The sequence below is a fragment of the Microbispora cellulosiformans genome (genome assembly GCF_008728085.1).
GTDB lineage: Bacteria > Actinomycetota > Actinomycetes > Streptosporangiales > Streptosporangiaceae > Microbispora > Microbispora amethystogenes.
Genome location: NZ_VYTZ01000010.1, coordinates 113,493 through 171,163, shown reverse-complemented (window position 1 = coordinate 171,163; position 57,671 = coordinate 113,493). Strand labels below are relative to the sequence as shown.

Sequence of the window (57,671 nt, the reverse complement as noted above, 5' to 3'; positions counted from 1 at the left end):
CTTCATGGTGACGATGACGCAGTTCGACCCGCCGCGGTACTCGATGTTCTCGCCGTCCCGCTTGAGCATGTCGTTGCGGGTGTCGCAGCCGTTGCGCCCCCAGGGGATGCCGTCCACGTTGTCGGCCCAGGCGTAGCCGAACTTCTCCCGGTCGTAGCCGGTCTTCGCGCCGCGGCCCTTCGTCGCCACCTTGCCGATGAGGTCGCGGGCCTTCGCCCGGTCCTTGTCCGCGGTGAGGGCCATCAGCCCGGGGCCGGTGCCGTCGGGGTTGTCGAGCGGGTTGACGCCACGGTCCTCGCCCGATCCGCCGCTTCCGCCGTTCTGGCCGCCGCCGTTCTGGCCCGCGGGCTCCGCGGCGAGATCGCCTATCCGCCCGCATCCCGTCAGCAACGCCAGCGCCGCCGCGGTAGCGGCGATCAATCGGGTACCTCGCCCGCTCAAAGCTACCCCTAAGTAAAGAAATATCTGGAATATCCCACCTAGGTATAGCAAAGCGTAAAAAGCTGGCAAAGGAGGCGCGCTTGGCGATCTACACGGGCGGCCGGGGCCGTGCGACGGCAGCAGAGGGCCTCATTGGCATTCAGTGCGATCAGGCGGCAGCGTCGGTCAAAGCTGTAGTGACTGGGTGCCCAGGACGATGGCGAGGGCCAGGCGGTCGGCGTCCTCGGTGCCGGGCTCGGCGGTGTAGACGGTGATGCGCAGGTCGTCCAGGGCGACGAACAGCGTGTCGCAGTCGAGGGTGATCGGGCCGGCCGCCGGGTGGTCGACGGTCTTCCGCCGGGACGTGTCGGTCGAGGGCGGCGGGGCCGGGGCGTCCCAGAGTTCGGCGAAGCGCGGGCTGCCGGAGGCCAGGTCGGTGATCAAACGTCGCAGGGTACGGTCGGCGGGGTAGCGCGAGGCCGTCAGGCGCAGGTCGGCCACGAGCCGCGCTTCGTGCACGGCCTGCTCCTGCGGGGTGTGCACCACCCGCGAGGGCAGGCGTGCGACGTTGCGCCAGACGGCGTTGCGTTCCAGGCCGCGCCAGCTGGTCGTCTCGCCCATGAGCGCGTCGTAGGGCTCGTTGGCCAGCACGAGGGTCCAGCTGGCGTCGTACACGACGACCGGGGTGTGCGACAGCCGGTCGAGCAGGCGCTGCACGCTCGGGGCGAGGCGCGACGGCACGATGTCCGGGCCGGGCGCGGCATGCCCGGCCAGCCGGTAGAGCAGGTCGCGTTCGGCGTCGGGCAGGCGCAGCGCTCGGGCCAGCGATTCCACGACCTGCGCCGACGGCGCGGTCGCGCGCCCCTGCTCCAAGCGGGTCAGGTAGTCGGCCGAGATGCCGGCGAGCGCGGCCAGTTCCTCGCGGCGCAACCCGCTGGCCCGCCGCCGGCGGCCCACCCGCACGCCCACGGCCTCGGGCGCCACCCGGTCGCGCCAGCGGCGCACCGTCCGGCCGAACTCCCACGTTTCCACACCTTGCATTCTGCGGGCATCCGCACGGGTTGTCCTGGCCCTGGCAGTCCTACGAAAACCGGACGGCTGCCTACGGCCCGATCGGTCCCGCAGGCTGGCACCATGACCGAACCCGGAACCGTTCTGATCACCGGCCCGACCCGCAACCTGGGCCGTCACGCCGCGCTGGCCATGGCCGGCCGCCCGGAGGGGCGGCGACCTGACCTGCTGCTGATGGGCCGCGCCGGGCGGGACCTGACGGCGGTCGCCGGTGAGGCCCGTGCGCGCGGCGCCAACGTCCGCGAGATCGGCTGCGACCTGTCGCGCCTGGCCGACGTCCGTGCTGCCGCGGCCACCGTGCGGGAGCTGCTCGCCACCGGCGTCGTACGACCGCTGCGCGCGCTGGTCGCCAACGCCGGAACCATGTCGAGCGACACCCGGCGGGCCTCGTCCGACGGCTACGAGCTGACCTTCGCCGTCAACTACCTCGCCCACGCCCAACTCATCGGCGACCTGCTCGGTTCGTTCACCGCGCCGGCGCGGATCGTGCTGCTCGGCTCGAACACCTATCACGCCAACTTCTGGCGCAAGCTGCTCCGCGTGCCCGAGGCCCAGTGGGCCGATCCCGTCGAGCTCGCCCGCCCGGCCACCGGTGAGCGGGCCTCGGGCCTGGCCGCATCCGGTCTCGCCTACTCCAACGCCAAGCTGGCGATCCTGTACTACGCCCATGAGCTGCAGCGTCGCGTCGGCGCCGGGATCAACGTGTCGGTGTTCGAACCGGGCTGGATGCCCGGCACCGCGCTGGGCCGTGGCGCCCCCCAGGCGTTTCAGGCGACGAGCCGCGCCCTGGGCCGGGTACCCGGCGTGTCGAAGCCGCGACGCTCGGGGCCGCTGCTGGCCGCGATAACCCTCGACGACGAGTGGGCGCACCTGCGCGGGGGCGCGTTCGTGGTGAAAACCAAGCTGACCGAGGTACGGCCAGTCGCTCACGATCGCGACCGGGAGCGGCGCCTGTGGGAGGCGACCACAGAGTTGCTGGAACAGGCGGGCGAGATCGTTCAGGGTTGACGAGGCGCGGGCGCGAGTGCGCGAGGAGCACGGGGTTGAGGACCCCAGGAACAGCTGTCACCCATGTCTTGGGACCGGAGTGTCAAGCATCTCCCGGGACACGGGAATGGCCCGCTCTCATGATCGAATGCAAATTTCTCTACGAGATCAAGGCCGGCCCGCTCCCCTGTCGGGGGCGCGGGCCGCTTCCACGTTGCCGAAAGAAGTTCCGTCGCCTGCAGCTCGTCTCTACGTCTCAACGTCTCGCGCGCGCCTGCACGCGTAAGGCCGGGGCCCCGCGCTGAGACGAGACGAGGAGACGACCAGCGAGAAGATCACGCCGAAAGGCCGAAGCATGATCAACCGCTGAGCAAGTCAGCAGGAAAGGGCACCTTTTCGAACCGTTCACTCGACACGAGATCAGGACCCACAGACCCGAAAGACGGCAACCGATCAGAGGGGGAACCATGGGTGACCGAGGTTAGGTCGAGTGAACGCCTCGCGCTCGTCCCGCGGGGTCCGTAGCTCCGGTCAGGGCAACGGGATGGGGCGGCCGGCGTCGGCTGCCTCGGCGAATGCGCGAAGCCGCTCGGGAGCGGGGGAGCGGCGAGCGGAACGACGAAGGGCGCGGCATCGCGCCGCGCCCTTCGGTCAGACCGTTGTGAGGATCAGGCCGGGATCCAGTCCTGCCAGACGATCTTGTTGGCCTCGACCCACTTCCGGGCGGCGTTCTCGGCGCTCATCTTGTTCTCCGCCATGTCGAAGGCGACGGCGTTCTGGTCGTCGTTGGTCCAGACGAAGTTCTTGATCAGCTCGTACGCCTTGCCGCCGCTCTTGGCGAACTTCACGCTGACGATCTTGTCCAGCAGGTACGGCGGGTAGTCGCACTTGACCGTCTTGACGTCGGCGTCGCACCCGATCGCGTACGGCGGAAGGTTGATCTTGACGAGCTTGAGCTGGTTGAACAGCCACTGGGGCTCGTAGAAGTACATGAGCAGCGGGGTCTCGTTCTCGGTGGCCTTGCGGGCCGCCGCGATCAGCGCGTCCTCACTGCCGGAGTAGACCACCTTGTACGGCAGGTGCAGGTTCCTGATCAGCGCCTCGTCGTTGGTCACGAAGGACTTGTCACCGGCCAGGTACTGCCCCAGGTTGCCGCTCTTGTCGGTCTTGAACAGGTCCTTGTACTTGACCAGGTTGTGCCAGTCGGTGATGTCCGGATATTTCTTGACCATCCACTCGGGGACGTACCACCCGATGACGCCCTTGTTGCCGTTCTCCCCCGCGGTGACGGCGACCTTCTTCTGCTCGATGAACTCCTTCTTCAGCTCAGGATGGGCCCAGTTCTCGAGGACCACGTCGACCGTGCCCTTCTCGAAGCCCTTCCAGGAGTCCGCCTCGCCGCTCTCGATCTTCTCCACCTTGTAGCCGAGCTCGTGCTCCAGGAGGTAGTCGACGACCGCCGCGCTGGCCTCATAGCCGATCCAGGGGTTGATCGCCATCCTCACCGTCTTCGAGCCGCCCGCCGCTCCCGCTCCGGCGGCGTCCGAACTCCCACTCGAACTCCCGCCGCTGCAGGCGGTCATGACCAGCGCGAGCGACAGCACGCCGGTAAGGAGACGGATCCTCATATCTGACCTCATCTGATGTCGTACGGGCGGCGACCGCGGGCGGTGGGGCCGCGGCGACACCGGGAGAGTATTCCACAACGGGCCGGACGGTCCGCGATCTCCGCAGATCACGGCCGATGAGGAACGTCCCGCGCCCCGTCCGGACGGGGCGCGGGAGGCGACCCTCGGGTGCTCAGACCGTCAGGTCACTTGGGCATCCAGGCCTGCCACTTGGCCGCGTTGGCCTCGACCCACTTCTTGGCCGCGTCCTCGGCGGACATGCCGTTGTTGGTCATGTCGTCGGCGACCGAGTTCTGGTCGTCGTTCGTCCACTGGAAGTTCTTGACGAGGTCGTACGCCTTGCCGCCGGTGTCGGCGAACTTCTTGCTCACGATCTTGTCGAGGTCGTACGGCGGGTAGTCGCAGGCGACCTTCTTCGGGTCGCTGTCGCAGCCCTCCTCCCAGGCCGGGAGGTTGATCTTGACGAGCTTGACCTGGTTGAACAGCCACTGCGGCTCGTAGAAGTACATGAGCAGGGGCTTCTTCTGGTCGGTCGCCTGCTTGGCGGCCTTGATCAGTGCGGCCTCGCTGCCGGCGTACACGACCTTGTAGTCGAGCTTGAGGTTCTTGACCAGCGCCTCGTCGTTGGTGACGTAGGAGGGGTCGCCGTCGAGAAGCTGGCCCTTGCCGCCCGACTCCGAGGTCTTGAACAGGTCGGCGTACTTGTTCAGGTTCTTGTAGTCGGTGATGTCGGGGTACTTCCGCGCCATCCACTCCGGCACGTACCAGCCGATGACACCCTTGTTGCCGGTGCTGCCCGCCTCGACGGCGACCTTCTTCTCCTCGATGTACTTCTTCTTGAGGTCCTCGTGACCCCAGTTCTCGATGACGACGTCGACGTCACCCGACTCCATGCCCTGCCAGGACGGCTCCTCGGCGAGCGTCACCTTCTCGACCTTGTAGCCGAGCTCGTGCTCCATCAGGTACGCCAGCACGGCGGCGTCGGCCTCGTAACCCACCCAGGGGTTGATGGCGATCTTGACGGTGCCGGCCGCGGACGCGGCCGCCGAGCCCGCCGCGCTCGCACTCGGGGCGGCGTTCGAGTCGTCCTCTACCTTGGCGCCTCCGCAGGCGGTCGCGGCGAGGCCGAGAGCGAGGACCCCTGCGATCAGGCGTAGCTTCTTCATGCGTTCCTCTTCTTGTGGGGAGAGCGGCGCCCATTGGCGCCTTGCGTGATCCGGTCGAGCATCACGCCGAGGAGGACCAGGGCGACGCCGGCGGCGAAGCCTTTGCCGTAGTCCTCCTGCTGGGCGATTCCGGCCACGACGTCGTATCCGAGGGCGCCCGCGCCGACGAGCGCACCGATCACCACCATCGCCAGCGTCATGACGATGCCCTGGTTCGCCGCGAGCAGCAGCGAGTTGCGGGCCATCGGCAGCTGGACCTTCCACAGCACCTGCCGGTCGGTGGAGCCCGCCGACCTGGCCGCCTCGATCACGGTGGCGGGCACCGCCCGCAGGCCGTCCTCGACGAGGCGGGCGACCACCGGCACCGCGTAGATGAGCGAGGCCACGATCGCGGTGAAGCGGCCATTGCTGAAAAGCGCCACGGCCGGCAGCAGGTAGGAGAACGACGGCATCGTCTGCGCGGCGTCGAGGACGGGCCGCAGCACGGCGGCGAACCACCGGGATCGCGCCGCCGCCACGCCGAGCGCGAGCCCCACCGCGATCGTGATCAGCGAGGCGACCAGCACGATCGTCAGCGTCTCCATGCCGTGCTCCCACAGGTGCAGCGCGGCGACGCCCACCAGGCAGGCGGCGGCGACCAGACCGGCCGCGGGACCGCTCACCCGCCAGGCGAACGCCAGCACCGCCGCTGTGACCAGCCACCAGGGAGCGCTGGTCAGCACGTCCTGCAACGGGTTGAGCAGCCCGTACGCCACCGTGTCGTTGAGGAAGCCGGTGAAGACGTACCAGTGCCCCTCGATCCAGTCGACCACGTCGTTGATGGGCCGGACTACCTGCACCTGCCACTGCTCGGGGAACTCCGTCGCGAGCGCCGGGGTCAGGGCGATCCCGGCGGCGGTCAGGACGGCGAACCCGCCCCAGCGGACGGCCCTCGCCCGGCGCCCGCCCTCGCGGCGCCGCGCCGCCGACCTGGTGACCCGGTCGAGCACGATGGCGATCAGCACGATCGCGACGCCGGGCACCAGTGCGGCGCCCACGTTGACCCGCGCGAGCGCCCGGATCAGGTCGACGCCCAGCCCGGGCGCGGCGATCAGCGCGACGAGCGGCACCATCGACAGCGCCGCGGCGATCGTCTGGTTGACGCCCAGCATGATCGTGTTCAGCGCCAGCGGCAGGCGCACCTTCAGCAGCGTCTGCAGTCCGGTCGCGCCGAGCGACTCCGAGGCCTCGACCGTCACTCCGGGCACCCGCTGGACGGCCAGCGCGGTGATCCTGATCGCCGGCGGCATCGCGTAGATCATCGTGGCGATCGTCGCGGACGCCGGGCCGATCAGGAACAGCAGCAGGATCGGCGACAGGTACGAGAAGGTCGGCATGATCTGCATCACGTCGAGCACCGGGGTGACGATCCGGCGGACGCGGGCCGAGCGGCCGGCCCAGATCCCCAGGGGGATGCCGATCAGCAGCGAGAGCGTCACCGCCGACAGCGTCAGCGCGAGCGTGTCGACGCTCGCCTCCCAGAAGCCGAGCACGCCGACGCCGGCGAAGCCGGCCGCCGCGACGAGCGCGATCCGCCACCCGCCGGCCAGCCAGCCGAGACCGGCGGCGAGGCCGATGAGCCCGGGCCAGCCCAGCGCGACCAGCCCGACCTGGACCAGCGTGTAGAGCTCCGCCACACCCAGCCGGATGTAGTTGACGACGTACAGGAAGATCGGGCTGGTGTTGCGGTTGGCGTCCACCCAGTCGCGGGCGTCGTTGAGCCAGTGGAACAGGGCGGCGTCGTCGTCGTGCGGCAGCACGGCCGTGCCGCGGAAGGCCGCGTAGAGCGCCACCACCGCGACCACTCCCGCGGCGGGCACGGCCCATCGCACGAGGCGCCGGGTCCGCGCCGGGCCGGGCACGGGCGGCGCGGAGGGCGACGCCGTCCGCACGGGTGCGCTCACCACTACGCCTCCCCGCTCACGCCCGCGGAGACCGGCGGGACCGGCGGGGCCTCGGTCCTGGGCCGCACCGCGCCGAGGATGTCGACCCGGCTCACCACACCGACCAGTTCGCCGCCGTCGACGACGCGGATCGGCCGGTCCGATCCCATCGCGGCCGGAACCGCGTCGTGGATGACGGTGCCGGCGGGAAGCTCGGGACCGTCGAGCGGCTCGCCCGGCTCCGGGTCCCGGCAGATCCAGCGCAGCGACAGCACCTGGGAGCGGGGGACGTCCCGCACGAAGTCGGCCACGTAGTCGTCCGCGGGCGCCCCCACCAGCTCCTCGGGGGTGCCGACCTGAACGATCGCGCCGGCCCGCATGATCGCGATGCGCTCGCCCAGCTTCAGGGCCTCGGACAGGTCGTGGGTGATGAAGACCATGGTCTTGCCGACCTCGCGGTGCAGCCGGATGACCTCCGCCTGCATGTCGCGCCGGATCAGCGGGTCGAGCGCGCTGAACGGCTCGTCGAACAGCAGCACCTCCGGGTCGACGGCCAGCGCGCGGGCCAGGCCGACCCGCTGCTGCATCCCGCCGGACAGCTGCTCGGGATAGGAGTCCTCGTGGCCCTCCAGCCCGACCAGCGAGAGGATCCGCCCGGCCTTCTCGTGCCGCTCGGCCTTCCCCATGCCCTGGATCTCCAGGCCGTACGCGACGTTGTCCACGACCCTGCGGTGCGGGAGGAGCCCGAAGTGCTGGAAGACCATGCTCACCCGGTGGCGGCGCAGATCCCGCAGTTGCCTGGCCGACATGGCGCACACGTCCTGGCCGTCGATCAGCAGTTCGCCCGCCGTCGGCTCGATCAGCCGGGTGAGGCAGCGCACGAGCGTCGACTTGCCGCTGCCCGACAGGCCCATGACGACGAAGACCTCGCCCGGCCGCACCTGGAAGCTGACGTCCCTGACGGCGGCGGTGCAGCCCGTCTTCGCCCGCAGCTGCGCGGGCTCAAGATCGGCGTCGGGGCTGCCGATGATCCTGCCGGCCTTGGGACCGAAGATCTTCCAGAGCCCGCGAACCTCGATCGCGGCTGTGCCCACTGTGATTTCCCCTCACTTCGCGGTCGCCCGCGAGGCGGCGTGGACGCCCGGAAACGCCACAGCACGGCGCGGAGGCTGCCGCTCGCACGCCGTGGATGAAGAGCGGGGGGCCAACGACTCCTCAGGGCACACGCACAGGCGTTGCGCAACTCGCAACACGGATCCTGTTTGACAACAGGACTGAGGCTAGGCCCCAAACGCCCCACTTATGGGGAAAAACGCCTTCTGCTCGCCATATCGTGACCGTCCGGTGATCTTTACAATCACCGGACGTTCCGGGCGGTGAAGACATGGCAGCGGGCGGTGAAAGCACGACGGCACGGGATGAGGACCCGGCCACGCCGATGAAGGTACGGGGTTGAAAGCGCGGCGGTGCGCCGCGGGTGCGGCCGTCCCGGCGGGACGGCGCACCGACGGCGCACCGGTGGCGCCCCGGCCTCCCGTCAGAGGCCGTACTCCTTGGAGATCCGCTCGTGCCGCTCGGCCTCGATGCCGACCTCGCGTGCGAGGTCGAGCCAGGCCAGCGGGTGGGACCACTGCTCGGTGACGTCGTCCAGGACGGCGTCCAGATCCGCGGGCCGTACGGCGGGCGGGATCGCGATCCAGCCGAACACGCCGGGAAGCTGCTCGCCGCTGGCGGGGTGGGTGACGCGGTAGTTCTCGTCGCTGTAGACCCACATCGGCCAGCCGCGCTCGGCCAGGACCTCGTTGAACTCGGTCCACTCGTCCTCCGACGGCGCGGCGCCGTCGAAGAACCAGCTCGTGTAGCCGCCGGGACGCAGCATCGTCACCCCGGCGAAGGGGATCACGAAGCTCTCCCGCTCCTCCTCGCCCTCCGGGATCGGCTCCAGCGGCCGGGGGTCGATCACGACCACGTCGCCCGCGTTGTACTCCATGCCGCGCGGCTGCGGGATCGCGAGGCGGGCGGTGGCCGGGCCGGTCCGTACGGCGAGGACCTCACGCTGGCTGCCGTCGGGGGCGGGGAGGATCACCCGGACGAGGTGCCACTCCTCCTCGATCGGCCCCTCACCCTGCTCGATCGGCATGCCGAGCCCGGTCGCGGCGGCCCGTACGGTCGCCCAGTCCTCCACGGCGGTGGACATGACGATGACCCGCCAGACGTCCTCCTCCTCGGCCTCGCCCGTCTCCAGCAGCGGCTTGAGGATCTCGGCCGCCTTGCCGTTCTCGCCGAGCTGCTGGACGGCGCCCGACCACAGGCGGCGCGCCTCCAGCCCGCCACCGTTGGCGACCGCCAGCTCCGCCTCGGCCGCCGTCTGCTCCCACCGCTCACGCGCGCGGTGCAGGCGGGCGAGCGCGAGGTGGGAGGCGGTCTCCGGCAGGCGGGCCGCGAGGCTCTCCACCCGCTCGTCCTGACGGGCCTCGATCAGCAGGCCGGTGAGGTAGGCGAGGTCCTCCTCGCCCGCGGCGGCCGGGTCGGCGTCCTCGGCGAGCGCCTTCCAGTAGATGTCGGCGCCCACCCCGGGGTAACCGAGGAACCCGAGGGTGGTGGTGTGCCGGCGGGTGGCCTCCAGGTCGGTGCCCGACAGCGGCCACAACCAGCCCACCCAGCGCTCGGGGTCGGCCGAGCTGCCGTCGGCGGCGTCGAAGTAGGCCACCAGCTCGTCGCGCGGGCCGGGCGCCGGCGCCTCCTTGGCCGCGTCGGCCGCGGCGCGCAGCTCGGCCACCCGGTCCGCCAGGCCCTCGGTCGCGCGGAGGCCGGCGAGGGCCGCCTCCGCCTCGTCCGCGAGCAGGCGGGCCTGCCACAGGCCCTGCCGGGCGACGGCCAGGTGCCCGGCGGTGAGGGCGAGCTCGAAGCGGGCGCGGTGACCGCCCATCGTCTCGAAGTACGTCATCCACTGGCGCAGGATGCGGCCGAGCTGCCAGCTGTTGGCGATCGAGCCGCCGTTCGCGACCAGCATGCGGACGGTGTGCGCCCACTCGACCCACTCGCGCGGGTGGTCCCCCACCACGTCGAGGTCGGGCAGGGCCTCCACGGCCTCCTGCGTGCGGTCGAGCGTGGCCAGCACCAGCGACCGGAGCAGGGCCTCACGGCGGCCCTTCGCGACCGGGTCGTCGGGCTTGAAGCCGGTCGAGGCGTCCAGCGCGGTCAGCGCGTCGCCGGGACGCCCGGCGGCGAGCAGCGCCCGCGCCGAGGCGGCGCCCAGCTCCCAGCTCGCCTCGCGCCCGGCCCCGCGCAGCCGCTCGACGGCCGCCTCCGCGTACGCCACGCCCTCGGCCGCCTGGCCGGCGTCGATGAGCGCCAGGACGTACTGCGTGGCCAGGCCGGAGAAGGCGAGCGAGTCGGGACCCACGCCGTCGAGTGCGGCGCCGAGCGAGCTCAGCCGGGTGGCCGCGTAGCCGGGACCGTCGGTGTTGGCCTGGGTCACAGCCAGGATCTCCACGCCGCCGGAGGCGGCGGGGCACTCGCTGACGTCTCCCCGCTCCGCGAACTCCGCCAGCGCGGCGGCGTCGTCGAGCGCGACGGCGCCCATGGCGCGGTCGCCCACCCGCCCCAGCAGGTGCCAGTAGCGGGCGAAGAGCTCCAGCCACGGCTTCTCAAGGGACTCGGCGTGCTGTGTGATGGCCGGCGCCACGACGTCCAGCTGGGCGAAACGGCCCTCGAGCGCCTGCGCGGGCACGTCGCCCAGCGCCATGGCGAGCCCCGTGTTGCCCGCCTCGTGCAGTTCACGCTGGGTGCCGCCGACCCAGGCCCAGATGTCCACGTCCATGGGCAGCCAGTCTGCCAGGTCGCCGACCATGACCCAAACAGCACGCCGACCCGAACGGCACGCGCCCGTGCTCGGGTTCCCTCTCAGCGGGCGAGGGCCACCTCGGACGCCTGCCCGAGCAGCGCCGTGAGCTCGGCCAGCTCCGCCGGGCCGAGCACGGAGAAGGCACGGGCGAGCAGGTCGTCGGTGAGCTCCTCCGCCCTGGCCCTGCGCTCCACCGCCTCGGGCGAGGGCTGCGGGTACGGCTCGGGCCACGCGAGGAACCTGGCGAAGTCGGACGTGCGGTCGAACGAGACGGGCGCCCCGGCGCCGTCTCCCGCGACGAGCGTGGCCTCCAGCGGGCCGACGCCGCAGCTCACCACGGCCACCGCGTGGAGAGCGCCGCGCAGTTCCCGTACGACGTGGAGCAGGTGGGCCGTCAGGGCCGGCCCGCCGTCCGGGCGGGGCATGGCCCGCCACCCCGCGAACAGCGGCGCGCAGAAGGGGTCGGACCGGTCGGCGACGACGGCGAGCAGCTCCGACAGCCGGTCGGCGTCCCGCAGCCCGGCGAGCCTGCGCCGTCCCCAGTCGTGGCAGGCGGAGGCGTAGAGCGCGGCGGCCTCCTCGGCCGGGATCTTGCGCCCGCCCTCCCACGACTCGCGGACGTGCCCGGGGTGGAAGAAGACGACCGCGGCGACCACGACGTCCGCGTCCACCTCGCCGAGGACCCCGCACCTGCCCCGGAAGTACATCTCACGGCCGCCGAGGCCGTGGCGCTCGCACAGCGCCTTGACCTCCCGGGAGAGCATGAAGCCTCCGCCGAGACTCCCGATCGCCGCCTTCGTCGACACCACCGCGTCACGCGGATCCATCCACCCCTCCTAGGTCCAGATGTGAGACTCAGAGTGAAGGATCAGAACAAGGTTCCGCAAGCGTCCGGGCCGATCAGAGGACGACGGTCAGAGGACGGCGGGCCACTCGCCCGAGGCCACGAGGACGGCGGGACCGGCCAGGTGGCTCGTGTCCTCAGTGAGCGTGACGGTCACCGTGCCGCCGAGCACCCGGACCTCCCAGGTGCCGGTCGTCTCGCCGGCCGCGCGGGCGGCGGCGACGGCCGTCGCGACGGCGCCGGTGCCGCACGAGCGCGTCTCCCCCGACCCCCGCTCGTGCACACGCATCGACACCGTACGGCCGCCCACGGCGTTGAAGATCTCGACGTTGACGCCCTCCGGGTAGACCTCCCGGTCGAACTCGGGCTCCCGGCCGAGGTCGAACCCGGCCACCGGCTCCTCGACCAGGCACGCCAGGTGGGGGTTGCCCATGTTCACGTTGACGCCGCGATATTCGCGCCCGTTCACGACCGTGCGGCTCTCCCCCAGCACCCGCGGCCTGCCCATGTCGATCGAGACGTCGCCCGACACACCGAGTCGTACGCGCTTGACTCCCCCGCGCGTGGCGACGGCGAACTCGCCGGGCGCCGCGAGCCCCGCGTCCACCAGATAGCGGGCGAAGACCCGGAGGCCGTTGCCGCACATCTCGGCGAGGCTGCCGTCGGCGTTGCGGTAGTCCATGAACCACTCGGCCTCGCCGGACTGCTCGGCCGCCTCCGGGCACAGCTTGGCGCGGACGACGCGCAGCACGCCGTCGGCCCCGATGCCCGTGCGCCGGTGACACAGCGCCGCGACCTGCGGGGCGGCCAGGTCGAGCCGGGCGTCCGGGTCCGGCAGGATGACGAAGTCGTTCTCGGTGCCGTGCCCCTTCAGAAACCGCATGGCAGCAGTCTAGGGAGTGCCGGTGATCACGGTGATCGCGCGGTCGGCCAGATCGGGCGCGTCGAACGGCAGCCAGACCACCCGCGGATCGCGGCGGAACCACGACTCCTGCCGCCGGGCGAACCGGCGGGTGGCGCGCACCGTCTCCGCCCGCGCCTGCTCCTCGGTCCACTCCCCGGCGAGGAACCGCAGCACCTGCGCGTAGCCGAGCGCCCGCCCGGCCGTCCTGCCCTCGGCCAGGCCGCGCCCGGCGAGCGCGCGCACCTCGTCCACCAGCCCGGCCTCCCACATGCGGGCGACCCGGAGCTCGATCCGCTCGTCCAGGACCGGCCGCGGCACCTCGACGCCGATCTGCACGCTGTCGTAGACCGCGTCGTACGACGGCATGGTCGCGGAGAACGGCCGCCCGGACAGCTCGATGACCTCCAGCGCGCGGACGATCCTGCGGCCGTTGCTCGGCAGGATGTTCTCGGCGGCCACCGGGTCGAGGCTCTTCAGCCGGTCGTAGAGAGGCGCCGGGCCGGTCTCGGCGAGTTCCTTCTCCAGGCGGTCCCGCGCGTCGGGGTCCGTGCCGGGGAACTCCAGGTCGTCGAGGACGGCCCGCACGTAGAGCCCGGAACCGCCCGCCAGGACGGGCGCCCTGCCGCGTGAGCGCAGGTCCTCGACCAGCGGCCGGGCGAGCCGCTGGTATTCGGCCACGCTGGCCGTCCGGGTCACCGGCCAGATGTCCAGCAGGTGGTGCGGCACCCCACGCCGCTCCTGGAGCGACAGCTTCGCGGTGCCGATGTCCATACCCTCGTAGAGCTGCATGGAGTCGGTGTTGATCACTTCACCGCCCAGGCGGAGCGCGAGCTCGACGGCCAGGTCGGACTTGCCCGCCGCGGTCGCGCCCACGACGGCGATCACAGGTAGCTGCCCCACACCCTCCAGTGTCCCAGGGACGGGGAGGTCACAGGTCCCAGTCGAGGGTGGGCGGCAGATGGCCTTCGAGGGTCAGCAGCCACCGCTTGGACTCGACGCCGTCGCCGCCGCTGAACCCGCCGAGGCCGTTGCTCGCCACCACCCGGTGGCACGGCACGATGATCGGGATCGCGTTGCCGCCCATGATCGAGCCGATGGCCCGGGCCGGGACCCCCGTGCCGCTGCGCGCCGCCAGTTCGCCGTACGTCACCACCTCGCCGTACGGGACGGTGGCGTGCAGGGTGCCGAGGACCTGCCGCTGGAGGGGCGACATGAGCCGCCAGTCGACCGGAGCGCGGAACTCCTTCAGCTCGCCCCGGAAGTACGCGGCCAGCTCCTCGCGGACGGCGGCCGTACGGACCGGGTCGTCGGCGGCGGGCATGCCGAGGCGGGCGGCGATGCGCGCCCTGACCCGGTCGCCGTCGCGGAAGTGCGTGGCGGCGACCCCGTCCGCGGTGACGGCGGCGAGCACGTCGCCCAGCCGGGTCGGGACGGTCGCGAAGGCCACCGTGCTGCTGTCCATATGTCCATTCTGCGGCCCGGCGAGGCCGGTAGGGTGATCGGGTGCTGGTCGCCGCGGCCGTCTGCCCGCATCCTCCGCTGCTCGTCCCGCAGGTCGCCGGGGCCGCCGCGGCCGAGCTCGATCTTTTGCGCGCGGCCTGCGCCGAGGCGGTGCGGTCGCTCGCCGACGCCGGTCCCGGCGTGCTCGTGGTGACCGGCGGCGACGGCTCCCCGGCGTCCTTTCCCGGCGACGCCGCCGGGTCGCTGCGCCCGTGGGGGCCCGACGTCAGGGTCGGCCCGGCGGGCGGGGAGCCGGTGCTGCCGCTGTCGCTCACGATCGGCCGCTGGCTGCTGGAACACTCCGCCGGCGTCCCCGAAGTGCGGTTCCCTCTGCGGTTCGAGGCGGTCGCCGCCGACGCGCCGGCGGCCGGGTGCGCCGCGCTGGGCCGCCGGCTGGCCGGCTCGGCGGATCGGGTGGCGCTGCTGGTCATGGGGGACGGCTCGGCCCGGCGCACGGAGAAGTCGCCCGGCTACGTGCATCCGGACGCCGTGCCGTACGACGACATGATCGCCGCGGCGCTCGCGTCCGGTGACTCCGGCGCGCTCCTGGCGCTGGACCCGGCCCGGGCCGCGGAGTTGCAGGTGGCCGGCCGGGCCGCCTTCCAGGTCCTGGGCGGGGCGGCGGAGGGCGCGCCGCCGCCCGCCGCCGAACTGCTGCGCGACGAGGCGCCGTACGGCGTGGGGTATTTCGTGGCGCGCTGGCTCTGGTGAGCGGTCAGCCGCCCGCCTCGGCGCTCCGCTTCGGCACGGGCACCCGCATCAGATCGCGGGCCGTCACCACCTCGCCCGAGTAGGCCTTGCGCACCTCGTCCACGAACCTGGGCTCGTCGGCCGTCGTGTACCGCTCGGAGAAATGGGTGAGCACCAGGCTCCGCACCCCGCCGGCCGCCGCGATCCGCCCGGCCTGCGCCGCCGTCAGGTGCCCGTACTGCGCGGCCATCGCGCTCTCACCGGACAGGAACGTCGACTCGATCACCAGCAGGTCGACCCCCTCGGCCAGGGCGAACGCGCCGTCGCAGAGGCGGGTGTCCATCACGAAGGCGGCGCTCTGCCCCGGCCGGGGCGCGCTGCAGTCCTCCAGCGTGACCACCGACCCGTCGGGGAGGGTCAGCGAGCCGCGCCGCTGGAGCTCTCCGATCATCGGCCCGCGCACGCCCCGCCGTTCCAGCTCGCCGGGCAGCATGCGGCGCCCGCCGGGCTCGTCCACGCGGTAGCCGTACGACTGGACGGGGTGCGACAGCGGGCGCGCGGTCAGCGTCACCGGCCCCGCCGGCCACCGCGTCAGCTCCCCGGAGACCGGCCGGGGAGTGATCACGTCCGTGTCCGCGAAGGCCGACGCGTTGCGCAGCCTGCGCCAGTACGTCTCGCCGCTCGCGGGATAGGCCGCCCGCACCTCGTGGGTCACCTTGTCTCTGGCGATCCGCTGGACGACGCCCGGGACTCCCAGGCAGTGGTCTCCGTGGAAGTGGGTGACGCAGATCCACGTGACGTCGTGGGCGCTCACCCCGGCGTGCAGCATCTGCCGCTGCGTGCCCTCCCCCGGGTCGAACAGGAACCCCTCGCCGTCCCAGCGCAGCAGACAGCCGTTGTGATTGCGGTGGCGCGTGGGCACGGCGCTGGAGGTGCCGAGGACGACGAGTTCACGTACGGACACACCGCCGATGCTAAGTCCCGCGCTCGGAGTTCGTTCAGGCCGACGTACGAGGATATTTATCGAATTCCGCTGGAAGCGGCATATCTGGAGTTCCCGGAAATCGGGGGAACCGGTGCTGGACTCCGTACGGGGCGGGCAAAATGAGGGTCGAGACCGACACACTGTCACATGGAAGAAAACGACCTTGCCGGAAAACTCCCCCACCCCACGGCATCGGCGCGGCAGTAGCACCGTTCTCGCCCTGACGGGCGCGATCGGTGTGACCGCGATCGCCGGACTCGGCGTCGTCCTGGCCGTCATGCCCGGTCAGGACCTGGCGGCGTCCTCCGCCGCCCACTCACCCACCGCCGGTCCGCGCTTCGGACGAGAAGGGTCCTTCGACGCCGCGGCACCGGGCATCCCCGGCGCCGGGCCATTCTTCTCACAGTCCGGAAATCCACAATCACCCGCGTCTACGGATATTTCGGAAGATGCAACGCTGGAGCGGCCGAAAACGGCTCCGAACATCGCGCCGGAGCTATCCGGCGATTCGGCCGAGGAAGCGGGATACGAGGCGGCCGGAGACGGCACGGCTGAGCGGGAGCGGTCGGCGGCCGAGCGAGGGGCGCTGCCTCCGGGTCACGAGACCGGCGGGCCGGGGTCTCCCGGGCGTGCTGTCCGGGCGACCGGCCCCTCCCGCCCGCCTGCGTGGTCCGCACGTCTCGCCGGGAACAGCGCCACCGGCTCGGCGAGCCGTTCCGGGACGAGGGACACCGACCGGCGGCGATCCGCGCGCACCGCTTCCCCCGAAGGCGCCGAGCCGGTCACGCGCAAGCCGGACAGTCAGGGCTCCACCGGCCGGGACAGCGCCGCACGAGGGTTTGGCACTCGTGGATCTGGCGCTCGTGGGTCTGGCGCGGGCGACGCCGTGCCTCGGAACCCAGCGACCGGAGCCACCCCTGCCGGGAGCGCACCGACCGGGAACACGGCGGCCCCTGGCACGGCGGACGGGAACGCGGCTGGCCAGGACGCGGGCTCGGGGACCTCGGCCGCGTCCCGCGCCGAGGCGGCCGGTGTGGCGGGCAGCCGGATGCAGGATGCCTGCCTGCGGTTCCACGATCTGCGCCGCGCCTACTGCTATCAGGTCCTGCGCCGCTTTTCTCAGTAACCCGCGTGCGGCCCGCGCCCGCGCGGGCCGTCCTCGCGGATCAGAACCGCGCGTCTGATCAGACACGGTCCTGATCAAGTGCGCTGTTCTGATCAGGTGCGGTTCAGACGGCCGAGCAGGCGGACGGCTGCGCGGGCAGCGGAGCCGGGCGGCCGACGGTGGGCATGCCCAGGCTGACCGCGGCGTCCTGTCGCGGAGCCGCCTGCCGGGCCTCCCAGGCGTCGCCGGCGCGGGTCCGCCGTACGGACAGCACCTTGTCGGCCACCAGGTGGTGCGGCGCGGCGTAGGTGACCTCGACGGTGACCATGTCGCCGGGCCGGGCCGCGGCGGCGGCATCGGTGGCCGCGAGGTGGACGAGGCGGTTGTCGGCGGCGCGGCCGGACAGGCGGTGCGTGGCGTCGTCCTTGCGTCCCTCCCCCTCGGCGACCAGCACCTCGAGGGTCCGCCCGACCTGCGTCCTGTTCTCCGCCCAGGAGATCTCCTCCTGGAGCGCCACCAGGCGTTCGTACCTCTCCTGCACGACGGCCTTGGGCACCTGGTCCTCCATCGTCGCGGCAGGAGTGCCGGGGCGGATGGAGTACTGGAACGTGAACGCGTTGGCGAAGCGCGACTGCCGTACGACGTCGAGGGTCTGCTGGAAGTCCTCCTCGGTCTCGCCGGGGAAGCCCACGATGATGTCGGTCGAGATCGCGGCGTCCGGCATCGCGGCGCGCACCCGCTCGATGATCCCGAGGTAGCGCTCGGACCGGTATGACCGGCGCATGGCCTTGAGGACCCGGTCGGAGCCGGACTGCAGCGGCATGTGCAGCTGGTGCATCACGTTCGGCGTCTCGGCCATCGCGGCGATCACGTCGTCGGTGAAGGCGGCGGGGTGGGGCGAGGTGAAGCGGACCCGCTCCAGGCCCTCGACGTCGCCGCAGGCCCGCAGCAGCTTGCCGAACGCCAGCCGGTCGCCGAACTCCACGCCGTAGGTGTTAACGTTCTGCCCCAGCAGGGTGATCTCCAGGACGCCCTGGTCGACGAGGGTCCGCACCTCGTTCAGGACGTCGCCGGGGCGGCGGTCCTTCTCCTTGCCGCGCAACGACGGCACGATGCAGAACGTGCAGGTGTTGTTGCACCCGACCGAGATCGCCACCCAGGCCGCGTACGCCGACTCACGGCGGCTCGGCAGCGTGGAGGGGAACGTCTCCAGCGACTCTTTGATCTCGACCTGGGCCTCTTCGGCGATCCGGGCGCGCTCCAGCAGCACCGGCAGCGAGCCGATGTTGTGGGTGCCGAAGACGACGTCCACCCAGGGGGCGCGGCGGACGATCTCGCCCTGGTCCTTCTGCGCCAGGCATCCGCCGACCGCGATCTGCATGCCCTCGCGGGCCATCTTGATCGGCCGTAGGTGCCCCAGGTTGCCGTAGAGCCGGTTGTCGGCGTTCTCGCGTACGGCGCAGGTGTTGAACACCACGACGTCCGGCGTCTGCCCCTCGGCGGCCCGGACGTATCCGGCGTCCTCCAGCAGCCCGGAGAGCCGCTCGGAGTCGTGCACGTTCATCTGGCAGCCGTAGGTCCGCACCTCGTAGGTCCGGGTCGCGCCCTCGGCGTCCTGTGTGGTCACAGTCTGTGTGGTCCCAGTCATCGCACTACAAGGGTAGGCGCTTCCCCAGCCCCACCCGTACGAAAACCCTTCGCACTCGACCACACACGGAAAGTGACGATAGGGTGCGGCGGCGAACGCATGCGACACTGAGAACGGACCTGTCGGTGAGAGGTGAGCCTCGATGGCGATGCCCGCACGATCCACGGAGGCGCCGATGCAGGCCCGCGAGGCGCGGGCGGCCAGGAGCCCCTGGCGTGTCCCGGGTGAGCTTGAGGTCGAGGAATGGTTCGAGCTCAACACGCAGGCGGACGACGGCAGCCGCTACGAGCTCATCGACGGGAGTCTCATCGTGTCCCCCGCACCACTCCCGATGCACCAGTGGATCGGTGACAACCTCCGCGCGGCCCTTCAGGAGGCCGCGCCCGAGGACCTGGTGGCGATCACTGCGACCGGCCTGCTTCTGGACGGTAAACCTGGGGTGATTCCGGACATCATGGTCGTTGACCGGCAGCCCGTACGCGACGGTGCGTCGGTCATCCGGCCCGAGTGGGTGCGTCTGGTCGTGGAGATCGTTTCGCGGTCCACCACCATGACCGATCGGGTGGTGAAGCCCGCGAAATACGCCGAGGCCGGGATTCCCGGTTTCTGGCGGATCGAGACCCATCCGTTCCGCGGGCAGGCTGACGAGCGGCTTCCTGTCGTCTTCACCTACCGGCTGGGCGAGGACGGCCAGTACCAGCTGATCCACCGGGTGGGGGCGGGCGAGGTGGTGGCCGTGGGCGAGCCGTTCAAGGTGGCGATAGACCCCGAGGCGTTCGCGCGGGTGTGACGGGTGGGCGGACCCGCCACGACGCCCGGACGTCCTAGGACATTGTCCTGTTCGTCTGGGCATATCGGTCGCTAGCCTGAGCCCGATCCAGTGGCCGCGCCGGAGGCGCGCGGAGGCGGGGCGTGCGCCGGGGAGGCGCGCGGAGGAGGCGGGCGGTGCGGCGTACGGCGTGGGCGGTCTGCGCGCTCAGCCTGCTCCTGGTCGCCGTGGCCCTGGTGCTGGGCCACCGGAACGGCGCCGGGGTGTTCGCCCAGAGCCATCTCCTCTACGTCACCGCCTGCGCGCTGGTCGGCGGCCTGATCACCGCGGCCCGCCCGGGCAACGCCGTCGGGTGGCTGATGGCGGCCTGCGGGCTGTGCTTCGCGCTGCTGGACGCGACCGGGCACTACGCGCTCGCCGGGCTGCCGTTCGCGACCCCGATGGCGTGGCCGCAGACGTGGCTGTGGGTGCCCGCCAACCTGTCGGTCGCCGCCGTGCCGGCGTTCTTCCCGTCGGGACGGCCGTCGTCGCCCCGCTGGCGGGCGGCCCTGTGGACGATGGCCGGGGTCTCCGCCGTGATGACGGCGGTGAGCGCCCTCCTGCCCGGCCCCAGCCACCAGGTCGGCTGGGGCACGCCGCTGCCCAACCCCCTCGTGGTGCCCGCGCTCGCCGCCGTCGGCCCGTTCGTCGAGCCGCTGACGACCGCGCTCATGGGCGCGCTGTTCCTCGCGGGCGCGGGCGATCTCGTACGACGGGCCCGGCGCGGCGACGCCGGCGAGCAGGCCCAGCTCAAGTGGCTCGCGTACGCCGCCGGGCTCGCCGGGCTGATCGTCGCGGGCCGGCTGGCCGCGGGGCTCTCCGACGGCGACCCGCGGTCCATCTGGCCGGTCACCAGCGCGTTCTGGGAGGTTATGGGGACGTTCGCGGCCTGCCTGCTGCCTGCCGCCGCCGCGGTCGCGGTACTGCGGCACGGCCTGTTCGACATCGACCTCGTGATCAACCGCACGCTCGTCTACGTGCTGCTGTCGGCCTGCGTGTTCGGCGGCTACGTGCTCGTGGTCACCTACCTCGGCGCGGTGTTCCGCGCGGCGGACGGCCTGCCGGTGTCGGTGGCCGCCGCCGGGGTGGTCGCCGTCGTCTTCGCCCCGCTGCGCGAGCGGCTGCAACGCGCCGTCAACCTCGTGATGTACGGCAGGCGGGACGATCCGTACGCGGCGCTGGCCCTGCTGGGCAGGCGCCTGGAGGAGGCGGCGGAGCCGGGTGCGGTGCTCGCCGCGGCGGCCCGGTCGGTCGCGGAGGCGCTGCGCCTGCCGCACGTCGCGGTCGAGGTCGCCGGCGGGCCGACCCACGCCTACGGCGTGCCCTCCCCCGGTTCCGTACGGCTGCCGCTCGTGCACCGGGGCGAGCCGGTGGGCGACCTGGTCCTGTCCCCGCGCCCGGGTGAGAGCGAACTCGGCGGGAGGGACCGCCGGGTCCTCGCCGACCTCGCCCGGCAGACGGGGATCGCCGTACACGCCGTACGGCTGTCGGCCGACCTGCAGCGCTCGCGCGAACGGCTGGTGGCGGCGCGTGAGGAGGAGCGGCGGCGGCTGCGGCGCGACCTGCACGACGGCCTCGGGCCGACCCTGGCCGCGCTGACCATGCGGGCGGAGGCCGTGCAGGACATGGTGCAGGACATGGTGCGGGACCCGGACGCCCTGGCGATGCTCGAAGAGATCATGACGGACGCCCGCACGGCGATGGCCGACGTACGGACGCTGGTGGAGGGACTGCGGCCGCCGGCCCTCGACACGCTGGGCCTGGCCGGGGCGATCAGGTCGCACGCGGCCCGGCTGCCCGGCGCCGAGGTCGGCGTCGAGATCGAGGGCGCCCTGCCGGCGCTGCCCGCCGCCGTGGAGGTGGCGGCGTACCGGATCGCGGCCGAGGCGCTGGCGAACGCGCGCCGTCACGCCGGGGCCGGGCGGGTGCGCGTACGGCTCGGCATGGCGCGCGGAGGTCACGCGGACGTGCTCGAACTGGAGGTCGCCGACGAGGGCGGCGAGCCGTACACGGCGGACGCGGCGGGCACGGCGGGCACGGCGGACGCGGACGCCGGTGATCCGGCGTCCGCCCGGCCCGGGGTCGGCACGGCGTCGATGCGCGAGCGGGCGGCCGAGCTGGGCGGCACCTGCGACATCGGCCCGCGGCCCGGAGGCGGGACCCGGGTGCTCGCCCGCCTCCCGGTCCACGACACCGCTCCGGACACAGTGCGGGACACCGCCGGGAACACCGCCGGGAACACCGCCCTGAGCACGGCGCGGGACTCAGCCGAGAACCCGACCCGGGTCACCGCGCCGGACACGGCCCGGAACACAGCCCCGGACACGGTGGCGGGCATGCTGCGGGGCTCAGGACGGGACTCGGGACATCACTCGGGACGGGAGGCGGGCGATGGAGCCGATCCGCGTGCTGCTGGTTGACGACCACGCGGCCTTCCGGGCGGGGCTCCGCGCGCTCCTGCGGCCGGTGGAGGAGGTGGAGGTCGCCGATGAAGCGGCCAGCGGTGAGCAGGCCCTCGCCCTCCTGCCCCGCGTGCAGCCCGACGTCGTGCTGATGGACCTCGCCATGCCCGGCATGGGCGGGGTGGCCGCGACCGAGCGCGTCACCAGGAACCATCCGCACGTGCGGGTCCTCGTGCTCAGCATGGCGGACGACGACGACGCGGTCTTCGCGGCGGTGCGCGCGGGCGCGCGGGGATACGTGCTCAAGGGCGCGCGGCGGGCCGAGCTCGTCCGGGCGATCCGGGCCGTGGCCGAGGGCGAGGCGATCTTCGGCCCCGCCCTCGCCGGGCGGCTCATGGGCTACTTCTCCGGCCTCGGCAGGGCGCCCGAGCCCAGCTTCCCCGAGCTCACCCCGCGTGAGCGGGAGATCCTGGGCCTGGTCGCCGGTCACCTGACGAACGGCCAGATCGCGGCCCGGCTCGGGCTGAGCCAGAAGACCGTGCGCAACCACGTGTCCAGCGTCTTCGCGAAGCTGCGCGTGGCCGACCGGGCCGAGGCGATCATGCGGGCCAGGGAGTCGGGCCTCTGACGGGCTCCGCGGCCGCGGGTGCTCAGGCGGCCCGCCAGTCGTCCACCGGCATGCGCAGGATCTTCAGGGCGACCATGCCGAAGGCGGCGAGGTGGAACAGCGACCCGATGGCCTGGACGGCCGGCGGCTGCCCGAGCGTGAGGAACGGCCCGCAGACGCCCGCGAGCGCCGCGACCGGGACCCACCATGGCGCCCGCCGCACCGCCGCCAGGCCCGTCAGGAGCACCAGCAGGCCCACGTGGGTGAGGAACCCCGGCAGCAGGATGCCGTACACGAAGCCGCCGAGCGCGCCCGCCACCTCGGTCACCCGGGCGGCCTGGGCGTCGGGGAGGCTGAGCGCCAGCGCCAGGTCGTAGAAGTCGGTCATGAACAGGCAGGCGGCGGTGACCGCGCCGGTCAGGCCGAGCGCCGCGCCGATGTTGCCGGTGCGCGGCGCGCGGCCGCGCAGCAGATGGGCGAGCCCGAGGATCACCGGGACCAGGCAGGCGGTCGCCCACTGGAACAGCAGCGCGCTGGCCTGCACCTGTACGGGGCTCGCGCGGAACACGGCGGGAGTGTGCTCGGTGCCCGGCGGCGAGGTGACGAAGGCCAGGCCGAGCAGGACGGGCCACACCAGCATGGCCGCCGCCGCGACGGTCTTCCTGAACAGATCCGGATTTTTCAGCATCTGGACTCCTACGCGATCAGAGGGTCGGCAGGAGCCAACCGGGACCGCGTCCCGGGCCGCATGGGCGGGCCGTCCGGACAAACCGGGAGAGATGTCCTGAGCAGCCGGGATGTGATCTGATCGGTACCGGCCCGTTAGTGACGGCGCGACGTTGACCCCCCTACGTTGTTGACCATGACGGAGATCAGTGGTCCCGATCCGCTTGTCAGGCTGGAGGGAGTCAACAAGCACTTCGGTCCCCTGCACGTGCTCCAGGACATCGACCTGAGCGTGGACCGGGGCGAGGTGGTCGTCGTCATCGGCCCGTCCGGCAGCGGCAAGTCCACGCTGTGCCGGGTGCTCAACCGGCTGGAGACCATCGACTCCGGGAGCATCGTCTTCGACGGGCGGGAACTGCCCGCGGAGGGCAGGGCGCTGGCCCGGCTGCGCTCCGAGGTCGGCATGGTGTTCCAGTCCTTCAACCTCTTCGCCCACAAGACGATCCTGGAGAACGTCACACTCGGCCCGACCAGGGTGCGGAAGGTCCCCCGGCAGCAGGCCGAGCAGCGGGGCATGGAACTGCTCGAACGGGTCGGCATCGCCTCGCAGGCGGGGAAGTATCCCGCCCAGCTCTCCGGCGGCCAGCAGCAGCGGACGGCCATCGCCCGCGCGCTGGCGATGGACCCCAAGATGATTCTCTTCGACGAGCCCACCTCGGCCCTCGACCCGGAGATGGTCCAGGAGGTGCTCGACGTGATGGTCGGCCTGGCCAAGGACGGCATGACGATGATGGTCGTCACCCACGAGATGGGCTTCGCCCGCCGTGCGGCCAACCGCATCGTGTTCATGGCCGACGGCCAGATCGTCGAGGAGGGATCGCCCTCGGAGTTCTTCACCCAGCCGAGCACCGAGCGCGCCCGCGACTTCCTCTCCAAGATCCTCACGCACTGATCGTGCCTATGACAGCCCCAGTTCATGACAGTCCCAGCTCACGAAATGCTCCACAAAAGCGAAAGGTGATGCGGATGCGATTCGCAGCCGGCTTGCTCGCGCTCGCCGCCCTGGCCACCGGCCTGACGGCCTGCGGCGGTTCCGGGTCGAGCTCGATCGTCGACAAGGCGAAGGACGACAAGAAGCTCGTGATCGGTGTCAAGATCGATCAGCCGGGCTGGGGACTGAAGAAGCCCGACGGCGGCTTCGCCGGGTTCGACGTCGACGTGGCGAAGTACGTCGCCAAGGAGCTCGGCGTGCCGGAGAGCGGCATCACGTTCAAGGAGGCCCAGTCGGCCAACCGCGAGCCGTTCATCCAGCAGGGCCAGGTCGACATGGTCATCGCGACCTACTCGATCACGGACGAGCGGAAGAAGAAGATCTCCTTCGCCGGGCCGTACCTCGTCACCGGGCAGGACATCCTCGTCCGCGCCGACGACACCTCGATCACCGGGGTCGAGTCGCTCAAGGACAAGAAGGTCTGCGGCGCGCAGGGGTCGTCGTCGCCCAAGCGGCTCGCCGACAAGTTCGGTCCCGACTGGGAGTCCAAGAACCTCACCCAGCAGCAGGGGTACGGTGCCTGCCTGCCGCTGCTGGAGAACAAGCAGGTCGACGCGATCTCCACCGACGCCACGATCCTCGCCGGGTTCGCCGCCCAGTTCCCCGGCAAGTTCAAGCTGGTCGGCCAGCCGTTCAGCGAGGAGAGGTACGGCATCGGCATCAAGCTGGACGACAAGGCCGGCCGCGACGCGATCAACAACGCCATCGAGAAGTTCTTCAAGGACGGAAGCTGGCGCAAGGCCATCGACACGAACCTCGGCGAGTTCGGCAAGTACTTCACGACCCCGCCGTCCGTCGACCGGTACTAGAGCACCGACAGCGGCACTGGAAGGAGGCCGGCGGTGGAGGCCGTCGTCGACGAGCTTCCCGTCATCCTCGGCGCGTTCTGGCTGACGGTGAAGCTCACGGTGGTCAGCGGGCTGATCTCGCTGGTCTGGGGGATCGCGCTGGCCGCCATGCGGGTGAGCCCGCTGCCGGTGCTGCGGGGGGCGGGCGCGCTGTACGTCAACGTGCTGCGCAACACGCCCCTCACACTGATCATCGTGTTCTGCGGCCTCGGCCTCGGCACGGTGATGGACGTCCAGTTCTCCGACAACCTGTCGCTCAACAGCTTCTGGCTGTCGATCATCGGGTTGTCGGCCTACACCTCCGCCTTCGTCTGTGAGGTCGTACGGGCCGGGATCAACACCGTGCCCCTCGGCCAGGCGGAGGCGGCCCGCGCGATCGGCCTGACGTTCCTGCAGACGCTCCGCCTGGTGATCCTCCCCCAGGCGGTGCGCACGGTCATCGCGCCCCTCGGGAGCCTGCTGAACGCGCTGGTCAAGAACACGACGGTCGCCGCGGCGATCGGCGTCATGGAGGCGGCGCTGCGGATGAAGAACCTGTTCGACGCCCACGGAGACGCGATCATTCCCATCTTCCTCGGCTTCGCCGCCGGGTTCGTCGTGCTGACCCTCCCCCTGAACCTGCTGTCCGGTCGGCTGGCCCGGCGCCTGGCGGTGGTCCGATGACCGAGCGCGGCGCCACCGTCCTCTACGACGTCCCGGGCCCGCGCACCCGGCTGCGCAACAACGCGCTGACCCTCGCGTTCGGCGTCGTCCTGCTGCTGGTCGCGTACTTCGTCTGGACGAAGTTCGACGAGAAGGGCCAGTGGGACGGCAAGCTGTGGCAGCCGTTCCTGCGGGCCGACACGTGGACCGAGCTGATCCTGCCCGGGCTGCTCAACACACTGGTCGCCGCGGCGCTCGCCGCGGTGCTCGCGCTGCTGTTCGGGGCCGTGTTCGGCATCGCCCGCCTGTCGGACCACCGCTGGGTGCGGATCGCGGCCGCGGTGGTCGTCGAGGCCTTCCGCGCGGTCCCGGTGCTCATGCTGATCTTCTTCGCCCAGTACGGCGGGAGCCTGGCCGGGCTGGTCGTGACCGAGTTCACGGCCGTGGTCTTCGGTCTCACCGTCTACAACGGGTCCGTCCTGGCCGAGATCGTCCGCGCGGGCATCCTGGCGGTGCCACGCGGCCAGGCCGAGGCGGGCTACGCGATCGGCCTGCGCAAGAACCAGGTGATGCGGATGATCCTGCTGCCGCAGGCGGTGACCGCGATGATGCCCGCGATCGTGAGCCAGCTCGTGGTGCTGCTCAAGGACACCGCGCTCGGGTTCGTCGTGGCGTACGCCGACCTGCTCAACGCGGGCGCCCGCGTCGTGCCGGCCAACTACGCCAACCTGATCCCCTCGGTGATCGTCATCGCCGTGGTCTACATCGCGATCAACCTGGCGCTCGGCTATCTCGCCGCCTGGCTGGAACGGCGCAGCCGGCGCAGCAGGAAGATCACGGCCGACCCGGCCGCCGCCGAACGGGCGGGCGGCGAGGTCGCCTTCGTCCGCTGAGCCCGCGCTCCCGGGTCAAGGGACTTTTGCCGTGTCGCTGCTGGCGGCGGCGCGTACGCGACCTCGATATTGAGCGCGTGTGGCGTGGCCTCGCCGTGATCGGCGTCCTGGCGGCCGGATGCCTCGCGGGGTGCGGGGGCGACGGCAGGCTGGTGATCGGCGTGCGCCCGGGGCAGCCGGGGCTGGTCGCCCGGATGCCCGACGGGCACTTCGGCGGCTTCGACGTCGAGGTCGCGCACTACGTGGCCAGGGCCCTCGGCTACCGCGACGACCAGATCGTCTACACGGCCGACACGGCCCACGCGGACCTCGTCGTCGGTGTCACCGGCCCGGAGCGCTCCCGGCCGGTCGCGGGGCCGTATCTCGTCACCAGCACCGACGTCCTCGTCCGGGCCGACGACCTGTCGATCACGCGGCCCCGCGACCTCGCCCGCAAGCGGGTCTGCGTCACCCGGGAGTCCGCCGGGCCGCTCGTGGCGAGGTTCGGCGCCCGCTGGCGGCAGTTCTTCCTCGCCGAGGCGAACCTGCCCGCCGCCTGCGCGCCGCTGCTCGCCCGTGGCGGCACCGACGCCATCGTGGCCGACGCGCCCGTGCTCGCCGGGCTGTCGGCGCAGTATCCCGGCAGGTTCCGGTTCAGCGGCAGGCCGCTGTCGACCGAGGAGTACGGCATCGCCACCAGCACGGCCGCCCTGCGCGACCAGGTGAACGACGCGCTGCGCCGGATGTTCGAGGACGGCAGCTGGAAGCGGGCCGTCATCGACCAGCTCGGCGTCCTCGCCACCCGCTACACCACTCCCCCGTCGTTGAAGTGGTGACGGGAGGATCGGTGGCGTGCCGGGGGCGGGCTACTCGTTCAGCTTCGCGAGGAGGGCGCGCATGCGGTCGATCTCGATGCGCTGGTCCCCGTCGACGTGGGTGACGAACTGGTTGATCTCCGATTCGCCGCCTCCTCCGTCGCCGAACAGCCGCTCGACCATCGTCAGCGCGCCCATGTGGTGCTGGATCATGTCCTCGTAGAAGAGCCGGTCGAACCGCGCCCCCTTGGCCTGCTCCAGCGCGGCGAACTGCGCCTCGGTGAGCATGCCCGGCATGGGCTCCCCGCCGTGGTCGTGCCCGGTGCCGGAGCCCACGCTGGGCACCTGCTGGAGCCGGGTCCTCAGCCAGCGCACCATCTGGTCGATCTCGTCCTGCTGGGAGATCTCGATCCGCTTCGCGAACCGGGGAAGGTCCTTGCTCTCGCTGCGACCGGCCACGAGCCCGGTCATCCGCAGGGCCTGGGAGTGATGGCGGATCATCCCCTGCATAAACCGCACGTCGGCGTCGGTGTACTCCTGGCCCTCGGAACGCGGCACCTCGCCGGCCGGCAGGACCTTGCTGCCCTGTCCCGGCGCGCCCGGCTGCACGACGTTCACCGCGGGGGCCTGCGCGGCCTTGGGAGTCTCCGTCTTCGCCGTACAGGCACTGATCGCGGTGGCCGCCAGCACGAGCACGAGAAGCCGCCGGTACGGGGTCGAGGAGATCATGGTCGTGCACTCGCTTCAGGGGCTGGGGAGCACCGGGCTAAACCGGGAGTATATGGAGGGGTATAGCACATTCACCCCAAATCCGGTCAGCGGCGGCCGGGGTCAGCCGCAGTTATCGAGCGAATTCGGTGGCGCGGGACTCGCGGACCACGGTGATGCGGATCTGCCCGGGGTAGGTCAGCTCCTCCTCCACCTGCTTGGCGACGTCCCGGGCGATCACCTGGGCCTGGATGTCGTCGACGTTGTCGGGCCGGACCATGACGCGGATCTCCCGGCCCGCCTGCATGGCGAACACCTTGTCCACCCCGTCGTACGACTGGGCGATCTCCTCCAGGCGCTCCAGCCGCTTCACGTACGCCTCCAGGGACTCGCGCCGGGCACCCGGGCGGCTGCCGCTGATCGCGTCGGCGGCCTGGGTGAGGACGGCCTCGACGGTCCTGACCTCCACCTCGTTGTGGTGCGCCTCGATGGCGTGGACGACGTCCTCGTGCTCGCCGTACCGGCGGGCGATCTCCGCGCCGATCATCGCGTGGCTGCCCTCGACCTCGTGCGTGAGCGCCTTGCCGATGTCGTGCAGGAGAGCGCACCGCTTGACGAGGTCACGGTCGAGCCGGAGCTCGGCGGCCATGATCCCGGCGATGTGGGCCGACTCGATCAGGTGCTTGAGCACGTTCTGGCCGTAGGAGGTGCGGTAGCGCAGCTGCCCGAGCAGGGTGACCAGCTCGGGGTGCATCTCCGTGATGCCCAGCTCGACCAGCGCGTCCTCCCCCGCGCGTACGCACAGGTCCAGCACCTCGGCCTTGCTGCGCTCGTGGGCCTCCTCGATGCGCTGGGGGTGGATGCGCCCGTCGAGCACGAGCTTCTCCAACGTCAGCCTGGCCGTCTCCCGGCGAACCGGGTCGAAGCACGACAGAAGCACCGCCTCGGGTGTGTCGTCGATGATCAGGTTGACGCCGGTGGTGGACTCGAAGGCCCGGATGTTGCGGCCCTCGCGGCCGATGATCCGGCCCTTCATCTCGTCGCCGGGGAGGTGGAGGACGCTCACGACCGACTCGGCCGTCTGCTCGGTGGCGACCCGCTGCACGGCGAGGGTCACGATCTTGCAGGCGCGCTTCTCGCCCTCCTTGCGGGCCTCGCTCTCGATCTCCCGGACGATCAGGGCCGCCTCGCGCTTGGCCTGGTTCTCGATCTCCTTGACCAGCTCGGCCCTGGCCTGGTCGGCCGTCAGGCCCGCGACCCGCTCCAGGATCTCCTTGCGCCGTTCGGCCACCCGCTCCAGGTCCTCGCGGCGGTCGGCCAGCTCCGTCTCGGTCTCGGCCAGCTTGCGGGCCCGCTCGGCCTGCCTGCGCGCCTCCTCGTCGAGCCGCTGCTCGCGCTCGGCCAGCCGGTTCTCGCGCCGCTCCAGGTCGGAGCGCAGCTCCTTGAGCTCGTTCTTGAGGAGGCGCGCCTCCTCCTCGACCTCCTTGCGCGTGAGCGCCGCGCTCTCGGCGAGCGACTCGGACTTCTGGAGGATCTCCCCCGCGTCCCGCTCCGCCTTCGTACGGATCTCCTCGGCCTCCTGCCGGGCCCGTTCGAGCTCCTCGTTGACCTCGGCCTTGACCTCGGCGAGCTGCTCGGGCGAGGGACCGGACGGCACGGCGACTCCGCCGGTGCGGCGTACGACTATGACAAGGGCGGCGATCATCACGAGAGCCAGCAGCACCACCGCAACCGCAAGAACGATCACGATCGTGTCCATGCGCGCTCACCCCTATCGCCTCACGACAACCTCATGGCAGGGGTCACACGCGCGCAGCACGGCAGAGCCCGGTGGCTTCACCAGGACAAATATCGTCACATCGCCCGGACACCCCGAAGGGTGACCGATCTGGCCCGAAGGCCGGCCAAAGTCCTCGTCCGTCGTGGTTCACCGTTATGGCAATCCGCGCTGCGCGGAGTAACTCCTCACTGCGGTCGAGATTAAGCGTCAGAGAGGTAACGAGCAAGCAAAGATGGCCTGTCAAGCGACTTTTGCATGGTGCTATAGCTCACTCGAAGCTGTCGGGAAGCCCATCGGAGGGTAAGCCTTCGGCCTCGATCGCCTCCCGGACGATGCGGAACGCCAGGCCGGGTGAGTAGCCCTTGCGGGCCAGCATCCCGACCAGCCGGCGCATGCGCGCCTGCGGCTCCACCCCGCGCGTGCCGGCCAGCTTGCGCTCCACCAGCCTGCGCGCGGTCTCGGTCTCCTCGTCGGGATCGAGCCGCTCCAGGGCGTCCTCAACCGTCTCCTCGGCGACGCCACGCCGCCGCAGCTCCTGCGCCAGCGCGCGGCGGGCCAGGCCTCGCCCGGCGTGCCGGGAGGTCACCCACGCGGCGGCGAACGCCTCGTCGTCGATGAGCCCGACCTCGGAGAACCGCTCCAGCACGGCGGTCGCCGCCTCCTCGGGCACGTCCCGCTTGCTCAGGGCGTCCGCGAGCTGGGCCCGCGTCTTCGGCGCCATCGTCAGTAGCCGCAGGCAGATGGCCCTGGCCACCGCCTCGGGGTCGGCCGGCGGCCCCTCGCTCGCCGCGCTGCCCTCCTGCGGCCCATCGGGCACCCGCCCCCCGGACCGCTCCCGCCGCTTCCTGCCGCGCCCCTGACGCCGGCGCCCGGACCCGGCGGCGGCCGGGCCCGTGTCGTCGCGGTCGGTGTCGTCCCGGCCCCAGAGGTCGAACCCACCAGGGCCGGCGGAGCCGGCAACGGCGCCGGGACTGTCAGCGCCGCCAGAGCTGCCGGGGTCGCCGGAGCTGCCGGGATCGCCGAAGCCGCTGGCTCCGTCCGGGGCTCGCCGTTCACGCCTGCGGATCTGCGCCCGCAGAGCGGCGATCGTCGCGGACGCGTCATCGGCCGAGCCGGCCGGTTCCTCGACCGGCCCCCAGGGGCCCGAGTTCCAGTCTCCCGGCCCGGACTCGCCGTCCGGGCCGGAGGGCTCGTCGCGCCTCATGCCTGCGCTCAGACGTCACCCGGCTTGGGCGCGGCGGCCGCCTTGCTGCCCCGGCCCGACGCGGACGCGGACGCGGTCGCTCGGCCCGACGTGGGCGCGGGCGCGGCGGCCGGAGCGGCGGGAGTCTCGGTCGGCGTGTCGAGCCGGGGCCCGACCCCCAGCTTCTCCTTGATCTTCTTCTCGATCTCGTTGGCGATGTCGGGGTTGTTCTTCAGGAAGTTGCGGGCGTTCTCCTTGCCCTGCCCGAGCTGGTCGCCCTCGTACGTGTACCAGGCGCCCGCCTTCCGCACGAATCCGTGCTCGACACCCATGTCGATCAGGCCACCCTCGCGGGAGATGCCCATGCCGTAGAGGATGTCGAAGTCGGCCTGGCGGAACGGCGGGGCCATCTTGTTCTTGACGACCTTCACCCGGGTCCGGTTGCCGACCGGCTCGGTGCCGTCCTTGAGCGTCTCGATCCGGCGCACGTCCAGCCGCACCGACGCGTAGAACTTGAGCGCCTTGCCACCCGTGGTGGTCTCGGGACTCCCGAACATGACGCCGATCTTCTCGCGGAGCTGGTTGATGAAGATCGCGGTGGTCCGGGTCTGGTTCAGGGCGCCGGCGATCTTGCGCAGCGCCTGCGACATGAGGCGGGCCTGGAGGCCGACGTGGCTGTCGCCCATCTCGCCCTCGATCTCCGCCTTCGGCACGAGGGCCGCCACGGAGTCGATCACGATGATGTCGACGGCGCCGGAGCGGATCAGCATGTCGGCGATCTCGAGGGCCTGCTCACCGGTGTCCGGCTGGGAGACGAGCAGCGCGTCGACGTCGACGCCCAGCTTCTTCGCGTACTCGGGGTCGAGGGCGTGCTCGGCGTCGATGAAGGCGGCGATGCCGCCGCCCCGCTGGGCGTTGGCCACGGCGTGCAGGGCCACCGTCGTCTTACCGGAGGACTCCGGGCCGTACACCTCCACGATCCGGCCCCGGGGGAAGCCGCCGATGCCGAGGGCCACGTCGAGAGCGATGGCGCCGGTGGGGATGACCTCGATCGGGGCACGCGCGTCGTCTCCGAGACGCATGACGCTGCCCTTGCCGAACTGCCGCTCGATTTGCGCGAGGGCGGTCTCAAGGGCCTTCTCGCGGTCGTTGATTGCCATTGGATGCCCCCTGGAGGGTGGTCGTCTGCTCGGTCACCGAAAAGCTACGGGGTGCGACCGACATTTTCTGAGCTTCCCGCACACCGCCCGGAAGGCGGGTGCGGCGGTCCGCCGCGTCCGGGCGCCGCGCGCGGCGCGCACCCCAGGGGCGACCAGACCAATATAGCCGAACGACTGTTCGATCACATGAGGAACCGCCGCCGACATCGGGAAACCGGCCGGAGTTCCCGCCGCCGTTACATTCCCGGGCGTTACCCGTTCATGGTTGTCGTCCCGTTGACCTGCGACGATCCTTGTAACAAAGCTGGATCTCCCGCGAAGGGGGCCTTGTGACGGGCACCGGCGACTACGGCAGGCAGCGCCTGGCCTACCTGGAGGCACTCGCCGCCCGGCTCCCCGGCCACGGCCTCGGCGCCCGGCTGATCGGCGGGGACACCCCCGTCCTCTCCGTCTGGCACCCGGAGACCGGCAGGCAGACGATCGTCTTCGCGATCCCCGCCGGGGAGGGCTGGATGTTCCTGTGGGCCCCGGGCGGACAGGAGAGCGCCGACGATCCCGGCCGCGCGGCCGAGATGATCACTACGACGCTCACCCGGCCGCTCTGACCCTCCAGGACCTCCCCGGAACCCACCGAGGCCCGGCGGGAACCCGCCGAGCCCGGTTCCGTACAGGATCAGCGCAGGACCTCGCCCAGCCTGACCCGGGCGCCCGTACGGAGAACCGCGCGCTGGTACACCCGGGCGGCGAACAGCAGCACGCCCACGACCGCCACGATCATGAGCGCCACGGCGACGAGGATCTCTCCCAGCGGCACGCCGGTGGCGGCCGTGCGCACGGGCATGACCATGGAGGAGAACGGCGGCACGAGCGACAGGACGCGCGCGACCGTGCCGGTGGGCTGGACGGCGGCGAAGTAGGCCGTCACGTAGGTCAGCATCATGAGCGTGGTCATCGGCGTCAGCACCGTGTTCAGCTCCTCCTGCCGCGACACCAGCGAGCCGAAGGTGGCGGCGAGCACGGCGAAGAACGCGTAGCCCAGCACGAACCAGACGAGCGCGCTGACGACGATCCCGCCCATTCCCGGTGGGAGGTCGGCCGCGAAACCGGTCGCGACCGACGCGGCCAGACCGGCGGCGACGACCACGGCGAGGTTGACCAGCCCCAGGACGCCCAGCCCGACGATCTTGCCGCCCAGCAGCTGCCACGGGCGCACCGAGGTCAGCAGGATCTCCACGATCCGGCTGCCCTTCTCCTCCACCACGCCCATCGCGACGTACATGGAGGAGTAGATGAACAGGAAGAACAGCACCATCACCAGCAGGGTGGCGATGCCGGTGCGCACCCCCTGGTACCGCGCGTCGGCGCCGACCGACTCCACCCGCAGCGGCGTGACCGTGACCCCGGCCGCCTTGATCTGCTCGTCCCGGTGGACGCTTTCGAGGATCAGCCCCAGCCGCTGGTCGAGCTCGCCGTTCGCGACGACCCTGTCCCCGCCGATCAGGGCCGCGTCGACGTCTCCGGCGATCACCGCCTTCCGCGCGGCCGCCTCGTCCGGATAGCGCGAGTAGGAGAGCTGGGTGACGGGCGCGGGGGCGGCGCCCACCACGCCGACGTCGAAGGTGCCGTCACCGCCGAGCGCCTTGGGCAGGAACGCCAGCGCGGCCACCAGGATCGCGCTGATCGCCAGGCTGATCAGGAAGGACTTCGTCCGGATCCGCGTGCGGACCTCCCGCTGGGCCACCAGCATCAGGCCGTTCATGCCACCGCCTCCCTGAAGATCTCGGTGAGGGTCGGCTGCCGCCGCCCGAAGTGCTCGACCGTCCCCGCGCTCATCGCCGTGCGGAGGACGGCCTGGTCGTCGCCCTCCTCGCAGAGCAGGACGTCGCGGTCGCCCTCGCGGACGACCGTGCCGGGAAGACCGTCGGCCCAGCCGGGCGCGGCGTCCCGGACCACGACGCGCAGCACCCCGCGACCCTCCCGCTCCCGCAGTTCGGCGACCGGGCCGTACGCGACCATCCGGCCTGCGGAGATGATGCCGACCGAGTCGCAGAGCCGTTCGACCAGATCCAGCTGGTGGCTGGAGAAGATGACCGGCACGCCCTCGGCGGCGCGGTCCTTGAGCACCTCCGCCAGCGCGTCGACCGCCAGCGGGTCGAGGCCGGAGAACGGCTCGTCGAGGATCAGCACCGTCGGCTCGTGGACGAGCGCGACCGCGAGCTGCACGCGCTGCTGGTTGCCGAGCGACAGCGCCTCGACCGCGTCGTCGCGCCGCCCGACCAGGCCGAGCCGTTCGAGCAGGGCGTCCGTGGCCGTGCGGGCGGCGGCCGGGGCGAGCCCGTGGAGCCGGCCGAAGTACTCGATCTGCTCGGCGACCTTCATCTTCTGGTAGAGGCCGCGCTCCTCCGGCATGTAGCCGAACGCGCGGCGATCGTCGAATCCCAGCGGGCGCCCGTCGAGCCGCACCTCTCCGGAGTCGGCGCCGAGCACGCCCATCACGATGCGCATCGTCGTCGTCTTGCCCGCGCCGTTGGCGCCGACGAAGCCGAACATCTCACCGGGTCGTACGGTGAAGCCCACCCCGTCGAGGGCGGTCTTGTCTCCGTAGCGTTTGCGCAGTCCGTCGATCTCAAGCACGGGGGGTCGCCTCCATGATTCGCCGCAGCACGTCCATGTAGTTCTCGAAAGCCGCCCGCCCTCGCTCGGTCAGCGAGAGCCAGGTGCGCCCCCGCTTGCCGACGAAGGCCTTCTCCACCCGGACGTAGCCGGCCTCTTCGAGCGTGAGGACGTGCTTGCTGAGCAGTGAGTCGCTGACCTCGATCGTGTCGCGGAGGAACCGGAAGTCGGCCTTATCGGCCGCGGCCAGCGCCGCCACGATCGACAGCCGCACCGGGGCGTGGATGATCTCGTCGAGCTCGTGACGCGGGTGCGCGGTCATCGGTCCCTCGTCAGCGGGGCCTCCGCGGGCGAGTCCCTTATCAGGAGGGACGCGCCGTACACCAGGGGCAGTCCGGCGAGCACCGACAGCGCGAGCAGCGCCACGGTCGATCCCGCCGTGGGCCTGGGCGGCATCAGCCAGACGTCGTAGACGAACGGCAGTGCCATCGTCACCACGTACGCCGCCTCGACGGGCTTCCTGACCCGCTGCAGCAGCCGGTCGTGGACCCGCAGCCTGGCCCAGTACACGCAGAGTGTGATCGTCAGGACGACCCACCCGAGCCCGCCGATCAGCGGCCACACGCCGCCGCCGAGGAGCATCACCGGCCAGTAGACCATCGTGGCCAGCCCCACGAGCAGATACGCCCGGCCGGGGCCGCGAGTGGACCTCCTGACCTGCCGGTCCATCCGTCCGATCTCCCGGAGAGCCTCGTCGGGAGTGAAGTGATCTCCGCTCATGCTCTTCCTCCCCGTTCATCCTGTCAACAAGGTAGCAAGTGCTCAACCGGCGTTCAAGTGCTTGCCGTAGACGACGGAGGAAAGCGCACAGGGACTGCAGGAAGAGCGGGCGTGGCCGCGAGGAGGAGGCCGGACGATGGTGCGAGGGCGCGGCCCGTCAGCGGTGCTCCGGCACCACGCGGCGGTGCGTCAGCGCAGTCTGGAGTCGACGTCGACCGCCTGGCAGACGGCCTGCCAGACCTGCTTCGCCGCCACGCCTTCGGCGAGGGCCTGCTCGACGGTGCGCCCGCCGAGACCGGCGAGGACGTAGTCCTTGGCCCACGACTCCGCGTACGCCTCGCCGAAGTGGCGGCGCATCCTGTTCCAGAAGTCCGTGAGGCGCATGCGTTCAGTATGGCCCCCCGTACGGAATGGCCTTACCGCCCTCGGCGGCCGTGGCGCCGCGCCTCGTCCCGTCACATCACACGGGCGCCGTACATCTCACCGAGAGGGTCCGCGAGGAGCTCCAGGCGCGCGCCGTCCGGGTCGCGGAAGTAGACCGAACTGCCGCTCTCCTCCTGGTACGGCACGCCGGCCGCGTCGAGTTTGCCGCGCAGGCGCTCCCACGTCGCCCGATCCACGGAGATCGCGATGTGGTGGAGCCCGCCGAGCACCTCCTTGTACGGCTCCAGGTCGAGACCGGGGAGGTCGAAGAAGGCCAGCAGGTTCCCGTTGCCGATGTCGAAGAAGAAGTGGTTCGACCCCCGGTAGTCGCGGTTCTCGAAGATCTCGGTCAGCGGGAACTCGAGAAGCTCGTGGTAGAAGCGGATGGTGCGCTCGACGTCGGACGAGATCAACGCGAAGTGGTGCAGGCCACGCGCGCTGCTTGCGGCACGGCGCTCACCGAGGTAGCGCTCCCGGATGCGGGCGCGCGCCGCCTCGACGGCCGCGTAGTCGATTTCCATACTCAAGAAGATTGTCCTGTTCGGCGCTCGTCATGCCCCCGGTCGCCCGGCGATCCGGGCGCTTCCCGCTCCACCCGTGCCGCGGGCGGGCCGCCCCCGTGGCCAGGCGGCGTGGCGTTTTCTGTCGGTGGGGCGATGCATGATGGGCGGGTGGGTGCGCTCGACGGCTTCAGCCCGGTGACCAGGGAGTGGTTCACCGGGGCGTTCGCGACGCCGACCTCGGCGCAGGAGGGCGCGTGGTCGTCGATCGCGCGTGGCGAGAACACCCTCGTGGTCGCCCCCACGGGGTCGGGCAAGACGCTCGCGGCCTTCCTGTGGGCGATCGACCGCCTGGCCGTCGAGCACGCGACCGGGCAGGGTGACGCGGCGGGCCCGCGGGACCGGCGCGGCGGGTCGCCCGGGCGGCGGTCCGAGGGCGCGGGCGGCCGCGCGAAAAGTGGGGAGCCGGCGCGTCCCTGCCGTGTCGTGTACGTCTCGCCGCTGAAGGCCCTGGCGGTCGACGTGGAGCGGAACCTGCGCGCCCCGCTCACCGGAATCCGGCAGACGGCGCTGCGGATGGGGCTGCCGGCCCCCGACATATCGGTGGCGATCCGCTCCGGGGACACCGCGGCGGAGGAGCGGCGCCGTTTCGCGAACCGGCCGTCGGACATCCTGATCACGACGCCCGAGTCGCTGTTCCTGCTCCTCACCTCCCAGGCGCGCGAGGCGCTGCGCGGTGTCCAGACCGTGATCGTGGACGAGGTCCACGCCGTCGCGTCGACCAAGCGCGGGGCCCACCTCGCGCTCACGCTGGAGCGGCTCGACGCCCTGCTGCCCGCCCCGGCCCAGCGCATCGGCCTGTCGGCGACCGTGCGCCCGGTCGGTGAGGTGGCGGCCTTCCTCGGCGGGACGCGCCCGGCCACCGTCGTGCAGCCGCCCGCCGAGAAGGTCATCGAGGTCGACGTCGTGGTGCCGGTCGAGGACATGACGGAGCTCGCGCCGCCTCCTCCCGGCGCCGAGGGCGAGCCGGCGGAGCACCGGCGGAGCATCTGGCCGCACGTGGAGGAGCACCTGCTCGATCTGATCCAGGCCCACCGGTCCACGATCGTCTTCGCCAACTCACGGCGGTTGTCGGAGCGGCTGTGCACCCGGCTCAACGAGCTCGCCTGGGAGCGGCAGGCCCTCTCCGCCATCGCGGGAGGCACAGGCGAGGGCGCAGGCGGGGAGGATCCGGCGCACTGGTCGGAGGCCTTCGAGCGATTGCACGCGCAGTGGTCCGGCCACCGGGACGGATCAGATCCCGGGCAGGCGGCCCCCTCAGCCGAGCGATCCGGACCCGCGGAACCCGGACCCGCGGAACCCGGACCCGCGGAACCCGGACCCGCGGAACCCGGACCCGCGGAACCCGGACCCGCGGAACCCGGAGCCGCGGAACCCGGAGCCGCGGGACCTGGGCGCGCGGGACCGGGCCTGCCGGGACCTGCGGGGCATGGGCTCACAAAACCGGGCCTGGCGGGACCTGGACTGGCGGGACCTGGACTGCCGGGACCTGGACTGCCGGGACCGGGCTTGCCAGGATCGGGGGTGATGCCGTCGGAGTTCATGGCTCAGGCGGGCGTGTCGGGCGTCGCGATCCCCGAGGTGGTGCGGGCCCACCACGGCTCCGTCTCCAAGGAGGAGCGCGCGCAGATCGAGGAGGCGCTGAAGTCGGGCCGACTGCCCGCGGTGGTCGCCACCTCCAGTCTGGAGCTCGGCATCGACATGGGCTCGGTCGATCTGGTGGCCTGCGTGGAGGCGCCGCCCAGCGTGGCCAGCGGGCTGCAGCGCATCGGCCGCGCCGGGCACCAGGTCGGCGCGGTGTCCAGGGGTGTGATCTTCCCCAAGTACCGGGGCGACCTGGTCCAGACGGCGGTGGTGGCGGAGCGCATGCGGGCCGGGCGGATCGAGGAGCTCCGCTACCCGCGCAACCCTCTCGACGTGCTGGCGCAGCAGATCGTCGCGATGACCGCGCTCGACGAGTGGACGGTCGACGCGCTGGAGGCGCTGGTGCGCCGGGCCGCGCCGTACGCCACGCTGCCGCGCACCGCGCTGGAGGCGACGCTCGACATGCTGGCCGGGCGTTATCCGAGCGAGGAGTTCGCCGAACTGCGGCCGCGCGTCGTGTGGGACCGGGTGACGGGAACCCTCCACGGCCGTCCGGGGGCGCAGCGCCTGGCGGTGACCAACGGAGGCACGATCCCCGACCGGGGGCTGTTCGGCGTGTTCCTGGTCGGCGAGAAGGCCTCGCGCGTGGGCGAGCTGGACGAGGAGATGGTCTACGAGTCCCGCGTCGGCGACGTGTTCGTGCTGGGCGCGACCTCCTGGCGGATCGAGGACATCACGGCCGACCGCGTGCTGGTCTCCCCCGCTCCCGGCCGGCCGGGCAAGCTGCCGTTCTGGCATGGCGACGCGCCGGGCCGCCCCGCGGAGCTGGGCCGGGCCATCGGCGCGTTCCTCCGTGAGCTGTCGGCCGCCGGGGCGGGCGGCCGGGGCGACGCCCGCGCGGCGCTCGAACGCGTCCGCGCGGCCGGCCTCGACGAGTACGCCGCCGGAAACCTCCTCTCCTACCTGACCGAACAGCGGGAGGCGACGGGATACGTGCCCGACGACCGCACGCTGGTGGTGGAGCGGTTCCGCGACGAGCTGGGCGACTGGCGAGTGGTGCTCCACTCCCCTTACGGGGCCCGGGTGCACGCGCCGTGGGCGCTCGCGATCGGGCGCCGCCTGCGCGAGCGGTACGGCGCGGACGTCCAGGCCGTCCACTCCGACGACGGCATCGTGCTGCGCGTCCCCGACACCTTCGAGGACGGGCCGTCCGACGTGGCGGTGTTCGACGCCGACGAGATCGAGCAGATCGTGGTGGAGGAGCTGGGCGGCTCCGCCCTGTTCGCCTCCCGCTTCCGGGAGTGCGCCGGGCGCGCCCTCCTGCTGCCCCGGCGGTCGCCGGGCAGGCGCACCCCGCTGTGGCAACAACGCCAGCGCGCGGCCCACCTGCTGGGCGTCGCGAGCAAGTACGCCGGTTTCCCGGTGGTCCTGGAGACGATGCGCGAGTGCCTGCAGGACGTCTTCGACGTTCCCGGCCTGGTGGGGCTCCTGCGCGACGTCTCCGCCCGCCGGGTGCGGGTGGTCGAGGTGGAGACCTCCCAGGCGTCCCCGTTCGCCGCGTCGCTGCTGTTCAACTACATCGGCGCCTTCATGTACGAAGGTGACGCGCCGCTGGCGGAGCGGCGGGCCCAGGCGCTGGCTCTCGACACCGCGCTCCTGGCCGAGTTGCTCGGGCAGGCCGATCTGCGGGAGCTGCTCGACCCCGACGTCCTCGCGGAGACCGAGCGGGAGCTGGCCCGGCTCGACCGGCCGTTGCGGGACGCCGAGGACCTCGCCGACCTGCTGCGATCGCACGGGCCGCTGCTCGCGCAGGACGTTTCGATCCGCGAGGGCGATCCGGCGTGGCTGGCGGACCTGGAGCGGGCGCGCCGGGCCATCCGGGTGCGCGTGGCGGGTCACGAACAGTGGGCCGCCGTCGAGGACGCCTGGCGGCTGCGCGACGCCCTGGGCGTGCCGCTGCCCGTGGGCGTGCCGCACGAGTTCCTGGAGCCGCCGCCGACCGGCGGTGCGCACGGCCCGGGCGGGTCCGGCAGGCCCGCCGCCGACCCGCTGGGCGACCTGGTGGCCCGCCACGCCCGCACCCGCGGGCCCTTCTCGTCCGGGACCGCCGCCGCCCGCTTCGGGGTCGGCGTCGCGGTGGCGGACGAGGCGCTGCGCCGCCTCGCCGGGTCGGGAAGGATCGTCTCGGGTGAGTTCCGGCCCGGCGGCCGGGGCGATGAGTGGTGCGACGCGGACGTGCTGCGGCTCCTGCGGCGCCGTTCGCTGGCCCGGCTCCGCAAGGAGGTCGAGCCGGTCGCGCCCGAGGTCCTGGCCGCCTTCCTGCCCGCCTGGCACGGGATCGCACCGCAGAACATCGCACCGCAGAGCATCACGACGACCGGCGACCGTCCCCCCGGCTACGGCGGCCGCCCCGGCCCCCCTGGCTCCGGCCTCGCCGGTTCCGGCCACCCGGGTCCCGGCTTCGCTGGTTCCGCCCCCGGCGGGCCTTCCGGCCCATCACGGCAAGGGCGGCAGGAGCTCCATGGGGCCGCGCGGGCGATGGACGGGTTGATCAGCGCGATCGAACGGCTGCAGGGAGCGGCGGTCCCCGCCTCGGCCCTGGAGTCGCTGGTGCTGCCCTCGCGGGTGCCCGGATACTCCCCGGCCCTGCTCGACGAGCTGACCTCGTCCGGCGAGGTCGTCTGGGCGGGCCAGGGCTCGCTGCCCGGCGGGGACGGCTGGATCTCGCTCTACTTCGCCGACACGGCCCCCCTGCTCCTGCCCGCACCGGCGGAGATCACCATGACCCCTCTGCACGAACGGATCCTGGAGAGCCTCGGCGGCGGCGGGGCCCTGTTCTTCCGCGAACTGTCCAACCGGATCGGGACGGCCGCACGCGGCGCGGGCGGCATCGGTCCGGACGCCGCGGCGTCCCGCCGGGCCCGCATCCTCGGCCGGTCGGCCGCGGACACCCCGGCGGCCGGCGAGCGCCCCGCCGCGAACGGGACGCCGGAGGATACGACACCGGACGATATGACGCTGGCCGCCGCGCTGTGGGACCTCGTCTGGGCGGGCCGCGTCACCGGGGACACGATGGCTCCGCTCCGCTCGGCGCTCGGCACCGGAAGGCCCGCCCACCGTCCGGCCGCGACCCGGCGCCGCCGGGCCGTCCTGCCCACCAGGAGCGGCCCACCGACCGTGAGCGGCCGATGGTGGCTGCTTCCCGCGCCCGCGGACGACGGCACCCAGCGGGCACACGCCCAGGCGGAGGTGCTGCTCGAACGGCACGGAGTGCTGACCAGGGGCGGCGTCACGGCCGAACGCCTGCCCGGCGGCTTCTCCGCCGTCTACCAGGTGCTGCGGGCCTTCGAGGAGAGCGGGCGGTGCCGCCGCGGCTACTTCGTCGAAGGGCTGGGCGGAGCCCAGTTCGCCCTTCCGGGCGCGGTGGACCGGATGCGCGCGATGTCCTCGCCGTCCTCCCGATCGTCCTCCTCGGCCGGGCTCGCGCCGGAGGAGGACCTGTGGTCGATCCCGGCCCCGCCGCCGCCCCGGCCGGTGGTCGTGCTGGCCGCGGCCGACCCCGCCAACCCGTACGGCGCCGCGCTGCCCTGGCCCGAGCGCGCGGACGACGTGACCCACAAGCCGGGCCGCAAGGCGGGCGCGCTGGTGGTGCTGGTGGAGGGCGCCCTCGTCCTCTACGTCGAGCGTGGCGGCAAGACCCTGCTCTCCTACGGCTCGGAGGAGGACCTGCGCCCGGCCGTGCAGGCCCTGGCCGTCTCCGTACGGCGGGGCGCGCTGGGCAAGCTCACCGTCGAGCGGGCCGACGGCGCCGCGATCACCGGCTCACCCCTGGCGGAGGCCCTGGAGGCCGCGGGCTTCCATCCCACCCCGCGTGGCCTGCGCATCCGCGGCTGACCGCCGTCTCAGCACGACTCAGGTCAGCACCGCTCAGGTCAGTTCAGCTCAGGTCAGTTCAGCTCAGCTCCGCGACGCTGTCCAGGCGTTCTCCGGGGCGCTCTTCTGCGCCGTGTTCGGAGCGCTCCTCGTCGGCCCGCACCGCCCGGCGCTTCCCCAGCCGCAGGTACAGCAGGGCGGCCCCGGTCACCCCCAGCGGCCACAGCAGATAGGGGCCGGACATGACCAGCAGCGCGGCCACCGCGACCATGGCCGTCATCGCCGCGGCCCGGCCCACGCTGCGTCTGGGCAGCAGCCGGAGCGCGGCGGCCACCCCGACCGCGTACACCGCGACGAAGGAGCCGGTGGTGAGCAGCACCAGGGGCCGCGGGCCGACGCCCGCCGCGACCACGACCGCCAGCGCGCAGAACGAGAGGGTCGCGTGGACGGCCAGGCTACGGCGCGGCACACCGCCCGCGACGCTCCCCTCGGCAAGCACCGCGGGCAACGCGCCGTCCCGGCCGAGGGCGGCCCCCAGTTTGGCCGCCCCGGCGTAGTAGGCGTTCATCGCGCCGAGCGTCAGCAGCACCGCTGCCCCGGCGGCGAGCCAGCGGGCGTTGCCGCCCAGTCCCATGGCCATGAGTTCGCCCAGCGGCGCCTCGGTCCGGGCCGCTCCGGGCCCGAGGACGGTGATCGTGGCGAAGGCCACCAGGAGATACAGCGCGCCCACGAGGACGACCGCCGCCGCGGTCGCCCTCGGCAGGTCCCGTTGCGGGTGGCGGAACTCGCCGGCGAGGTGGGTGATCGCCTCCCAGCCCGCGAAACTCCAGACGAGCAGGGCGCCCGCCGCGCCGATCGCGCTCCAGCCGTGCGGGGCGAACGGCCGGAGGTTGGCCATGTCGGCGTGCGGCAGTGACAGCCCGACCGACACCAGCAGCAGGACGACCAGCAGCCCCGCCAGCACGAGCTGCACCCTGCTGCTGAGCTGGAGCCCGACGGCGTTGGCCGCGGTGACCAGGGCCATCAGGGCCGCCGCCGTCAGCGCGGTGGTCGTCGTCCCGCCCCCGACCGCCGCGGAGACGTACGCCGCGCCGAACATCGCCGCGGGCACGGCGCCCAGCGGCACGGCGAAGTAGAAGCACCAGCCGACCACCGCCGCCACGCGCTCGCCGAAGGCGAGCCGGGCGTAGGTGGACACCCCGCCCGCGTCGGGATGACGCGCCCCGAGCGCGGCGAAGGTCCCGGCCAGCGGGGCCGACAGCAGGACGAGCGCCAGCCAGGCGAGCAGCGAGGCCGGCCCGGCCGCCTCGGCGGCCAGGGCGGGCAGCGCGATGACCCCGGTGCCCAGGACGGCTCCCACGTACATCGCCGTGCCGTGGCCGAAGGTCATCCGTCCCCTGCTCGTCGCGTCGCTCATGGAGATCAGCATCGGGGGCGGGGACGGCGGACAGCCAGCGGCAGAAACGACAATATGCGCTAAATTCCCGCCATGAGCGGTCATATCGTCGGCGTCGCCGTCACCGACGGCGCACCGGTGTTCGAGCTGGCGGTGCCGTGCGAGGTCTTCGGCATCGACCGCGGCGAGCTGGCCGACCCGTGGTACGACCTGCGGCTGTGCGCCGCCGGGCCCGGGCCGGTGCGCACCACCTCCGGCCTGCGGATCGACACGCCGTACGGGCTGGACGACCTGGTCCGGGCCGACACCGCCATCGTGGCCGCCGTCACCCGGGCCGTCCAGCTCGATCCTCCCCGCGCCCTGGTCGAGGCGCTGCGCCGCGCGCACGAGCGGGGCGGGCGCATCGTGTCGATCTGCTCGGGCGCCTACGTGCTGGCCGCCGCCGGGTTGCTGAACGGCCGGCGGGCCACCACGCACTGGATGAACGGCGACGACTTCGCACATCGCTTCCCGGACGTCGAGTTCGACCCCGTGCCGCTCTACATCGACGAGGGCGACATCATCACCTCGGCGGGCACCGGTTCGGCCATCGACGTCTGCCTGCACATCGTCCGCAGGGACCACGGCGTCGCGATCGCCAACGAGGTCGCCCGGCGCATGGTGGTGCCGCCGCAGAGGGAGGGCGGTCAGGCCCAGTACCAGGCCCCCTCCCCGCGCCTCTTCACCCGCCCGGCCGGGGAGAACGCCCTGGCCCCCGTGCTGGCGTGGGCCCGCGACCATCTGCACGAGCCGTTGACCGTGCCCCGGCTCGCCCGGGTGGCGCATCTCAGCGAACGCACCTTCGCCCGCCGGTTCCGCGACGCGCTGGGGATCACTCCGCTGCAGTGGCTGCTGCGGCAGCGGGTGCGGCTGGCGCAGGAACTCCTGGAGACCACCGACGAGACGGTCGAGGACATCGCCCGCCGGGCCGGCTTCGGCACCGCCCCCACCCTCCGCCATCACTTCGGCCGGATCGCCGGCGTCTCCCCGCAGGCCTACCGCAAGGTGTTCCGTTGCCCGGACGAGTGATCCGGCGAGTGAGCCGACGAGGCCTGTCCTACAACTCCACGGGCCCGTAGAGGGCGGCGGGGGCGCGGCGGGTCATGGCCCAGTAGCGGTCGCCGTACGACCAGTGCCACCACTCGGTCGGATAGTTGACCAGGCCGCAGGCCTCCAGGGCCGCGCTCAGGACGTCGCGGTTGCGCCGTGCCCGGGCGCCCACCTCGGCGGCCGTGTAGCAGGCGCCGCGGCTCTGCTCCGGGGTGGCGTTGACGGCCGTCCCCATGTCGAGCTCCACCCCGTCGTCGTCGTAGAGCGTCAGGTCGACGGCCGCGCCCGCCGTGTGCGGGGCGACCTCGATCGGCGAGACGTACCGGCTCGCGGCGACGTGCAGGTCGCCGTCAGGCATGTCCGGGAAGGCGGCGCGCAGTTCGTCCTTGTACTCCTCGAAGTAGCGCCGCTGCAGCGCGGGCGGGCGGTAGCCCTCGACGACCACCAGGTTGCACCCGGCCGGCAGCCGGTCCTGGGCCTCCTCCAGGCGGGCCAGCAGGCCCTCCCGCAGGTGGGCGTAGGCTCCGGCGGGATCGGCGAGCCGTTCGTCGACCCGCAGCCGTCCCCGGACGTCACTCAGCTTCTCTCCGCACTCGTCCACGCCGATCGAGGTCACCCGGAGATCCGAGATCAGTACCAGACCGGCGGCGGGGTCGGGCAGGACGGAGCGATCATGAGGGGAAACGGACATAGGGATCAACCTACCGTCACACGGTGTCCGAGAAGACCTCTTCACGCGCCCGGTCCAGTGCTGCGACGATAGCCCCCATAAGTACGGGATTGCCATCCACGCCGGTCGCCGCCACCGTGAGGCGGCTCGGGCACACGCGGGTCACCGCCTCCTCCACCCGCCGGGCGAGCAGGTGGCCCCCGGCCCTGCCGACGTCGCCGCTGAGCACGACCAGCCCCGGGTCGAGCACCACCGAGACCGCCGCGACGCCGACCGCGAGCCGCCCGGCCAGGCTGTCGACGAACCCCTCGTTCCCGGCCGCGATGGCCGCGCGGACCAGCCCCGCCACGTCGCGAGTCTCCAGGTCGTCAGCGCTCACGCCGTGCGCGCGGGCCAGGTTCCACAGCGCCTCTCCTCCGACGAGGCGCTGGAAGGACCCGGTCTGGGGCGCGGTGACCTGGCTCGGCAGCGGCTCGCCGGGGACCGGGAGCCAGCCGATCTCCCCCGCGCCGCCGGTGATCCCGCGGTGCAGCCTGCCGCCCAGCATGACGCCGAGGCCCTGGCCGACGCCGGTCCACAGGATCGCGAAGTCGTCGGCACCCCGCGCCACGCCGTACGCCTGCTCGGCCAGCGCCGCGAGGTTCACGTCGTTCTCGATGATCACGCACTCGCCCAGCAGCGTGCGCAGCCCGGCGAGGATGCCGACGTGCCAGGAGGGCAGGTCGACGGAGTACCGCACGTCACCGGTGGCGGGGTCGACCACGCCGCGGGTGCCGATGACGAAGCAGCGCAGCCGGGCGAGCTCGATCCCGGCCGTCCCGCAGGCCCGCTGGACGGCCTCGTGGACCACCCGTACGGGATCCCCGGCCTCGCTGGGGTCCACCGTGACCTGGGCGATGACCGTCCCGGTGATGTCGGCGACGGCGGCCGTGACGCTGTCCGGCAGCACCTCCAGGCCCGCGACGTACGCGCTGGAGGGGTTGACGCCGTACAACGCGGCGTTCGGGCCGCGGCCCCCGGGGCGCTCACCGGCGGCTGTGACCAGCCCGCGCGTCTCCAGGCGCGCGAGCAGCTGTCCCGAGGTCACCTTGGACAGCCCGGTGAGCTCACCCAGCTCGGCCCTGGTCAGCGGGCCTCTGGAGATGAGGAGTTCCAGTGCCGCGCGGTCGTTGATCTGCCGCAGCAGGCGAGGCGTGCCCGGTCGTTGTGGCACCGGCTGGTTCCCCTCTCGTCACGATCCGCTAACGCGGGCTTTTTTATAAGAAAGTTTCTTGTTAGTTTAGCGCCAGCCAGCCCGGAGGCAACCGATCAGCCTCGGGACGCCATGAGCGCCGACCGAAAGGAGAGCGCCTTCCAGCAGGTGAGCGGTCCGCCGACACCCCCACGAGGCGCACCCCCGACGCGAAGCCGGGAAGGGAGAGAACCATCGTGAAGATTGTGAAGATCGCGGTCGCGACCACCGCGACCGCCGCCCTGGCCCTGGGACTCGCCGCTTGCGGAAGCGACGACGCCAAGGACGCGGCCGCGCCCGCGGCCTCCGCGGCCGCCGGCGGTCCCAAGTTCGCGGGCCAGACTCTTACCGTGTGGCGACTCGGTGCCCCCACCGACGTCTTCACCAAATACATGGACGACCTGGGCGCCAAGTTCAAGGAGCAGACGGGCGCCGAGGCGAAGGTCCAGTGGATCCCCTGGCCCGACGCGCAGAAGAAGTGGACCGCCGCGCTCGCGGGCGGCGAGGGCCCGGATGTCACCGAGTTCGGCAACGACCAGGTCGCCGCCTGGGTGGCGCAGGACGCCCTGGCCGACATCAGCGGCATCGTCAAGGGCGACTCCGAGCTCCAGGAGATCCCGCAGAACCTGTGGAGCTACGAGACGATCGACGACAAGATCTACGCCGTGCCGTGGGGCGGCGGCACCCGGGCCGTGCTCTACCGCAAGGACTGGTTCGACAAGCTCGGCATCGAGGTCCCGAAGACCTGGGACGAGCTGATCGCCGCGGGCAAGAAGATCGTCGACAAGCAGGGCAAGGACGTCGACGGCTTCGCCTTCAACGGCGGTTCCGACGCGAACATGTCCCTGTCGCCGTTCGTCTGGTCCGCCGGCGGCGACTTCGCCAAGTTCGAGGGCGGCAAGTGGGTGGGCCAGCTCACCCAGCCGGGCTTCAAGGAGGGCTTCCAGTTCTACACGGACCTGGTCGCCAAGGACGGCGTGTCCGGCAAGGGCCGCCTGACGCAGAACTCGGTGGACATCGCCCAGCGGTTCGCCGCGGGCAAGGTCGGCATGTACGTCACCGGCGGCTGGGACATCGCCGCGATCAAGGAGCAGAGCAAGGGCAAGGTCGACGAGTCGAAGATGGGCTTCTTCTCGCTCCCGGCCAAGGACGGCTCCGGCCCGGCCCCGGCCTTCCAGGGCGGCAACGACATCGCCATCTGGAAGGACGCCAAGAACCCCGAGCTCGCCGCCGAGTACGTCAAGCTCGCCGCGGGCAAGGAGTTCGGCGTCCGGTACGCCAAGGAGGGCGGCCTGCTCCCGCTCTACCCGGACGCGCTCGCCGAGATGGGCGGCGACCCCGCCCAGAAGCCGTTCACGGACACCTTCAAGGTCGCCAAGGGCTTCCCGGCCAGCCCCAACTGGGCCGAGGCCAACGACACCAAGGCCGTGCTGCAGAACGCGGCGCGCTCGGTGATCGAGGGCAAGAAGAGCGTCGACCAGGCTCTGACGGACGCCAACTCCGAGCTTGAGACGATCCTCAACCAGTAGGACTCATGACCCACACGTCAACCCTCGCCCGGGGCGGAGCCGACACCTCCGCCCCGGCGCGGCGCCCCCGCAAGCGGACCGGCCGCCCGGCCCTGCCCACCAAAGCCGTCCCGTACGTCCTGATCCTGCCCGGCCTCCTGGTCATCGGTGCGCTCCTGCTCTACCCGCTGTACCAGATGGTCGAGATGTCCTTCCACAAGGTCGGGCTCCGGCAGATCAAGGCCGTCAACCCCGCGCCCGCCGAGTTCGTCGGCGGGGACAACTACGCCCAGATCTTCGGCTCCGACCTGTTCTGGTCGTCGCTGCGCAACACCGTGCTCTTCGCTGTCGTGACCGTCGCGCTGACCCTCGCCCTCGGCACCCTCGTCGGCCTGCTGCTGCACCGGCTGGGCCCGAAGATGTCGACCTTCGTGGTCGTCGGCATCATGGCCGCGTGGGCCACCCCGCCCACCGCGCAGGCCATCGTCTGGAAGTGGCTGTTCGACTCCGACGCCGGGGTGGTCAACTGGGCGCTGAACCTGCTGCCCGACGGGCTGTCGACCCTGCTGTTCGGCCAGGCCGACTGGAGCGGGCACCCGTGGTTCAACGACACGCTCACGCTCTACTTCGTGCTGGTCATGGCCGTGGTGTGGGCGTCCTTCCCGTTCATCGCGGTGTCGGTGCTGGCCGGTCTCAAGAGCATCCCCGGCGAGCTCTACGAGGCGGCGAAGATGGACGGCTCGGGCGCGGTCACCACGTTCCGGAGGATCACCCTCCCGCTGCTCAAGCCGGTGTTCTCGGTGCTGGTCGTGCTGTCGGTCATCTGGGACTTCAAGGTCTTCACCCAGCTCTACCTGCTGGCGGGCGGCACAGTGAACCGCGACGCGTTCAACCTGTCGCTGTGGAGCTACGCCGAGGCGTTCAGCAGCCCGCCGAAGATGGGCCTCGGCGCCGCCATCGCGGTCGTGCTGACGGTGATCCTGCTGCTGATCACCTTCGTGTACGTCCGGCAGATCGTGAAGACGGAGGACGACATCCGATGACGCCGCTGACCCGCCGGAGGCTCGGACGGGCCGCACTGAACGCGGCCGGGGTCGCGGTGTTCCTCTTCGCGGTCTTCCCCGTCTACTGGATGGTCGCCACGGCGTTCAAGCCGAACGACCAGATCTTCACCACGAGCTTCATCCCGTTCCCCAGACCGCCCTCGCTGGACCACGTCGAACGCGTCTTCACCAGGGGCGTCGCGGGGCACTCGATCTGGCAGTACCTGCTCAACAGCACCCTCGTGGCGCTCAGCGCCGTCGTGCTCGGCGCCGTGTTCGCGCTGCTCGCGGCGACCGCCGTGGCGAGGTTCCGCTTCCGGTTCCGCACGTCGTTCCTGATCCTGCTGCTGATCGTGCAGATGGTGCCGGCCGAGGCGCTGCTGATCCCGCTGTTCACCATGGTCAAGCGGCTCGGCCTGTACGACCAGCTGCTCGGCCTGATCGTCATCAACGTCGGCCTGACGCTGCCGTTCTCCGTCTGGATGCTGCGCACGTTCGTCGCCGCCGTGCCGAAGGAACTGGAGGAGGCGGCCTGGATCGACGGCGCGGGCCGGTTCACCACCTTCTGGCGGGTGTTGTTCCCGCTGGTCGCCCCGGGCCTCGTCGCCACCAGCATCTTCGCGTTCATCACCACCTGGAACGAGTTCGTCTACGCCCTGACCCTGATCGGCGACCAGGGCAAGTACACGATGCCGGTCGCGCTGCAGTTCTTCGTCGGCCAGCGGTCGACCGACTGGGGCGGCATCATGGCCGCCTCGACCCTGATGACCGTCCCGGTCCTCGTCTTCTTCCTGCTGGTCCAGCGGCGGATGGTCTCCGGCCTCGTCGCGGGCGCGGTCAAGGGTTAGGCACACCGCCACGGGCACCCCCGCTTCGTACGGCCACCCGCACCGGTGGCCGTACGGGCCCTGCCCGCGCGCCCCCATCCCGCTCTTCCCTCCACTCTCACCAAGGAGCCGAGACACCATGTCCGCCACCCGCGACTCCCTGCCGGGGGCCGCAGACCTGTCCACGCGCACCGGCCTGTCCACGAGCACTGGTCTGTCCGCGAGCACCGGCGACCCGGGCCTGCACCGGCTCGCGGCGGGCGCGCTGCTCATCTCGTTCCGGGGCACGACCGCGCCGGACTGGGTCCTGCGCGGCCTGGAGGACGGCCTCGGCGGCGTGTGCCTGTTCGGCTTCAACGTGGCCTCGGGCGAGCAGGTGGGCACCCTCACGGCCCGGCTGAACGAGGCGGCGCGGCCCGTGGTCTCCCTGGACGAGGAGGGCGGGGACGTCACCCGGCTGGCCTACCACACCGGGAGCGCCTACCCGGGCAACGCGGCGCTCGGCCGGGTGGACGACGCCGGCCTGACCGAGCGCGTCTACCACGCCATGGCCGCCGACCTCGCCCGGTGCGGGGTGAACCTCGACATGGGCCCCGTGGCCGACGTCAACACCGCCGACGACAACCCGATCATCGGCACCCGCTCGTTCGGCCCGTCGCCGGACCTCGTGGCGCGGCACACGGTCGCCGCCGTACGCGGCCTGCAGTCGGCCGGGATCGCCGCCTGCGTCAAGCACTTCCCCGGCCACGGCGCCACGCACCAGGACTCCCACCTGGAGATCCCGCTGGTGGACGCCTCCCTCGACCTGCTGAGGGAGCGGGAGCTGGTCCCCTTCGCCGCGGCGATCGAGGCGGGCGCGAAGTCGATCATGACGGCGCACGTGGCGGTGCCCGAGCTGACCGGAGACCTGCCGGCCACGCTCAGCCGGGAGGCGCTGACCCGGCTGCTGCGCCGCGAACTGGGCTACGACGGCGTGGTGGTCAGCGACGCCCTCGACATGCACGCGATCAGCGAGAGCGTGGGGCTCGCCGAGGGCGCCGTGCTGTCCCTGGCCGCGGGCGCCGACCTGCTGTGCCTCGGGCCGCTGCCCACCCCGGAGGACGTACGGCGGATGGTGGCGCACATCGCGGCCGCCGTCACCGAGGGCAGGCTCGCCGCCGGGCGCCTGGAGGAGGCGGCGGGGCGGGTGGACCGGCTGCGTGACTGGTTCGCCCGGCCGGACGCGTCCGCCGGAGACGAGAGCCAGGTCGTGGGGCTGGACGCGGCCCGCCGCGCCGTGTCGCTGACGGGTGCGGCGGCGCCGCTGGTCGACCCGTTCGTGGTCGAACTGGACACCCCGCCGACGATCGCGGTGGGCGAGGTGCCCTGGGGGGTCGGGCCGTGGCTGCCGCAGGCGGAGATCGTCCGGGTCCGGCCCGAGGACGCCGACGCCGACGCGCTGCTCGGCCGGGCGCGGGACCGCTCACTGATCGTGGTCGTCAAGGACGCGCACCGGCACCCGCGCAGCCGGGACCTGGTCTCCGCGCTGCTCGCCGCCCGCCCGGACGCGGTCGTGATGGAGATGGGCCTGCCCATCTGGCGGCCCGGGGCGGGCGCCTACCTCGCGACGTACGGCGCGGCCCGCGCCAACGCGCAGGCCGCGGTGGAGCTGCTGAGCGGTGGTCCCCTGGCGGCGGGGCTGTAGTGAGAAGGGGCCGTCCGGCTCACAAGCCGGACGGCCCCCGTCCACTACGGCGGCGTCCCCGGTAGGTTCACCGTGATCGCCACACCGACCCGGTCAGCCGCAGCTGATCGCGTTGTAGGCGGCCTCGTAGGACGTGGTGACGTTCTCACCGTCGATGGAGGACGTCCCGGTCACGGTGACCTTGCCCGCGCCGATCTGCTTGGCCCGCGCGTTGAAGGACTGGTACGCCTGCTTGCCCGGAGCCACGTTGGCCACGGTCGTCGAGCCGTACGGAGTCGTCAGCGTCACGGTCGCCGGCACGTCGCCGTCGTTGACGGCGGCGACCGCGACGTACACCGACGTGCCCAGGCAGCGGGACGCGGCGGTGACGGTCAGCGGCGTCCTGGCGGGCGGCGGCGCCGCGACGACCGTGAACGTGGTCGTGGCGACGCCGGAGGTGTTGCCGGCCTTGTCGGTCGCCCGGTAGCGCACGGTGTGCTCACCGACCTGGCTCACCGGCACCGGAGCCGTGTAGGCCTGGAACGCGCCGGCGTCCAGGGCGTACTCCACCGTGTCCACCCCGGAGTCGGCGTCGGTCGCGGAGATGGTCACCGTGGCGGAGTCCACGTAGTCGCCGTGGGCGTCCTTCGTGCCGGACACGGCCGCCGACACCGTCGGCGGGGTGGTGTCCTTCGGCTTCGGGGCCACCACCGTGAACGTCACCGACCCCACCGCGGAGGCGTTGCCGGCCTTGTCGGCGGCGCGGTACCGCACGGTGTGCTGGCCGACCTGGTTGACCGCCACCGGAGCCGTGTAGGCCTGGAACGCGCCGTTGTCCAGGGCGTACTCGACCGTGTCCACCCCGGACTCGTCGTCGGTGGCCGAGACGGTCACCGAAGCGGAACTCACGTAGTTGCCGTCGGCGTCCTTGTCGCCCGACACCGACGCCGAGACCTGCGGCGGCGTCGTGTCGGTGGGACCGGCGCTGGTGACCACGAGCTCGCCGACCATGCCCGCGTGACCGGGGATCATGCAGTAGTAGCGGTACGTTCCGGGGGTGAGGTTCACCTGAACCTCGTGCCTGCCCCCGCTCGTGTCGAAGGGGCTGGCGAGGATGTTGACGTTGACGTCGTGGTTGTAGCCGGGGCTGGAGACGTCGAACGTCAGCGTGTGCGTCATCCCGAAGGTGTTGCCGGTCGACTCGTTGGTCTCGAAGACGATCGTCACCGGGCCGGCCGTCGCCGTGGCCGGCGCGGACTTGTACTCGGTGTAGCTGTTGTCGGCGGTCCAGACGAGCGTCTGCTCCGCCGCCTGGCCGGCCTGCTGACTCTGGCTCTGTGCCGCGGCCCCGGCTCCCGACAGCCACACCGTCGGCAGTGCCACCGCCAACATCACCAGGACGATGCGTCCGAGCGTGGCAGGGGTTCTGAGCGCCCTCCGCAAACCACTGAGGAGGCCCGAAGAAGATCTGATGCGCATACCGTTGTACCTCTCAGGCCGGCGCGGCCATGACGGGCGGCGTCGCCGCTCCCACGGTCAGGGCGACGTTTGACATTATGATCACGGCGCGGCGCCAGGCGGGTGATCGGGGTGTGCGAAGAGGTCTCTTCGGCCCATCGTCCACTCCTTTGGTTGGGGGGTGCGACAGCAACCTTCGGAAGAACTGTCTGATCAGCCGCGGTGCTCACCGGCCTCGCCGATGCCGGTGCCGTGACGTCCTCCGTCCCTGCCGAGACCGATGGCCGAATCCTCAGGCGCTACGGCGGAAAACGTAACAGTCTGGCAGCACTTAGTCCACATTGATGACAAAGTTCACTAGTTCGTTACCATTCTTATCGAAGAATCGGCGAAAGACCTGCTACGCACCCCTGGAAACAGCTCTTTTACCTGCGCGAATATCTCCGGACCGGCACCCTCGACCCCCTCAGCTCGGACCACCCCCCGGCTCGCCGCACCCGGGCGAGCGCCGTCACCGATTGGGAACCATGACCGAGAAAAGCACCGATGCGACGCGACGCCTGTTCTCCCGGCGCGACGTCCGTCGCATCACCCTGTACGCGGAGAAGCTGCCCGACGGTCAGCTGGGCTACGGCCTGGAGGCCGGCAAGCCCACGATCCCCGGCCCCCTCATCGAGATGATCGAGGGCGAGACCCTCGAAATCGAGCTGGTCAACAACACCGACGTGACCGCCAGCCTCCACGTCCACGGTGTGGACTACGAGTGGGACAGCGACGGTACGCGGATGAACGCCAGCGTGGTGCAGCCGGGAGGCCGGTATGTCTACACCTGGCGCACCCACGCCCAGATCGACCGCCCGGACGGCACCTTCGCACCCGGCAGCGCGGGCTACTGGCACTACCACGACCACGTCGTGGGAACCGACCACGGCACCGGCGGCATCCTGCGCGGACTCTACGGACCACTGGTGGTGCGCCGCACCGGCGACATCCTCCCCGACAAGACCTTCACCGTGGTCTTCAACGACATGAAGACCAACAACCTCACCCAGGCGCCCGACTTCACCGCCGAACTCGGCGAACGCGTGGAGTTCATCGTCATCGCCCACGGCAACTTCTTCCACACGTTCCATCTTCACGGGCACCGCTGGGCCGACAACCGCACCGGCATGCTGGAAGACCTGGAGGACCAGAGCCGGATCATCGACACCAAGACCACCGGACCCGCCGAGTCGTTCGGCTTCCAGGTGATCGCCGGCGAACGCGTCGGCCCCGGGAAGTGGATGTACCACTGCCACGTACAGAGCTACTCCGATGCGGGGATGGCCGGGACGTTCACGGTGACCGGCGCGAGCGAGAAGGTGCCGCTGACCGTCACCGCCGCGTCCCGCTGCGTGGGCACGTCGGTGTACGTCGCGGTCACCGCCGTCAACCACGGCGACGTGCCGGCGACCGTGACGCTGACCACCCCGTACGGCTCGACGACCGTGGCCAACGTGGCTCCGGGCAAGCAGGCGTACCAGTCCTTCAACACGCGGGCCAAGCAGATCGGCGCGGGCAAGGTCACCGTGACCGGGACCGCGACGATCGGCGGCAAGAAGGTCACCTCGACCTACGAGACCGACTACAGCGCGATCAGCTGCGGCTGACCTGGCACCGCCGGCACAGACCATCCTCCAGCTCGGACCACCCCCAGCTCGCCGCACCCGGGCGAGTGCCGTCACCGATTGGGAACCCATGATCGAGAAAAACACTGACGTGACGCGGCGCCTGTTCTCCCGGCGCGCCTTCGCCACCACCGCGGCGACAGCCGCCGCGGTCGCGCCGTTCGCCGTGGCGAGTCAGGTCACCGCCTCGCCCACGGCCAAGGCAGCGGGCACGACCGCGGCCAGGGCCGGGGTCAAGACCGCGGGCACGCCGGGCGACGTCCGCCGCATCACGCTCTATGCGGAGAAGCTGCCTGACGGTCAGCTGGGCTACGGCCTGGAGGCCGGCAAGCCCACGATCCCCGGCCCTCTCATCGAGATGATCGAGGGCGAGACCCTCGAAATCGAGCTGGTCAACAACACCGACGTGACCGCCAGCCTGCACGCCCATGGAGTGGACTACGAAACGTCCAGCGACGGCACTCGGATGAACGACAGCGTGGTGCAGCCGGGAGGCCGGTACGTCTACACCTGGCGCACCCACACCCCGGGCGACCGCCCGGACGGCACCATCGAGCCCGGCAGCGCGGGCTACTGGCACTACCACGACCATGTCGTGGGCACCGACCACGGCACCGGCGGCATCCTGCGCGGACTCTACGGACCACTGGTGGTACGCAGAACCGGCGACATCCTCCCCGACAAGACCCTCACCGTCGTCTTCAACGACATGAAGACCAACAACCTCACCCAGGCGCCCGACTTCACCGCCAAGCTGGGCGAACGCGTGGAGTTCATCGTCATCGCCCACGGTAACCTCTTCCACACCTTCCACATCCACGGACACCGCTGGGCCGACAACCGCACCGGCATGCTGCAGGGCCCGAAGGACCAGAGCCGGATCATCGACACCAAGACCACCGGACCCGCCGAGTCGTTCGGCTTCCAGGTGATCGCCGGCGAACACGTCGGCCCCGGAATGTGGATGTACCACTGCCACGTACAGAGCCATTCCGACATGGGGATGGCCGGGATGTTCACGGTGACCGACGCGAACGGGAACGTGCCGGGCCACTCCATGGACGACATGCCGGGCCACTCGATGAGCGGCATGTCAGGCCACTCCATGGACGGCATGTAACGGCGACGCCGTCCTACGCCGTGAAGATCTCCTCGCGGGCCTGGTCGAGCGCGGCGAGGACGGCGCCGCGCAGCACCGGGTTGCCGTCCACCTGGCTGGTGATCACCTGAGGCGGTATCGGGCAGATGCGCGCCACGGCCTCCTCCACACGGCCGGCCAGGCCCTCCCCGCCGGCCCGGCAGACCTCCCCGGCCAGGACCACGAGGCCGGGGTCGAGCACCACGCACACCGAGGCCACGCCGAGCGCCAGTCGCGCGGCGACCTCGTCGAGCAGGGGCTCGCCCGCGGCGCCCGCCGCGACCGCGGCGGTCACGCAGTCGGCCGCGGTGGCTCCGTCGAAGCCGTGCTCGCGGGCGAGTTCGCCGACCGCCTCCGAGCTGACCAGCGACTGCAGGCCGCCCCGCAGCGAGGGCAGCCGCCCGGGGATCGCCCGCACGTCGTCGGCGAGGGGCACCCCGGGCACCGGGAGATATCCGATCTCCCCCGCGCTGCCCGACCTGCCGCGGTGCAGGCGCCCGCCCAGGACGACGGCCAGGCCGATGCCCCGGCCGACCCAGACGAGCACGAAGTCGTCGGCCTCGCGGGCGGCGCCCCGCGCGCGTTCGGCGATCGCCGCGAGGTTCACGTCGTTCTCGATCGTGACGTCCCGGCGCAGGTCGCGCGCCAGCGCCTCGTGGATGCCCTCGTGCCACTGCGGGAGATCGAAGGAGAAACGCACGTCCCCGGTGCGGGGGTCCACGACGCCGGGCGTGCCGATCACCACTCCGCGCAGCCGCGACAGCGCGACCCTGCCGCCGCGGCAGGCCTTCACGACGGCGGAGTGCACCAGCGACACCGGGTCGTCCGCGCCGTCGGGGGACGCCGTCACCTCGGCGACGACGTGGCCGTTGATGTCGGCGATCGCCGCCGACACCCGGTCGGGCCCCACGTCGAGCCCCGCGACGTACGCGCAGGAGGGGATCACGCCGTAGAGCGCGGCGTTGGGGCCGCGGTTGCCCGCCTGCTCCCCCACGACCTCCACCAGGCCGCGCTCCTCCAGGCGCGCGAGCGTCTGCGAGGCCGTGACCTTGGACAGTCCGGTGAGCTGGCCGATCTGGCCACGCGTCAGGGGACCCGAGGCGAGCAGCAGTTCCAGGGCGGCCCGGTCGTTGATCTCCCGGAGCAGCCGGGGCACGCCAGGACGTCGCTCCATACTCCCGCTTCCCCTCGTCTGAGTCTCCCGCTCACCGTCGGCGCGCACCCGCACGGCCCCTCCGATTCGCCGGGCCCCCGTCGGCATCCCACCACGGGCGCCCGTGAACGACGCGCGCCCGTGAACGAGCAACAAAGTTTTCAGCAAAGCTTAGCGAGCCGGGAGGCGAGGAGAACGCGCCGGTCGCCGCTCCCGGTAACGCTCCCACCAGTCATGAGGATGGCTCATATGACTGCCCGAGCCGGACGAGACGAGGGAACGCCATGACCGAGACGGCCCGACAGCCGCAGGCCCCGCCCCGCCGCGGGCTGCCGGCTCCCCCGTGGCCGCTGGTCATGCTCATGACGGGCGTCGTGCTCCTCTTCGACGTGGTGCGGGTGTTCCTGCCGTCCCTCATCACCCTGTACGGCCGGGCGGGCGAGACCTCTCCCGAACGCATGGGGCTGTACGCCGCGCTGTGGTTCGTCCTGCCGTTCGCCGCGATCCTCGTGGCGCGGTTCGTGTCGCCCCGGATCGTCCTCGTGGCGGGCGCGGCGGCACTCGCCACGGTTCGGCTGTGCCTGCAGGGCGCGAACGGGGGCACACCGCAACTTCTGCTCGCCTCCGCCGGGGTCACGGCGGGGCTGGTCTTCCTCTACGGCTGCGCGCGCACGACCCGGGGCGCGTGGGTGCCGGCCGGGCTCACCGGCGGCCTGGCGGGCGCGTCGATCCTCCA

The 57,671-nt window shown here is 71.9% G+C and carries 49 protein-coding genes (2 of these 49 cut by a window edge); 20 read left to right on the top strand and 29 right to left on the bottom strand.

Going from position 1 to position 57,671, the window contains the following annotated elements:
• Positions 1–420 carry the 5' portion of an HNH endonuclease family protein gene (locus F5972_RS26565; RefSeq protein WP_225311889.1) on the bottom strand. It extends 339 nt beyond the left edge of the window, so only the first 420 of its 759 coding nucleotides appear in the window; its start codon is at positions 418–420; its stop codon lies beyond the left edge, outside the window.
• A gap of 186 nt (positions 421–606) precedes the next feature.
• Positions 607–1,452, bottom strand: coding sequence for a helix-turn-helix transcriptional regulator (locus F5972_RS26560; RefSeq protein ID WP_150937014.1), 846 nt, complete (start codon positions 1,450–1,452; stop codon positions 607–609).
• A gap of 102 nt (positions 1,453–1,554) precedes the next feature.
• On the opposite strand from F5972_RS26560, the gene F5972_RS26555 reads away from it, so the two are divergent.
• Positions 1,555–2,499, top strand: coding sequence for an SDR family NAD(P)-dependent oxidoreductase (locus F5972_RS26555; RefSeq protein WP_150937012.1), 945 nt, complete (start codon positions 1,555–1,557; stop codon positions 2,497–2,499).
• Between the two features lie 647 nt (positions 2,500–3,146).
• Here the strand turns inward: F5972_RS26555 and F5972_RS26550 are convergent.
• From F5972_RS26550 to F5972_RS26510, 9 genes are all read right to left on the bottom strand, one after another.
• Entirely contained in the window at positions 3,147–4,106 is a 960-nt protein-coding gene (locus F5972_RS26550) for an ABC transporter substrate-binding protein (protein WP_225311887.1), read from the bottom strand.
• Between the two features lie 185 nt (positions 4,107–4,291).
• On the bottom strand, positions 4,292–5,272 hold the full coding sequence (locus tag F5972_RS26545; RefSeq protein WP_150937008.1) for an ABC transporter substrate-binding protein: 981 nt from the start codon (positions 5,270–5,272) through the stop codon (positions 4,292–4,294).
• A complete protein-coding gene (locus tag F5972_RS26540) occupies positions 5,269–7,215 on the bottom strand; it encodes an ABC transporter permease (protein WP_150937007.1) in 1,947 nt (648 codons plus the stop codon). Before F5972_RS26540 ends, F5972_RS26545 begins: the two co-directional genes overlap by 4 nt.
• Positions 7,216–7,217: 2 nt before the next feature.
• Entirely contained in the window at positions 7,218–8,288 is a 1,071-nt protein-coding gene (locus F5972_RS26535; RefSeq protein ID WP_225311885.1) for a quaternary amine ABC transporter ATP-binding protein, read from the bottom strand.
• A 443-nt stretch (positions 8,289–8,731) separates the two neighbouring features.
• Entirely contained in the window at positions 8,732–11,047 is a 2,316-nt protein-coding gene (locus tag F5972_RS26530; protein WP_225311883.1) for a tetratricopeptide repeat protein, read from the bottom strand.
• A gap of 53 nt (positions 11,048–11,100) precedes the next feature.
• Positions 11,101–11,868 carry an SCO6745 family protein gene (locus tag F5972_RS26525; protein WP_150937003.1) on the bottom strand — a complete coding sequence of 256 codons (768 nt, stop codon included), beginning with the start codon at positions 11,866–11,868 and terminating at the stop codon, positions 11,101–11,103.
• 87 nt (positions 11,869–11,955) lie between these two features.
• Positions 11,956–12,768 carry a diaminopimelate epimerase gene (gene dapF / locus F5972_RS26520; RefSeq protein WP_150936990.1) on the bottom strand — a complete coding sequence of 271 codons (813 nt, stop codon included), beginning with the start codon at positions 12,766–12,768 and terminating at the stop codon, positions 11,956–11,958.
• Positions 12,769–12,777: 9 nt separating this feature from the next.
• The gene (gene miaA, locus F5972_RS26515; RefSeq protein ID WP_150936988.1) at positions 12,778–13,689 is read right to left on the bottom strand and encodes a tRNA (adenosine(37)-N6)-dimethylallyltransferase MiaA; all 912 of its coding nucleotides are present in this window, start codon (positions 13,687–13,689) and stop codon (positions 12,778–12,780) included.
• 28 nt (positions 13,690–13,717) lie between these two features.
• Positions 13,718–14,251: a methylated-DNA--[protein]-cysteine S-methyltransferase gene (locus tag F5972_RS26510; RefSeq protein WP_150936986.1), complete on the bottom strand. Its 534-nt coding sequence runs from the start codon at positions 14,249–14,251 to the stop codon at positions 13,718–13,720.
• A 41-nt stretch (positions 14,252–14,292) separates the two neighbouring features.
• Here F5972_RS26510 and F5972_RS26505 point away from each other — a divergent pair, with 41 nt between their 5' ends.
• Positions 14,293–15,000 (top strand): class III extradiol dioxygenase subunit B-like domain-containing protein, encoded by a 708-nt coding sequence (locus F5972_RS26505; protein WP_150936984.1) that lies wholly within the window; start codon positions 14,293–14,295, stop codon positions 14,998–15,000.
• A gap of 4 nt (positions 15,001–15,004) precedes the next feature.
• On the opposite strand, the gene F5972_RS26500 is transcribed toward F5972_RS26505, so the two are convergent.
• Together F5972_RS26500 and miaB are read right to left on the bottom strand one after the other, a co-directional pair.
• A complete protein-coding gene (locus F5972_RS26500) occupies positions 15,005–15,943 on the bottom strand; it encodes a ribonuclease Z (RefSeq protein WP_150936982.1) in 939 nt (312 codons plus the stop codon).
• Between the two features lie 1,250 nt (positions 15,944–17,193).
• Positions 17,194–18,717, bottom strand: coding sequence for a tRNA (N6-isopentenyl adenosine(37)-C2)-methylthiotransferase MiaB (gene miaB / locus F5972_RS26495; protein WP_150936980.1), 1,524 nt, complete (start codon positions 18,715–18,717; stop codon positions 17,194–17,196).
• Between the two features lie 142 nt (positions 18,718–18,859).
• Here miaB and F5972_RS26490 point away from each other — a divergent pair, with 142 nt between their 5' ends.
• The 3 genes from F5972_RS26490 (at position 18,860) to F5972_RS26480 (ending at position 22,555) form a co-directional block, all read left to right on the top strand.
• Entirely contained in the window at positions 18,860–19,507 is a 648-nt protein-coding gene (locus F5972_RS26490; protein ID WP_150936978.1) for a Uma2 family endonuclease, read from the top strand.
• 155 nt (positions 19,508–19,662) lie between these two features.
• Positions 19,663–21,945 carry a sensor histidine kinase gene (locus F5972_RS26485; protein WP_150936976.1) on the top strand — a complete coding sequence of 761 codons (2,283 nt, stop codon included), beginning with the start codon at positions 19,663–19,665 and terminating at the stop codon, positions 21,943–21,945.
• Positions 21,917–22,555, top strand: a complete 639-nt coding sequence (locus F5972_RS26480; protein WP_150936975.1) for a response regulator transcription factor — start codon at positions 21,917–21,919, stop codon at positions 22,553–22,555. The genes F5972_RS26485 and F5972_RS26480 overlap by 29 nt, the downstream gene beginning before the upstream one ends.
• A gap of 22 nt (positions 22,556–22,577) precedes the next feature.
• Here the strand turns inward: F5972_RS26480 and F5972_RS26475 are convergent, their stop codons facing one another.
• Positions 22,578–23,222: a hypothetical protein gene (locus tag F5972_RS26475; protein WP_150936973.1), complete on the bottom strand. Its 645-nt coding sequence runs from the start codon at positions 23,220–23,222 to the stop codon at positions 22,578–22,580.
• A 174-nt stretch (positions 23,223–23,396) separates the two neighbouring features.
• Here F5972_RS26475 and F5972_RS26470 point away from each other — a divergent pair, with 174 nt between their 5' ends.
• The 5 genes from F5972_RS26470 to F5972_RS26450 all read left to right on the top strand — a co-directional run bounded on the left by F5972_RS26470 (position 23,397) and on the right by F5972_RS26450 (position 27,449).
• Entirely contained in the window at positions 23,397–24,152 is a 756-nt protein-coding gene (locus tag F5972_RS26470; RefSeq protein ID WP_150936971.1) for an amino acid ABC transporter ATP-binding protein, read from the top strand.
• 68 nt (positions 24,153–24,220) lie between these two features.
• A complete protein-coding gene (locus F5972_RS26465; protein WP_150936969.1) occupies positions 24,221–25,060 on the top strand; it encodes a glutamate ABC transporter substrate-binding protein in 840 nt (279 codons plus the stop codon).
• Positions 25,061–25,093: 33 nt separating this feature from the next.
• Positions 25,094–25,762 carry an amino acid ABC transporter permease gene (locus tag F5972_RS26460; protein WP_150936967.1) on the top strand — a complete coding sequence of 223 codons (669 nt, stop codon included), beginning with the start codon at positions 25,094–25,096 and terminating at the stop codon, positions 25,760–25,762.
• Entirely contained in the window at positions 25,759–26,634 is an 876-nt protein-coding gene (locus F5972_RS26455; protein WP_150936965.1) for an amino acid ABC transporter permease, read from the top strand. The genes F5972_RS26460 and F5972_RS26455 overlap by 4 nt, the downstream gene beginning before the upstream one ends.
• A gap of 77 nt (positions 26,635–26,711) precedes the next feature.
• Complete coding sequence (locus F5972_RS26450) at positions 26,712–27,449, top strand: transporter substrate-binding domain-containing protein (RefSeq protein WP_150936964.1); 738 nt, start codon at positions 26,712–26,714, stop codon at positions 27,447–27,449.
• A gap of 30 nt (positions 27,450–27,479) precedes the next feature.
• On the opposite strand, the gene F5972_RS26445 is transcribed toward F5972_RS26450, so the two are convergent.
• The 4 genes from F5972_RS26445 to recA all read right to left on the bottom strand — a co-directional run bounded on the left by F5972_RS26445 (position 27,480) and on the right by recA (position 32,259).
• Positions 27,480–28,157: a DUF305 domain-containing protein gene (locus tag F5972_RS26445; RefSeq protein WP_150936962.1), complete on the bottom strand. Its 678-nt coding sequence runs from the start codon at positions 28,155–28,157 to the stop codon at positions 27,480–27,482.
• Between the two features lie 112 nt (positions 28,158–28,269).
• A complete protein-coding gene (gene rny / locus F5972_RS26440; RefSeq protein WP_150936960.1) occupies positions 28,270–29,895 on the bottom strand; it encodes a ribonuclease Y in 1,626 nt (541 codons plus the stop codon).
• A 289-nt stretch (positions 29,896–30,184) separates the two neighbouring features.
• Entirely contained in the window at positions 30,185–31,120 is a 936-nt protein-coding gene (gene recX, locus F5972_RS26435) for a recombination regulator RecX (protein ID WP_150936958.1), read from the bottom strand.
• A gap of 8 nt (positions 31,121–31,128) precedes the next feature.
• Positions 31,129–32,259: a recombinase RecA gene (recA, locus tag F5972_RS26430; protein WP_150936956.1), complete on the bottom strand. Its 1,131-nt coding sequence runs from the start codon at positions 32,257–32,259 to the stop codon at positions 31,129–31,131.
• A gap of 329 nt (positions 32,260–32,588) precedes the next feature.
• Here recA and F5972_RS26425 point away from each other — a divergent pair, with 329 nt between their 5' ends.
• Positions 32,589–32,864, top strand: coding sequence for a hypothetical protein (locus F5972_RS26425; RefSeq protein ID WP_150936954.1), 276 nt, complete (start codon positions 32,589–32,591; stop codon positions 32,862–32,864).
• Positions 32,865–32,932: 68 nt separating this feature from the next.
• Here the strand turns inward: F5972_RS26425 and F5972_RS26420 are convergent, their stop codons facing one another.
• The 6 genes from F5972_RS26420 to F5972_RS26395 all read right to left on the bottom strand — a co-directional run bounded on the left by F5972_RS26420 (position 32,933) and on the right by F5972_RS26395 (position 36,596).
• Entirely contained in the window at positions 32,933–34,018 is a 1,086-nt protein-coding gene (locus F5972_RS26420) for an ABC transporter permease (RefSeq protein WP_150936952.1), read from the bottom strand.
• A complete protein-coding gene (locus tag F5972_RS26415; RefSeq protein WP_150936950.1) occupies positions 34,015–34,893 on the bottom strand; it encodes an ABC transporter ATP-binding protein in 879 nt (292 codons plus the stop codon). The genes F5972_RS26420 and F5972_RS26415 overlap by 4 nt, the downstream gene beginning before the upstream one ends.
• A complete protein-coding gene (locus F5972_RS26410) occupies positions 34,886–35,194 on the bottom strand; it encodes a winged helix-turn-helix domain-containing protein (RefSeq protein ID WP_150936948.1) in 309 nt (102 codons plus the stop codon). Before F5972_RS26410 ends, F5972_RS26415 begins: the two co-directional genes overlap by 8 nt.
• Entirely contained in the window at positions 35,191–35,652 is a 462-nt protein-coding gene (locus F5972_RS26405; RefSeq protein WP_150936946.1) for a hypothetical protein, read from the bottom strand. The genes F5972_RS26410 and F5972_RS26405 overlap by 4 nt, the downstream gene beginning before the upstream one ends.
• A 189-nt stretch (positions 35,653–35,841) precedes the next feature.
• Positions 35,842–36,036, bottom strand: a complete 195-nt coding sequence (locus tag F5972_RS26400; protein WP_150936944.1) for a DUF3046 domain-containing protein — start codon at positions 36,034–36,036, stop codon at positions 35,842–35,844.
• A 71-nt stretch (positions 36,037–36,107) separates the two neighbouring features.
• Positions 36,108–36,596, bottom strand: a complete 489-nt coding sequence (locus tag F5972_RS26395) for a VOC family protein (protein WP_150936942.1) — start codon at positions 36,594–36,596, stop codon at positions 36,108–36,110.
• Positions 36,597–36,731: 135 nt separating this feature from the next.
• On the opposite strand from F5972_RS26395, the gene F5972_RS26390 reads away from it, so the two are divergent.
• The gene (locus F5972_RS26390; RefSeq protein WP_150936940.1) at positions 36,732–42,113 is read left to right on the top strand and encodes an Lhr family helicase; all 5,382 of its coding nucleotides are present in this window, start codon (positions 36,732–36,734) and stop codon (positions 42,111–42,113) included.
• A 58-nt stretch (positions 42,114–42,171) separates the two neighbouring features.
• Here F5972_RS26390 and F5972_RS26385 read toward each other — a convergent pair whose 3' ends face one another.
• On the bottom strand, positions 42,172–43,509 hold the full coding sequence (locus F5972_RS26385) for an APC family permease (RefSeq protein ID WP_150936938.1): 1,338 nt from the start codon (positions 43,507–43,509) through the stop codon (positions 42,172–42,174).
• 72 nt (positions 43,510–43,581) lie between these two features.
• On the opposite strand from F5972_RS26385, the gene F5972_RS26380 reads away from it, so the two are divergent.
• Entirely contained in the window at positions 43,582–44,556 is a 975-nt protein-coding gene (locus F5972_RS26380) for a GlxA family transcriptional regulator (protein WP_150936936.1), read from the top strand.
• Between the two features lie 28 nt (positions 44,557–44,584).
• Here F5972_RS26380 and F5972_RS26375 read toward each other — a convergent pair whose 3' ends face one another.
• Positions 44,585–45,268: a M15 family metallopeptidase gene (locus tag F5972_RS26375; RefSeq protein WP_150936934.1), complete on the bottom strand. Its 684-nt coding sequence runs from the start codon at positions 45,266–45,268 to the stop codon at positions 44,585–44,587.
• Between the two features lie 16 nt (positions 45,269–45,284).
• Positions 45,285–46,460, bottom strand: coding sequence for an ROK family transcriptional regulator (locus F5972_RS26370; protein WP_150936932.1), 1,176 nt, complete (start codon positions 46,458–46,460; stop codon positions 45,285–45,287).
• 224 nt (positions 46,461–46,684) lie between these two features.
• Here F5972_RS26370 and F5972_RS26365 point away from each other — a divergent pair, with 224 nt between their 5' ends.
• From F5972_RS26365 to F5972_RS26350, 4 genes are all read left to right on the top strand, one after another.
• Positions 46,685–48,007, top strand: a complete 1,323-nt coding sequence (locus F5972_RS26365) for a sugar ABC transporter substrate-binding protein (protein ID WP_404803078.1) — start codon at positions 46,685–46,687, stop codon at positions 48,005–48,007.
• Between the two features lie 5 nt (positions 48,008–48,012).
• Positions 48,013–49,029 (top strand): carbohydrate ABC transporter permease, encoded by a 1,017-nt coding sequence (locus tag F5972_RS26360; RefSeq protein WP_150936927.1) that lies wholly within the window; start codon positions 48,013–48,015, stop codon positions 49,027–49,029.
• Positions 49,026–49,877 carry a carbohydrate ABC transporter permease gene (locus tag F5972_RS26355; protein ID WP_150936925.1) on the top strand — a complete coding sequence of 284 codons (852 nt, stop codon included), beginning with the start codon at positions 49,026–49,028 and terminating at the stop codon, positions 49,875–49,877. The genes F5972_RS26360 and F5972_RS26355 overlap by 4 nt, the downstream gene beginning before the upstream one ends.
• A gap of 118 nt (positions 49,878–49,995) precedes the next feature.
• On the top strand, positions 49,996–51,540 hold the full coding sequence (locus tag F5972_RS26350; protein WP_150936923.1) for a glycoside hydrolase family 3 protein: 1,545 nt from the start codon (positions 49,996–49,998) through the stop codon (positions 51,538–51,540).
• A gap of 93 nt (positions 51,541–51,633) precedes the next feature.
• On the opposite strand, the gene F5972_RS26345 is transcribed toward F5972_RS26350, so the two are convergent.
• On the bottom strand, positions 51,634–52,911 hold the full coding sequence (locus F5972_RS26345; RefSeq protein ID WP_150936921.1) for an OmpL47-type beta-barrel domain-containing protein: 1,278 nt from the start codon (positions 52,909–52,911) through the stop codon (positions 51,634–51,636).
• Between the two features lie 593 nt (positions 52,912–53,504).
• Between F5972_RS26345 and F5972_RS26340 the strand changes: the two genes are divergently transcribed.
• The gene (locus tag F5972_RS26340; RefSeq protein ID WP_150936918.1) at positions 53,505–54,626 is read left to right on the top strand and encodes a multicopper oxidase domain-containing protein; all 1,122 of its coding nucleotides are present in this window, start codon (positions 53,505–53,507) and stop codon (positions 54,624–54,626) included.
• Between the two features lie 109 nt (positions 54,627–54,735).
• The gene (locus F5972_RS26335) at positions 54,736–55,764 is read left to right on the top strand and encodes a multicopper oxidase domain-containing protein (protein WP_225311879.1); all 1,029 of its coding nucleotides are present in this window, start codon (positions 54,736–54,738) and stop codon (positions 55,762–55,764) included.
• A gap of 13 nt (positions 55,765–55,777) precedes the next feature.
• On the opposite strand, the gene F5972_RS26330 is transcribed toward F5972_RS26335, so the two are convergent.
• On the bottom strand, positions 55,778–56,956 hold the full coding sequence (locus F5972_RS26330; RefSeq protein ID WP_150936914.1) for an ROK family transcriptional regulator: 1,179 nt from the start codon (positions 56,954–56,956) through the stop codon (positions 55,778–55,780).
• 263 nt (positions 56,957–57,219) lie between these two features.
• Between F5972_RS26330 and F5972_RS26325 the strand changes: the two genes are divergently transcribed.
• Positions 57,220–57,671 carry the 5' end (the start) of an endonuclease/exonuclease/phosphatase family protein gene (locus F5972_RS26325; protein ID WP_150936912.1) on the top strand. Its footprint extends 1,510 nt past the window's final position, so the window shows 452 of its 1,962 coding nt (coding positions 1–452); it begins with the start codon at positions 57,220–57,222; its stop codon lies off the right edge, out of view.

Bases quoted from the DNA above. Each gene is read 5' to 3' on its own strand.
- F5972_RS26555 (WP_150937012.1), top strand. From the start codon at position 1,555: ATGACCGAACCCGGAACCGTTCTGATCACCGGCCCGACCCGCAACCTG.
- F5972_RS26550 (WP_225311887.1), bottom strand. From the start codon at position 4,106: ATGAGGATCCGTCTCCTTACCGGCGTGCTGTCGCTCGCGCTGGTCATG.
- F5972_RS26545 (WP_150937008.1), bottom strand. From the start codon at position 5,272: ATGAAGAAGCTACGCCTGATCGCAGGGGTCCTCGCTCTCGGCCTCGCC.
- F5972_RS26530 (WP_225311883.1), bottom strand. From the start codon at position 11,047: ATGGTCGGCGACCTGGCAGACTGGCTGCCCATGGACGTGGACATCTGG.
- F5972_RS26525 (WP_150937003.1), bottom strand. From the start codon at position 11,868: ATGGATCCGCGTGACGCGGTGGTGTCGACGAAGGCGGCGATCGGGAGT.
- dapF (WP_150936990.1), bottom strand. From the start codon at position 12,768: ATGCGGTTTCTGAAGGGGCACGGCACCGAGAACGACTTCGTCATCCTG.
- F5972_RS26510 (WP_150936986.1), bottom strand. From the start codon at position 14,251: ATGGACAGCAGCACGGTGGCCTTCGCGACCGTCCCGACCCGGCTGGGC.
- miaB (WP_150936980.1), bottom strand. From the start codon at position 18,717: ATGACTGGGACCACACAGACTGTGACCACACAGGACGCCGAGGGCGCG.
- F5972_RS26490 (WP_150936978.1), top strand. From the start codon at position 18,860: ATGGCGATGCCCGCACGATCCACGGAGGCGCCGATGCAGGCCCGCGAG.
- F5972_RS26480 (WP_150936975.1), top strand. From the start codon at position 21,917: ATGGAGCCGATCCGCGTGCTGCTGGTTGACGACCACGCGGCCTTCCGG.
- F5972_RS26475 (WP_150936973.1), bottom strand. From the start codon at position 23,222: ATGCTGAAAAATCCGGATCTGTTCAGGAAGACCGTCGCGGCGGCGGCC.
- F5972_RS26470 (WP_150936971.1), top strand. From the start codon at position 23,397: ATGACGGAGATCAGTGGTCCCGATCCGCTTGTCAGGCTGGAGGGAGTC.
- F5972_RS26465 (WP_150936969.1), top strand. From the start codon at position 24,221: ATGCGGATGCGATTCGCAGCCGGCTTGCTCGCGCTCGCCGCCCTGGCC.
- F5972_RS26455 (WP_150936965.1), top strand. From the start codon at position 25,759: ATGACCGAGCGCGGCGCCACCGTCCTCTACGACGTCCCGGGCCCGCGC.
- F5972_RS26445 (WP_150936962.1), bottom strand. From the start codon at position 28,157: ATGATCTCCTCGACCCCGTACCGGCGGCTTCTCGTGCTCGTGCTGGCG.
- rny (WP_150936960.1), bottom strand. From the start codon at position 29,895: ATGGACACGATCGTGATCGTTCTTGCGGTTGCGGTGGTGCTGCTGGCT.
- recX (WP_150936958.1), bottom strand. From the start codon at position 31,120: ATGAGGCGCGACGAGCCCTCCGGCCCGGACGGCGAGTCCGGGCCGGGA.
- recA (WP_150936956.1), bottom strand. From the start codon at position 32,259: ATGGCAATCAACGACCGCGAGAAGGCCCTTGAGACCGCCCTCGCGCAA.
- F5972_RS26420 (WP_150936952.1), bottom strand. From the start codon at position 34,018: ATGAACGGCCTGATGCTGGTGGCCCAGCGGGAGGTCCGCACGCGGATC.
- F5972_RS26410 (WP_150936948.1), bottom strand. From the start codon at position 35,194: ATGACCGCGCACCCGCGTCACGAGCTCGACGAGATCATCCACGCCCCG.
- F5972_RS26405 (WP_150936946.1), bottom strand. From the start codon at position 35,652: ATGAGCGGAGATCACTTCACTCCCGACGAGGCTCTCCGGGAGATCGGA.
- F5972_RS26400 (WP_150936944.1), bottom strand. From the start codon at position 36,036: ATGCGCCTCACGGACTTCTGGAACAGGATGCGCCGCCACTTCGGCGAG.
- F5972_RS26395 (WP_150936942.1), bottom strand. From the start codon at position 36,596: ATGGAAATCGACTACGCGGCCGTCGAGGCGGCGCGCGCCCGCATCCGG.
- F5972_RS26390 (WP_150936940.1), top strand. From the start codon at position 36,732: ATGCATGATGGGCGGGTGGGTGCGCTCGACGGCTTCAGCCCGGTGACC.
- F5972_RS26385 (WP_150936938.1), bottom strand. From the start codon at position 43,509: ATGAGCGACGCGACGAGCAGGGGACGGATGACCTTCGGCCACGGCACG.
- F5972_RS26380 (WP_150936936.1), top strand. From the start codon at position 43,582: ATGAGCGGTCATATCGTCGGCGTCGCCGTCACCGACGGCGCACCGGTG.
- F5972_RS26375 (WP_150936934.1), bottom strand. From the start codon at position 45,268: ATGTCCGTTTCCCCTCATGATCGCTCCGTCCTGCCCGACCCCGCCGCC.
- F5972_RS26360 (WP_150936927.1), top strand. From the start codon at position 48,013: ATGACCCACACGTCAACCCTCGCCCGGGGCGGAGCCGACACCTCCGCC.
- F5972_RS26355 (WP_150936925.1), top strand. From the start codon at position 49,026: ATGACGCCGCTGACCCGCCGGAGGCTCGGACGGGCCGCACTGAACGCG.
- F5972_RS26350 (WP_150936923.1), top strand. From the start codon at position 49,996: ATGTCCGCCACCCGCGACTCCCTGCCGGGGGCCGCAGACCTGTCCACG.
- F5972_RS26345 (WP_150936921.1), bottom strand. From the start codon at position 52,911: ATGTTGGCGGTGGCACTGCCGACGGTGTGGCTGTCGGGAGCCGGGGCC.
- F5972_RS26340 (WP_150936918.1), top strand. From the start codon at position 53,505: ATGACCGAGAAAAGCACCGATGCGACGCGACGCCTGTTCTCCCGGCGC.
- F5972_RS26330 (WP_150936914.1), bottom strand. From the start codon at position 56,956: ATGGAGCGACGTCCTGGCGTGCCCCGGCTGCTCCGGGAGATCAACGAC.